This is a genomic window from Gemmatimonadales bacterium (genome assembly GCA_036500345.1).
Lineage (GTDB): Bacteria > Gemmatimonadota > Gemmatimonadetes > Gemmatimonadales > GWC2-71-9 > Palsa-1233.
The window spans coordinates 1-57671 of record DASYCE010000030.1 but is presented as its reverse complement, the minus strand read 5'-3'; the positions used below and the strand labels follow the sequence as shown (position 1 = coordinate 57671).

43 protein-coding genes (1 of these 43 running past the window's edge) are annotated in these 57671 nt (G+C 66.3%); 28 read left to right on the top strand and 15 right to left on the bottom strand.

What is annotated here, in order from left to right; all coding sequences use genetic code 11:
• On the top strand, positions 1 to 228 hold the 3' portion of the coding sequence (locus tag VGM20_13300; GenBank protein ID HEY4101844.1) for a hypothetical protein. 726 nt of this gene lie to the left of the window's left edge; 228 of the gene's 954 nt are visible here — the last part of the coding sequence; its start codon lies beyond the left edge, outside the window; the stop codon is at positions 226 to 228.
• On the opposite strand, the gene VGM20_13295 is transcribed toward VGM20_13300, so the two are convergent.
• Positions 225 to 1169, bottom strand: a complete 945-nt coding sequence (locus VGM20_13295) for an aspartyl protease family protein (protein ID HEY4101843.1) — start codon at positions 1167 to 1169, stop codon at positions 225 to 227. The two genes, VGM20_13300 and VGM20_13295, sit on opposite strands and share 4 nt — an antisense overlap.
• Positions 1170 to 1393: 224 nt before the next feature.
• On the opposite strand from VGM20_13295, the gene VGM20_13290 reads away from it, so the two are divergent.
• The 16 genes from VGM20_13290 (at position 1394) to VGM20_13215 (ending at position 22433) form a co-directional block, all read left to right on the top strand.
• Positions 1394 to 1786 (top strand): BlaI/MecI/CopY family transcriptional regulator, encoded by a 393-nt coding sequence (locus VGM20_13290; protein ID HEY4101842.1) that lies wholly within the window; start codon positions 1394 to 1396, stop codon positions 1784 to 1786.
• Between the two features lie 2 nt (positions 1787 to 1788).
• A complete protein-coding gene (locus tag VGM20_13285) occupies positions 1789 to 3726 on the top strand; it encodes a M56 family metallopeptidase (GenBank protein ID HEY4101841.1) in 1938 nt (645 codons plus the stop codon).
• A gap of 89 nt (positions 3727 to 3815) precedes the next feature.
• Positions 3816 to 5162 (top strand): HEAT repeat domain-containing protein, encoded by a 1347-nt coding sequence (locus VGM20_13280; GenBank protein HEY4101840.1) that lies wholly within the window; start codon positions 3816 to 3818, stop codon positions 5160 to 5162.
• 23 nt (positions 5163 to 5185) lie between these two features.
• The gene (locus VGM20_13275; GenBank protein ID HEY4101839.1) at positions 5186 to 7738 is read left to right on the top strand and encodes a DUF5916 domain-containing protein; all 2553 of its coding nucleotides are present in this window, start codon (positions 5186 to 5188) and stop codon (positions 7736 to 7738) included.
• 72 nt (positions 7739 to 7810) lie between these two features.
• A complete protein-coding gene (locus VGM20_13270; GenBank protein ID HEY4101838.1) occupies positions 7811 to 9496 on the top strand; it encodes a HAMP domain-containing sensor histidine kinase in 1686 nt (561 codons plus the stop codon).
• Positions 9496 to 10182, top strand: a complete 687-nt coding sequence (locus VGM20_13265; GenBank protein HEY4101837.1) for a response regulator transcription factor — start codon at positions 9496 to 9498, stop codon at positions 10180 to 10182. Before VGM20_13270 ends, VGM20_13265 begins: the two co-directional genes overlap by 1 nt.
• Before the next feature lie 113 nt (positions 10183 to 10295).
• Positions 10296 to 11195 (top strand): rhodanese-like domain-containing protein, encoded by a 900-nt coding sequence (locus VGM20_13260; GenBank protein ID HEY4101836.1) that lies wholly within the window; start codon positions 10296 to 10298, stop codon positions 11193 to 11195.
• Positions 11192 to 12052 (top strand): rhodanese-like domain-containing protein, encoded by an 861-nt coding sequence (locus VGM20_13255; protein HEY4101835.1) that lies wholly within the window; start codon positions 11192 to 11194, stop codon positions 12050 to 12052. Before VGM20_13260 ends, VGM20_13255 begins: the two co-directional genes overlap by 4 nt.
• A 47-nt stretch (positions 12053 to 12099) precedes the next feature.
• Positions 12100 to 14580 (top strand): ABC transporter permease, encoded by a 2481-nt coding sequence (locus VGM20_13250; protein ID HEY4101834.1) that lies wholly within the window; start codon positions 12100 to 12102, stop codon positions 14578 to 14580.
• A 153-nt stretch (positions 14581 to 14733) separates the two neighbouring features.
• Positions 14734 to 16851, top strand: coding sequence for a prolyl oligopeptidase family serine peptidase (locus VGM20_13245; protein HEY4101833.1), 2118 nt, complete (start codon positions 14734 to 14736; stop codon positions 16849 to 16851).
• A 75-nt stretch (positions 16852 to 16926) separates the two neighbouring features.
• Positions 16927 to 17268: a PadR family transcriptional regulator gene (locus VGM20_13240; protein ID HEY4101832.1), complete on the top strand. Its 342-nt coding sequence runs from the start codon at positions 16927 to 16929 to the stop codon at positions 17266 to 17268.
• A 9-nt stretch (positions 17269 to 17277) separates the two neighbouring features.
• On the top strand, positions 17278 to 19905 hold the full coding sequence (locus VGM20_13235) for an ABC transporter permease (GenBank protein HEY4101831.1): 2628 nt from the start codon (positions 17278 to 17280) through the stop codon (positions 19903 to 19905).
• A gap of 129 nt (positions 19906 to 20034) precedes the next feature.
• The gene (locus VGM20_13230; protein ID HEY4101830.1) at positions 20035 to 20394 is read left to right on the top strand and encodes a hypothetical protein; all 360 of its coding nucleotides are present in this window, start codon (positions 20035 to 20037) and stop codon (positions 20392 to 20394) included.
• Positions 20394 to 21059: a hypothetical protein gene (locus tag VGM20_13225; protein HEY4101829.1), complete on the top strand. Its 666-nt coding sequence runs from the start codon at positions 20394 to 20396 to the stop codon at positions 21057 to 21059. The genes VGM20_13230 and VGM20_13225 overlap by 1 nt, the downstream gene beginning before the upstream one ends.
• A gap of 5 nt (positions 21060 to 21064) precedes the next feature.
• Positions 21065 to 21802 (top strand): sensor histidine kinase, encoded by a 738-nt coding sequence (locus VGM20_13220; protein ID HEY4101828.1) that lies wholly within the window; start codon positions 21065 to 21067, stop codon positions 21800 to 21802.
• Between the two features lies 1 nt (position 21803).
• On the top strand, positions 21804 to 22433 hold the full coding sequence (locus tag VGM20_13215; protein ID HEY4101827.1) for a response regulator transcription factor: 630 nt from the start codon (positions 21804 to 21806) through the stop codon (positions 22431 to 22433).
• 15 nt (positions 22434 to 22448) lie between these two features.
• Here the strand turns inward: VGM20_13215 and VGM20_13210 are convergent, their stop codons facing one another.
• From VGM20_13210 to VGM20_13195, 4 genes are all read right to left on the bottom strand, one after another.
• Positions 22449 to 23840 (bottom strand): alkaline phosphatase family protein, encoded by a 1392-nt coding sequence (locus VGM20_13210; protein ID HEY4101826.1) that lies wholly within the window; start codon positions 23838 to 23840, stop codon positions 22449 to 22451.
• Positions 23837 to 24490 carry a hypothetical protein gene (locus VGM20_13205; protein ID HEY4101825.1) on the bottom strand — a complete coding sequence of 218 codons (654 nt, stop codon included), beginning with the start codon at positions 24488 to 24490 and terminating at the stop codon, positions 23837 to 23839. Before VGM20_13205 ends, VGM20_13210 begins: the two co-directional genes overlap by 4 nt.
• 334 nt (positions 24491 to 24824) lie before the next feature.
• Complete coding sequence (locus VGM20_13200) at positions 24825 to 25136, bottom strand: hypothetical protein (GenBank protein HEY4101824.1); 312 nt, start codon at positions 25134 to 25136, stop codon at positions 24825 to 24827.
• Positions 25133 to 27925, bottom strand: a complete 2793-nt coding sequence (locus VGM20_13195) for a BTAD domain-containing putative transcriptional regulator (protein ID HEY4101823.1) — start codon at positions 27923 to 27925, stop codon at positions 25133 to 25135. Before VGM20_13195 ends, VGM20_13200 begins: the two co-directional genes overlap by 4 nt.
• Positions 27926 to 28064: 139 nt before the next feature.
• Between VGM20_13195 and VGM20_13190 the strand changes: the two genes are divergently transcribed.
• From VGM20_13190 to VGM20_13160, 7 genes are all read left to right on the top strand, one after another.
• Entirely contained in the window at positions 28065 to 31313 is a 3249-nt protein-coding gene (locus VGM20_13190) for a serine/threonine-protein kinase (GenBank protein HEY4101822.1), read from the top strand.
• A complete protein-coding gene (locus VGM20_13185; GenBank protein ID HEY4101821.1) occupies positions 31310 to 34537 on the top strand; it encodes a protein kinase in 3228 nt (1075 codons plus the stop codon). The genes VGM20_13190 and VGM20_13185 overlap by 4 nt, the downstream gene beginning before the upstream one ends.
• Positions 34538 to 34683: 146 nt before the next feature.
• Positions 34684 to 35100: a nuclear transport factor 2 family protein gene (locus VGM20_13180; protein HEY4101820.1), complete on the top strand. Its 417-nt coding sequence runs from the start codon at positions 34684 to 34686 to the stop codon at positions 35098 to 35100.
• A gap of 19 nt (positions 35101 to 35119) precedes the next feature.
• A complete protein-coding gene (locus tag VGM20_13175; GenBank protein ID HEY4101819.1) occupies positions 35120 to 37576 on the top strand; it encodes a protein kinase in 2457 nt (818 codons plus the stop codon).
• A 115-nt stretch (positions 37577 to 37691) separates the two neighbouring features.
• On the top strand, positions 37692 to 38174 hold the full coding sequence (locus tag VGM20_13170) for a hypothetical protein (GenBank protein HEY4101818.1): 483 nt from the start codon (positions 37692 to 37694) through the stop codon (positions 38172 to 38174).
• Between the two features lie 160 nt (positions 38175 to 38334).
• Positions 38335 to 39597 (top strand): hypothetical protein, encoded by a 1263-nt coding sequence (locus tag VGM20_13165; protein HEY4101817.1) that lies wholly within the window; start codon positions 38335 to 38337, stop codon positions 39595 to 39597.
• A gap of 10 nt (positions 39598 to 39607) precedes the next feature.
• Positions 39608 to 41572, top strand: coding sequence for a C1 family peptidase (locus tag VGM20_13160; GenBank protein ID HEY4101816.1), 1965 nt, complete (start codon positions 39608 to 39610; stop codon positions 41570 to 41572).
• An 82-nt stretch (positions 41573 to 41654) separates the two neighbouring features.
• Here VGM20_13160 and VGM20_13155 read toward each other — a convergent pair whose 3' ends face one another.
• Complete coding sequence (locus VGM20_13155; protein HEY4101815.1) at positions 41655 to 42692, bottom strand: hypothetical protein; 1038 nt, start codon at positions 42690 to 42692, stop codon at positions 41655 to 41657.
• 17 nt (positions 42693 to 42709) lie between these two features.
• Complete coding sequence (locus VGM20_13150; protein HEY4101814.1) at positions 42710 to 43240, bottom strand: PDC sensor domain-containing protein; 531 nt, start codon at positions 43238 to 43240, stop codon at positions 42710 to 42712.
• Positions 43241 to 43543: 303 nt separating this feature from the next.
• Here VGM20_13150 and VGM20_13145 point away from each other — a divergent pair, with 303 nt between their 5' ends.
• Entirely contained in the window at positions 43544 to 44086 is a 543-nt protein-coding gene (locus VGM20_13145; protein HEY4101813.1) for a Uma2 family endonuclease, read from the top strand.
• A gap of 608 nt (positions 44087 to 44694) precedes the next feature.
• Positions 44695 to 47130, top strand: a complete 2436-nt coding sequence (locus tag VGM20_13140; protein HEY4101812.1) for an ABC transporter permease — start codon at positions 44695 to 44697, stop codon at positions 47128 to 47130.
• A gap of 16 nt (positions 47131 to 47146) precedes the next feature.
• On the opposite strand, the gene VGM20_13135 is transcribed toward VGM20_13140, so the two are convergent.
• From VGM20_13135 to VGM20_13125, 3 genes are all read right to left on the bottom strand, one after another.
• Complete coding sequence (locus VGM20_13135) at positions 47147 to 47578, bottom strand: hypothetical protein (protein ID HEY4101811.1); 432 nt, start codon at positions 47576 to 47578, stop codon at positions 47147 to 47149.
• 135 nt (positions 47579 to 47713) lie between these two features.
• Positions 47714 to 50305: an ABC transporter permease gene (locus tag VGM20_13130; GenBank protein ID HEY4101810.1), complete on the bottom strand. Its 2592-nt coding sequence runs from the start codon at positions 50303 to 50305 to the stop codon at positions 47714 to 47716.
• A 7-nt stretch (positions 50306 to 50312) separates the two neighbouring features.
• On the bottom strand, positions 50313 to 50663 hold the full coding sequence (locus VGM20_13125) for a PadR family transcriptional regulator (protein HEY4101809.1): 351 nt from the start codon (positions 50661 to 50663) through the stop codon (positions 50313 to 50315).
• Between the two features lie 181 nt (positions 50664 to 50844).
• On the opposite strand from VGM20_13125, the gene VGM20_13120 reads away from it, so the two are divergent.
• Positions 50845 to 51204, top strand: a complete 360-nt coding sequence (locus tag VGM20_13120) for a hypothetical protein (protein ID HEY4101808.1) — start codon at positions 50845 to 50847, stop codon at positions 51202 to 51204.
• Here VGM20_13120 and VGM20_13115 read toward each other — a convergent pair.
• Positions 51191 to 51961 (bottom strand): N-acetylmuramidase domain-containing protein, encoded by a 771-nt coding sequence (locus tag VGM20_13115; protein ID HEY4101807.1) that lies wholly within the window; start codon positions 51959 to 51961, stop codon positions 51191 to 51193. The genes VGM20_13120 and VGM20_13115 overlap by 14 nt on opposite strands.
• A gap of 92 nt (positions 51962 to 52053) precedes the next feature.
• The gene (locus VGM20_13110; protein HEY4101806.1) at positions 52054 to 52824 is read right to left on the bottom strand and encodes a hypothetical protein; all 771 of its coding nucleotides are present in this window, start codon (positions 52822 to 52824) and stop codon (positions 52054 to 52056) included.
• 306 nt (positions 52825 to 53130) lie between these two features.
• On the opposite strand from VGM20_13110, the gene VGM20_13105 reads away from it, so the two are divergent.
• Entirely contained in the window at positions 53131 to 53772 is a 642-nt protein-coding gene (locus VGM20_13105) for a hypothetical protein (protein ID HEY4101805.1), read from the top strand.
• Between the two features lie 157 nt (positions 53773 to 53929).
• Here VGM20_13105 and VGM20_13100 read toward each other — a convergent pair whose 3' ends face one another.
• The 3 genes from VGM20_13100 to VGM20_13090 form a co-directional block, all read right to left on the bottom strand.
• Positions 53930 to 54142, bottom strand: coding sequence for a hypothetical protein (locus VGM20_13100; GenBank protein ID HEY4101804.1), 213 nt, complete (start codon positions 54140 to 54142; stop codon positions 53930 to 53932).
• Positions 54143 to 54261: 119 nt separating this feature from the next.
• Entirely contained in the window at positions 54262 to 56712 is a 2451-nt protein-coding gene (locus VGM20_13095) for an ABC transporter permease (protein ID HEY4101803.1), read from the bottom strand.
• 188 nt (positions 56713 to 56900) lie between these two features.
• Positions 56901 to 57476 (bottom strand): Uma2 family endonuclease, encoded by a 576-nt coding sequence (locus tag VGM20_13090; protein HEY4101802.1) that lies wholly within the window; start codon positions 57474 to 57476, stop codon positions 56901 to 56903.
• Between the last annotated feature and the right edge of the window lie 195 nt (positions 57477 to 57671).

Genomic DNA, 57671 nt, shown 5'->3' with positions numbered 1-57671 from the left:
CTCGCGCCACTCAGCCGCGACAAGGGGAACGGCGCCTACGGACAGCAACAGTTGATCCGCGTCTACCTCCTCACCGGTGAAACTGCCAAGGCGCTCGATCGGCTGGCGGATCTCCTCAAGGTGCCGTGCACCCTATCGCCGCAATGGGTCCGGATCGATCCGACGTTCGCCAAGCTCAAGGGGAATCCCCGCTTCGAGGCGATCCTCAAAGCGAGTGACTGGCACTAACTGCCGCGCCGCGCAGGGAGCGTGATCACCGATCCTCCCTCGTGCGACAGCTGCAACCGCCCGTTGCGCTGATCGAGCGTCACCACGAAGCTGTCGAGCAGTTGCGACCCGATATTCGGATGATTGGGATACTCGGGCGGCAGCGGGACGATGGCGAGAAACGGCTTCGGCACGGTGTATCTCCCGATCGTGACGTCGCCTGCGAGCGACCCGCCCTTCACATCGACAGTACCGAACGCGCCGCGCGCCCGCCCGATCGTTTGCAGCGCGCCGTCGAATGGCAGCGAGTCGCCCAGAAATGGCGGAATGTTGATCGCTCCACTGTTCTGCGTGTCGAGTACTGCATCGAACGCCTTCCCCGCGATGCGCACCGGAATTCCCCAGAACGCCCCGACGCGAGTCAGCGCCAGGATCGACTGCCCGTCGGCGCGGGGCAACTCGCCCTTTGCAAAGCGTACATGCCCCGCCGGATAGTCGATGGTGAGCAGAAGATTCTGGTAGAGTGGCAGGCCCAGGACGCCATCGAAGCCGCCGATCCCTGGTGGCAGTTCGCCGACGGGGAAATCGGCGAACGTCACCGCACCGACGTTGAGTGAGTCGAGGTGAAACTCCGGAGATTCGTCGGGGCCGCCGATCCGTTTGAGATGAAGGGAATCGACCAGCGCTTTCGACAGGTCGATTTCGCGCGCGCCAGTTTCGATCGCAAAGCGATACGGCCCCTTCCCGTCGATCATCACCTCCACCATCGGCCGTCGGTCGCGGGCACTCGCGCCGAGGAGCGGGACTTCGACCGTTCCCGACAGCGTGATCGACCGCGGCGGTGCCGAGTCAGGCTGATACGCTACCGCGCGGGAAACGGGCTGTTGTGCTGCAAGACCGGTCACGCCGGGAAGCAGGCTGACGGCGAGCAACAACCGGGTTGGCAGCCGACAAATGGTCACGGATTCTCCTGCGGCTCGCGCCGCGCAACGCGGGACATCGACGCAAGGCTGATGCGCAGATCACGCGAATAGTCGCGAGTTCTGCCCGCGGCCGCGCCGACCTCGACCACGGGAATGCCCCCTCCCCTTGACTTCCGTCGCCCCCTGTTGAATTATCAGCACTGTTGATTTTTCAGCGGCGGTCCACCCCCTGCTGATTGCCGCATCCGGGACCCGAGGAGATGATGGCCAAACCCGCGACGACCGACGACCTCTCGCGACGCGAGCGCCAGGTGATGGAGATCCTCTATCGCCGCGGCGAAGCGACCGTCTCCGAGATCCTCGATGACCTCCCGGACCCGCCGACCTATTCCGCGGTCCGATCGATTCTCCGCATCCTCGGCACCAAGCGGCTGATCACCTTCAAGGCCGAAGGCGCCCGCTACATCTACCGTCCCGCGACCCCGGTCAACCGCGCCGGCGATGAGGTGCTCGAGCAGGTTGTCCGGACCTATTTCGCGGGGTCGGCCGAACAGGCGGTCACGGCGCTGCTCCGCATTGCCGACGCAGATCTCTCCGACGCCGATGTATCGAAGCTCCGTGCCACGATCCGCACCGCCCGGCAGAAGGGACGGTGAGCATGTCGATCGTCCTCCTCCTCATCAAGGCGACGGTGCTCCTCGCGATCGCGCTCTTCCTGGCGCGGTTGCTGTCGCGCGCGTCGGCCGGATCGCGCCATCTCGTCTGGCTGGTGGCGCTCGTTGCGCTGTTGTCGCTGCCGGCGCTCGCAGCGTGGGGGCCGCTGGAGCTTCGCGTGCTCCCCGCCACTCCGGCGGCACAGGTCGCGGCACCGCTGACTATACCAACGGGTAATACAGCGCCGAATGCAGGCCTGCCGGCGCCTGCCGCATCACGGCAGACCGTCGACGCGCCTTTCGCCTCGTCGACGCCGCTGACCGCTCGCGTGATCGACTTTGTCGACGCGCATCGCTTCAGCGTGATCGTGGCACTCTGGGGCGGCGTGGTGGCACTGCTCATCCTCTGGCTCGCGATTGGGAGCTGGTCGGTACGGCGGATCATCGCGCGCGCCGAACCGCTGGACGATCCCGACTGGCAGGGGCCGCTCTACGATATCGCCGACCGGCTCGACATTCCGAATGCACCGCGGATCCTTCGAAGCAACGACGTCCGGATGCCGTTCGCGGCCGGGATGTTCCATCCCGTGGTCGTGCTCCCCGCCGACAGCAGCGAGTGGAGCGTCGAACGCCGCACCGCGGTGCTGATCCACGAACTGGCGCACATCCGTCGTCGTGACCTGATCGGTCATACGGTCGGGCGGATCGCCTGCGCATTCTACTGGTTCCACCCGATGGTCTGGGGCGCCGCCCGCCGCCTCCGTGCGGAGAGCGAGCGTGCGTGCGATGATCTCGCGCTGGCGTTCGGCGAACGGCCGAGCGAGTACGCCGAGCACCTGCTGGAAATCGTCACCTGCGTACGCGATCATGCCACACCGTCGGTCGCGCTTGCCATGGCACATCGAAAGGAATTCGAGGGACGCATGCTCGCCATTCTTGATCCCGATCAGCGCCGAGTCGGGCCCGGGCGTACCGCCACCGCGTCGCTGGTCGGCGGCCTCGCCGTCCTCGCCGTGCTGGTGAGCGCGGCATCACCGGTCGCGCCCGTGGTGTCCCCTGCCGCAAATGCCTTCCATTCGCCGATCGATTCGGTCGCCACCATCGCCGATCACGCCCTGGCGCTCGACACGCCGAAACCATCGGCGAGTCGTCCTGCACTGAAGTTGAAGCCGGGGGCCGAGTCAAAGCACACCATCAATCCGGTGATGCAGGCCGCGGATTCACTGCCGCGCTCCGAGCGTGTCGCGTTGCTCGCTCGCCTGCTCCGTGAGGATTCGTCCGCGTCGGTGCGCCGCGTTGCCGCGTGGGGACTGCAGGACTTCGCGGATGACGCGGCGGCAGCGACCGCGTTGGGCAATGCCCTCAACAGCGATCACGATTCCGATGTGCGAACGATGGCGGCCTGGGCGTTGCAGGGTGGTCACGGCACGATGGGGAGCGCAGCACTGGTGCGCGCAGCACACAGCGATACCGATGACGATGTACGGGAGACGTCGATCTGGGCGCTCGCCGAGAGCGGTGATACCGCCGCGAGTTCGGCGTGCCGCACGGCGATCACCGCCGACAGGAGCGAGCGGGTTCGGACAACCTGTGCCTGGGCATTGGGATATCTCCGCGCGCCGCACACCGGAACGCTGCTCGTCGCGGCGCTCCGTGATGCCAGTGATGACATGCGTGAGACAGCCGCCTGGGCTCTCGGCGAGGTCGAAGACGCGGGCGCGCTACCGGCACTTCGCGCCGCAGCGCAGGGCGAGAAGTCGGCCGACGTGCTCAAGATGGAGATGCGGGCGTTGATTCGCGCCGGCGAAGATCCATCGCATATGGTTTCGTGGCTGCGGTCGAGCGATCCGGAGATCCGCCAGATCGCAGCATCCGCGATTGCCGGCGGCGCGTCGAGCGATCCGATGCCGCGCCCCAGACCTCGTCCGATCCCGTTTCCCTGAGCATTCACTGACCGATCACGGCGCGGAGCAACCGCTTCGCCCATATCATGTGCCCTGAAGTGTTGAAATTTCAACAGACGGAGCGCCCGATGCTGCGACATGTCCTGATCATCGCCACCACCTTCACAGCGGCGCCCCCCGCCGCGACCTCTCCGACCGCCGCGGCAGCCGGAGCCGAGACGGTCGATGTTCGCGGCATCCTCGACGCCGCCGCCGGTGCCTCGCGCGTTCTCTGCAGCCTCGCCGCGCGGTCGGTGCGCAACGGCGATTGGGGACGTTCCGGCGATGCGCCGGTCACGCCACTCGGCGTCACCCAGCGCTCCGAACCACGTCGCGGCGTCGACTCGCTCACCGCCGCGGATCGTGCACTGATCCTCGCCGGGATCGACAACCCCGATCCATGCGTCCGCGACATCTCGATCCGGTTCCTCGGATACGACGGCAGCGACGCATTGCGCGGCCCGCTGGCGCAGCGTCTGTCCGCCAGTGACTCCGGTGTCCGCCAGGCGGCAGCATTTGGTCTTGGCCTGATCGACCCTGAGCGGAACACCGGCGACCTGATTCGTGCGCTCAAGGACAATTCCGCCGGGGTGCGCGCCAACGCCGCGTGGGCCCTCGGACGCGCCGACACTGCCGTCGGCTACGCTGCGCTCCTCGGCATCGCGAACGACCCGGCCGAGATCGTCCGCCTCGCCGCCGTCGAAGCGCTCGGTCACTCCGATTCGAACAGCGCCGTGCCGATTCTCGCGCGGGTCCTCCGCACCGACACATCGCCGATGGTGCGTCGCTCGGCGGCCTGGGCTCTCGGCAATATTGGGGACAACGCTGGTCTGCCCGCGCTCATCACGGCGTTCGAAGATCATGACGCCGGCGTTCGCGAGATGAGCGTCTGGGCGGTCGGCAACATCGGTGGCGACGTGGCACCTCAGGCGCTCCTCACCGTGATGGAGCGTGACGCCGACGGGCGAACTCGCGAGATGGCGGTGTGGGCCGCGGCCGAAATCGGCGATCACAACGCCGCGCCGGCCATCGCGCGGACCCTTGCCAGCGATCACGACTCACACACCCGGGCCACCGCTGCGTGGGCGCTCGGCGAGCTCGGCGTGTCGCCGCCACCGAAGGCGCTGATCGATGCGCTGAGCGACAGCAGCGCGAGGGTGCGCACGCCGGCGGCGTGGGCGATCTCGCAGCTCGACGACAACGCCGCGGCGATCCCCGCACTCAAGGCGGCGCTCGCCCGGGAGCACGATTCCCAGGCGGAGAAAGCGGAGATTCGCGCCTTGGTTCATGGCGGGAGCGACCCGGAGCAACTCGCGACGCTCCTCGAATCGAAGGATCCGAGCGTCCGGGCGGCGGTGACGCGTGCGCTCGCCGGTGGTCATCATGTCGATCCGTGGCCGTGGCCGCAGCCGCGCCCGCGTCCGTTCCCGTACTGACAGACACGACAAGGCACTCCCCCATGCCGATTTCTCGTATCGCCGCGGCGACCGCGCTCGGTTTCCTGATCCCGATCGGGCCGTCGCGCGCGCAACAAGTAGCACCACCTCCGACCGTTGCATCGGTGACGGCGACCCTTGCCACCGAAGCGCCGGTGATCGACGGGCGAGATGACGACGCAGTCTGGAAGACGGCGCCGGTTATCAGCGGCTTTCGCGTGGTGCGACCGACGGAGAATGGCGATCCGCACTCTCGCACCGAAGCGCGGATCGCCTACGACGCGCATGCACTCTACGTCTTCGTTCGAGCCTATGACGCTCATCCCGACAGCATTGTCGCCCTGATGTCACGGCGAGACGTGTCGACACCGTCGGACGTCATCGCGTTGATGGTCGACTCGTACCACGACCGGCGGACAGGCTATGAATTCGACATCAACCCCGCCGGCGTGAAAGTCGACTACGCGATTTCGCAGGACGGCAACGAGGATCCAGCGTGGGATGGTGTCTGGGATGCCGTGGCGCGGATCGATTCGCTCGGCTGGACCGCAGAATATCGGATTCCGCTGGCGCAGCTGCGGTACGTTCCCAACGGGAATAACACCTTCGGGATCGCGATCTGGCGGACCGTCGAACGGACCGGCGAGCAGACCGCGTGGCCACTCTGGCGTGCGTCGCGCCCCGGGCTTGCCTCGCAGCTCGGCGAGCTGGTGGGCCTCGAGAATCTTGCGGAACCAGAGCGCGCCGAAATTGCACCGTACGTCGTCACGCGCAATGTGCAGACAATCGGCGATCGTGGCTATGGTCGCAATCAGCAGCTCACCGCCGGCGCCGACCTGCAGTTTGCGGTCGCCCCCAACGTCCGGATCACCGGCACGATCAATCCGGATTTCGGACAGGTTGAAGCCGATCCGGCGGTGCTGAATCTCAGCGCCTTCGAGACCTTCTTCCCGGAGAAGCGGCCGTTCTTCGTCGAGGGGAGTTCCCTCTTTCAGTTCAACGTCGACTGCAGTGCCGTCAATTGCAGCAACGAAGAACTCTTCTATTCCCGGCGGATCGGGCGCGACCCGCAACTCGCCGGCTCGTTCGGCGGCAACGACTCGCCGAAGGCTACCACGATTCTCGGCGCGGCGAAGGTCACCGGCCGGTCGCAGGGCGGGCTATCGGTCGGCGCAATCGACGCGGTAACCGCGCGCGAATCGGGGATCAACAACGCCACGATCGAACCGGCGACCAACTACGCCGTCCTCCGCGCCACCCAGGATCTCGATGGCGGGACGAGTTCGTTCGGCGCGATGTTCACCGGTGTCAATCGGTCGCTCGATCGCTGGACCGACACGGCGCTTTCGGCCGAGGCGTATGTGGGCGCGCTTGAGGCGCGTCACCAGTTCCTCAACCGTCGCTTCGAGCTGTCGGCGTCAGTCGACTTTTCTCAGGTGAGCGGAAGTACCACGGCGATCGCGGCGCTGCAGCGGGACGACGTCCACCTCTACCAGCGCCCTGACGGCCCTCTCGTCTTCGATTCAACCCGAACATCACTCGACGGCAACGCCGAGGAGGTGCACTTCGGCAAGATCGGCGGGCGACGGACGATGTTCGAAACCAGCTACCTGCGCCGCTCGCCTGGGTTCGAGATCAACGACATCGGTTACCTCCGCCAGGCCGACCAGCAGAGCTGGAACAACTGGTTCGCGTTCATCTTCAACTCGCCGAACCGGGTCACCCGGTCGGTGCGGTGGAACCTCAACTGGTGGCAGTACTGGACCGCCGCTGGGGTTCCGACCGAGCGCGCCGCCAACACAAACGTGCATCTGCAGCTCGCCAACTACTGGTGGGTTCACGCCGGTGGAACGGTGGGCCAGCTCGGACAGACCTGGTGCGATCGTTGCGCCCGTGGCGGCCCGGCCGTACGGCAGGATCCGTATGTCGCGCCATGGGCCACAATCTCGGGCGACGATCGCCACAAGATCATTCCGACCCTGTCCTACAATGGTTTCGAGAGTTCGAGCGGCCGCAACGGGAACGTCGACATCATGCCGAGCGTCACGTTGAATGCGTCACCACGCGTGTCGGCGAGCATCGGTGCCGATTGGTCGCATGCGCATACCGACAACCAGTGGTATGGCAACTTCGATGTGGCTGGCGCAGAGCATTACACCTTCGCCCACCTCGAGCAGCACACGCTCTCGCTCACCGCCGACCTGGGCTACACCTTCACGCCGACGCTCACCGTGCAATGGCACTTGCAGCCATTTGTGAGCCGGGGGGCATATACCAACCTCCGCGAGCTCGCGAATCCGGGGGCCGAGCAGTACGACGCCCGCTATCAACCGTACATGGATACCGCCGTCACGAATCATCTCGGTGGCTTTGACTCGAGGCAGTTCAACTCGAATTTCGTGGTGCGGTGGGAATACCGCCGTGGGTCGACGCTCTTCTTCGTCTGGACGCAGGGACGCAACGGATTCGATCCGGCGGCGGGACCAAACGGACTGACGGGGGATCTCCGCAATCTGTTCGCGGAGCGGGCAAACAACACCTTCCTGGTGAAGATGTCGTACTGGCTGAACCGGTAGGAGCCGGCGTCTTTCATCACTCCTTCACAACTCACCACTAGCCGGGTCGCGGGGCCCGGTTCACCTTGAAGGATGGCACCCAGGACACGCCCCGCCCTCCGGGCCGGCTGGCCCCTTCTCGCCCTCCTCGCCGGGGCGGTCTGCGTGGTGACCGCCGTCCTTGAGATGCAGGCGAGCGTCCGGTCGAATCAGCTCCTCGCGAGACAGTCGTTGCGCGGGTACGCGTCGTTCGCGACATGGAGTTACGAGGAACACTTCACCGAGGCGCTCCGCGTGGCGGCTCAGGAAACCCTCGGCGGAGTCAACATGATCCACCAGACGCGCCCCTTCCCCGCAGCCGCAGGTCTCGGCCACGCGCTCCGCTGGGATCCGCGCTGCAGCTGTCACATGCCGCTGCTCGGCCCGATGCCGGCGGCGTTCGTCGGCTTCACGCTGGGCAGCGATACCGTGAGTGTCGCGTACAATCGGGCCCCCGCGTCGGCGCGGGGGTGGCTGGTCGACGTGCCGGGCGATACTCTCGGTCCGCCGCGCGCTGCACCGGTCCTCACCGCGGGGCAACGGATCTGGATGAATGGCGCGCTGACGACCCTCGCACGCCAGCCGCTGGCGCGCTGGGGATACCGCGTCCTCGTCACGCGCAACGGTGACTCGACGCTCGCCTTCGCGCTGACCACGATGCCGACCACGTGGGGCGACACGGTGATCTATGCCGTGCAATACTCGGCGCAGGCACTCGATTCGATGCTCGCGGCAACGCTCGACGAGAATGACCTGTTGCCCCAAGCGCTCGCCGCGACCGGCGGCAATCGCGAGGTCCTCGCGGCCGAAGTGCGTGATGCGTCAGGCAACATCCTCCTGGCATCGGGTGTCCCCGCGAACTGGGACCTCGAGGCGTCGACGGTGCTCCCGGCGAGCTACGGTGGGCTCGCGATCCGGATGGAGATTCAGCCGGCGCTCGCCGCGCGAGCGATTGCCACCCTCCCTCGATCGCGGGTGCCGCTCCTCGTGGCACTCCTCACGCTCGCGGCCGCGCTGACCACGCTGGCGGTGATCCAGTGGCGGCGTGAATCGCGCTTCGCCGCGGCGCGCACCGCGTTCATCGCGGCGACATCACACGACCTCCGGACGCCGCTGGCGCAGATCCGGCTGGTCGTCGATACCCTCAGGCTCAATCGCGATCCCGATCCTGTCAGGCGGGCAGCCGACCTATCGCTGATGGATCGTGAGGTGACACGCCTGCAGCACCTGATCGACAATGTGCTTCGATTTGCGCGAGGCGAGGGAACCGGGCCGGCGTCGGTCGAAGCGGTTGACGTCGGCGCGGAGACCCGCGCGATCGTAGCGGAATTCCTCCCGCTGGCGCAACCGCGTGGCGTCGCCGTCGATGTGGAGGTGCGGGGTGAGCCGCGCGCAGTCCTCGCCACCGGCGCGCTTCGTCGCGTGCTGCTCAATCTCCTCGACAACGCGGTCAAGTACGGCCCGGACGGGCAAGTCATTCAGGTGACGGTCGCCGCAACCGACGAGGGTGCCACGCTGACCGTTGCCGATCACGGCCCCGGCGTCCCACCAGGCGAGGCCGATCGGATCTGGAATCCGTTCGAGCGGGGCAGCGCCGCGTCGGAACGCGCGGTCGGCGGCAGCGGCATCGGCCTCACCGTGGTGAGGGAGGCGGCCGAACGCACCGGTGGTTCGGCGACGGTCGCGAACGGACCGAGTGGTGGTGCGACGTTCACCGTCTCGTTCCGGAGCGCGCGCTGATGGCGCGAATCCTCGTGGTGGAGGATCAGCGCGATCTCGCCGAACTCGTGGCGCGCAATCTCGGCATCGAGGGATTCGAGACGCGGGTCGTCGGCAACGGCCGCGAGGTGATGCCACTGGTTCGATCGTGGCGTCCCGACCTCGTCATCCTCGACCTGATGCTCCCGGGACTCGATGGCTTCGAAGTCTTGCGGATGCTGCGCGGTTCCGATCGGACGCTCCCGGTCATCATCCTGTCAGCGCGGACGGAGGAGGTCGACAAGATCCGGGGTTTCCGGCTCGATGCCGATCAATACGTGACCAAGCCGTTCGGCGTCCTCGAACTGCTGGAGCGGGTGCACGCATTGCTGCGTCGAACGGCGGTGCGCGAGGTCAACGATGCGGCGGAGCGAATCACCTTCGGCGAGATCGATGTCGACGTCGGTGCGCACGCCATCACACGGCGCGGCGAACCGGTCGTTCTCTCACCCAAGGCGTTCGCGCTGCTGCTGGCTTTGATCCGGCGCGACGGAGGCGTGGCGAATCGCTCGACGCTGCTGCGCGAGGTGTGGGGGTACCAGGCGCTGGTGCTGTCGCGAACGGTCGACTCTCACGTCGCCGAACTGCGGCGCAAGCTCGAAGACGATCCCGCCAATCCGCGCCACATCCTCACGGTCTTCAAGACCGGATATCGCTTCCAGGTGTAGGCGGGTTCCACACAAGATCTGCACGACTCCCGGACGACGCCGCCACCCGCCCGGAACGCCGATCCGACATCGTTCCTGTCAATAGTAGGCCCTCACCCATCTGGAGGTCAGCGATGCGTTCTCGCCTGCTCGCCACTGCGATTGCCGCCGGCATCACGCTCAGTCCCTCGCTTGCCGCCGCGCAGTTTGCCACGAACCCGGCGTCCGCCGTGGTGACTGTCCCATGGTTGACGCAACACCTGCACGACCGCGACCTGGTTGTCCTGCACGTCGGCCCTCCCGACGGCTACACTCGCGGCGGTCACATCCCCGGCGCGCGGTACGTGGCGTACCATGACCTCTCCACGCCGATGACGGCCGGCCCCCTGATGCTCGAAATGCCGCCGCAGGCGACGCTCGACAGCGCCATCGCATCGTTCGGGATTTCCAATCAGTCGCGGATCGTCGTCGTCTTCGACTCGGAGTGGGTCTCGCCGGCGACCCGCGTCCTCTTCACGCTGGGCTACGCCGGACTCGCTGATCGGTCGTCGCTCCTCGATGGCGGGCTGGCGGCGTGGCGGAAGGCGGGGAATCCCGTGACGACCGACGTGCCGAATGTGACCCCGGGTGTCGTATCACACCCGGTCAGAAGTGACCTGATTGTCGATCACGACTACGTCGCCGCGCACGCACACACCGGCCATGCCACGCTGATCGATGCTCGCGCGACTTCGTTCTACACCGGACCGTCGGATGGCACGCGATCAGCCGGTCACGTGCCGGGGGCGGTGAACCTGCCATACGACGAGATGACCGACAGCAACGACTTTCTCCTCGCGAAATCCGCGATCGAGGCGAAGTTCGAACATGCGGGAGTAGCGGCCGGCGATACGGTCGTCGCGTACTGTCACGTCGGACAGCAGGCGACACTCCTCCTTTTCGGCGCCTGGATCACAGGGCACCCGGTCCGCCTCTACGACGGATCGTTCCAGGATTGGTCACTGCGCAAGCTTCCAACCGAAGGTGGCCGGTGATCGCGGCGCTGGCATTCGCTGCAACGGCGATCGCCGGCCCCGATTCGTCGCTCCTGGTGTCGACGGAGTGGCTGGCCCGGCACCTGTCGGATCGGTCGATCGTGGTCGTCCAGGTCGATATCTCCGACTCGGCGTACCGGAGCGGGCACCTCCCCGGTGCCCGCTTCCTGCCGTACCAGATGATCATCACCGAGGCGAGCGGATTGTCGACGGAACTGCCGGCAGTCGACTCACTCCGCGATCGTCTTGAACATGTCGGGATCTCGACCGGCTCCCACGTGGTGCTGACCGGATCGCCGCTTACCGTGGCGCGCGCCTTCTTCACCCTCGACTATCTCGGACTGCGCAACGTCTCGGTGCTCGATGGCGGCGTGACGAAGTGGCGCGCCGAGGGGCGGCCGATCGATCGGACGATTCCGGTGGTGCGGCGCGGAGCGCTCGCAGTCTCCGCGCATCCCGAAGTCGTCGCCTCGAGCGAATGGATCGCGGCGCACTTGGCGAGCGGGGCGCGCGGAGTCGCGCTCGTCGACACCCGTCACGAGGACGAATATCTCGGCACCAATCCGGCGTCGGCGGGCCATATCGCGGGAGCTCGCCGGCTCGAGTGGGAAGCCATGTTCAGCAGCACGACGGAGTTTTCGCTGAAGGAATACGGCGAGCTGGCGCGAATGTGGGACGCGCTCGCAGCTCCCGGCGATACGGTGGTGGCGTATTGCCGGGTGGGACATCGGAGCAGCGCGACGTATCTGGTGGCACGTCTGCTGGGATATCCGGCGAAGCTGTACGACGGGTCGTATCAGGACTGGAGCGCGCGCCGCTTGCCGCTGGTCACGACGCCGACGAGCGGGCGACCCTGACCGTTCGGGGATAACTTTCGCCGGTCACTCCGAGGAGTTGCCGCGACATGTTCTCCGTCGTTCGCCTTGCCGCTCGCCGCCTGCGCCGCACCCCGTCGTTCACCATCGCCGCCGCCCTGACTCTCGCGCTTGGTATCGGCGGTGCGGTCGCCGTCTTCACGGTGCTCGATGGGGTGCTACTGCAGCCACTCCCGTATCCGAGGGCGAGTGCGCTTGTCGACCTGTCGCACACCCTCGCGGTCGCCGGGCTCACCCGAGTCGATCAATCGGATGCGACCTACCTCCTCTATCGTCGTGACAATCACTCGTTCACCGATGTCGGGATCTATCGCACCGCCGCGGTGAACTTCCTGGCGTCGGCCGGCGCCGCGGGAGTGGCCGCAACACCGGAACGGGTCGCGGCGACGTTCGCGACAGCGAGCACCTTCCACGTCCTCCAGAGCGGCGCGTTGCGCGGGCGGGCCCTCTCCGACATGGACGACCGGATCGGCGCGGCGCCTGTGGTGGTGATCTCGCGCGGTCTCTGGGAGCGCGCCTTCGGCGGCGATCCGGGAATCATCGGCACCCAGGTCATGATCGATGGCGTCGCGCGAACCGTCGTCGGCGTGATGCCGAACAATTTCCGTTTCCCCGATGCCGGCGTCGCCCTCTGGCTTCCGCTTGCGCTCGACGCGGCAAACACCAACTCTGCGGCATTTGATTACCGCGGGATCGCGCGGCTTCGCTCCGGTACCACGATCGCGTCGGCAACGGCGGATCTCCGACGCCTGCTGCCGCAGGTTCCCATCGCCTTCCCGGGCCGTCTGACCGCCGACGGAATCACCTCGACACACATGGTACCGGCGGTGCAGCCGCTCCGCGACGTGATGACTGGAAGCGTGACGCGTGTCCTCTGGATCCTGTTCGGCGCGGTGATCGTTCTGCTCCTCGTTGCGTGCGCCAATGTCGCCAACCTCTTCCTCGCGCGCGCCGCCGGCCGGACCCGAGAATTCGCGATCCGCAACGCGCTCGGCGCCGGACGCCGCGCGCTCCTTGGGGAATTGCTGGCTGAAGCGCTGGTCCTCTCGGCGATCGGCGGTGCGATCGGCCTGGTTCTCGCCAGCGCCGGGGTGCAGCTGCTGCAGTCACTCGACGCCGCGGCCGCGATTCCGCGTCTCGCCGACGTGCAGATCAACTGGTACGCAGTGGTCTTCACGGTCGTGGTGGTCGCGATCGCGGCACTTGTGGTGAGCGTGATTCCGCTGGTCCGCGGCGACAGGGAATCGCTCTCGGCGACACTGATCGCCAACGCGCCGTCGGCCTCCGGCGGCCGGCAACGGCATCGCGCGCGGCGGGCGCTCGTCGTGTCACAGGTCGCGCTGGCGCTTCTTCTCCTCTCCGCCGCGGGGCTCTTCGCGCGGAGCTTCGAGCGGCTGCGCGCCGTTCAACCCGGCTTTGATGCGCAGCATGCGCTGACCTTCCGGCAGGCGCTCCCCACGGCGAGTTATCCGTCGGCAAGTGCCGCCGCTCGCGAGATCGTGGAGACGGTCAATACCCTCGCCGCGTTGCCGAGCGTCCAGGGAGCCGGTGCCGCGACGCGGTTGCCGCTCGATGCCACGTCGCCGCAGGATAGCGCCGTCTTCATCGAGGATCAGCCGCTGCAGCCGGGAACGCTCCCGGGGATTCACCACACGATCTTCGCCACGCCCGGGTATTTCGCCGCAATGAAGATCCCGATGATCGCCGGCCGTACCTTCGCGCCGCTGATTCCCGGCGCCGACAGCACCACCGTTCTCCGCGAAGTCGTCGTCAGCGAGGCGTTCGCCGCGCGGTACTGGAAGAGTGGTGGCGCGGTGGGAAAGCGGATCAGGATGTTCCCTGGCGACCCGTGGTCGACGATCGTCGGTGTGGTGGGCAGCGTGCACGACGATGGGCTTGATCAGCCTGCTGGCGCCGTGGTGTATATCCCGATGACGACGGTGACCTTCACCGGCGCTCCATGGACGCCACGCGACCTGGTCTTCGTGGTGCGCGGCAGCGGCGATCCGGCTGGGCTCGCCGTGCCGGTACGAGAGGCAGTCACACGCATGGCGCCGGCGTTGCCGCTCTATCGGATGCTCCCGCTGGAGACGCTCCTCGTCGCCACGGTCTCGCGCACCTCCTTCACCCTGCTGCTCCTTGGCGTTGCCGCCGTGGTGGCGATGGCGATCGGCGCGACCGGAATCTACGGAGTGATCGCGTATCTCGTCTCGCTGCGGACTCGCGAGATCGGGGTGCGCCTCGCCCTCGGCGCCAAGCCGTCCAGTGTTCGGCGCCTGGTAGTTCGCCACGCGGTAAGCGATGCGGCGATCGGCGTCGCGGTGGGAATCGTCGGCGCGGTACTCCTCGCGCGGGTGATGGCCGGCGTCCTTTTCGATGTCAGTCCCACCGACCCGCTGACCCTCGCCGCGGCGGCCGCGATTCTGCTCGTCACGGCGGTTGCGGCGGCGTGGCTTCCGGCCCGGCGCGCGGCGCGGCTCGATCCGGTCACGGCGTTGCGGTCGGAATGAGCAGCACCGCAACCGCTGGTTGACGACGTTGCGGTCGGAGTGAGGAGCATCGCGAGCACTGGTTGACGGCCTTGCGGCGATACAGAGAGCAGCACGGACACTGATCTCTGAATTCGGCGTAGATTATCGACACCGTCACTCAGGGGCTTTCTGGTGCGTTGTCGCTCGCTCACACTCGCTGTCGCCGTCGCGACGTTCTGCGCCACCCATCATGCCGCCGCACAGGCGACACCCGACACCTCGTCCGATCCGTTCCTCTGGCTCGAGGACCAGCACGGAGCCCGCTCGATGGCGTGGGTCAACGCCGAAAACGCCAAGACCACGGCGGTTCTCGAACGCGATCCGCATTTCGCCGGGTTCTATCGGGATGCGCTCAAGATCGCCGAGGCGACCGACCGGATTCCCTCCGCCAACTTCATCGGCGGCGCGCTCTACAACTTCTGGCAGGACAGCGCACATGTCCGCGGGCTCTGGCGGCGCACCACGCTCGAGAGTTACCGCACGCCGCATCCGCAATGGACCACCGTCCTGGATCTCGATTCCCTGGCGAGAGTGGAGCACGCCAACTGGGTCTGGGAGGGGGTCAACTGCGCGCTGCCGGTGCAGCGCCGCTGCATGATTTCGCTGTCGGACGGCGGTGAGGATGCGATCACCGCGCGCGAGTTCGACCTCGCGACGCGCGCCTTCGTTGCGAACGGATTCGTCCTGCCGCACGGCAAGCAGAATTTCGACTGGCTCGGCACCGACACGCTCCTCGTCTCGCGAGAGTGGGCGAAGGGCGACGTGACCTCGTCGGGATATCCCTTCATCGTGAAGGCAGTCGCTCGTGGGGAGCCGCTCGACAAGGCGGCCGAGATCTTCCGCGGAACGGCGAAGGATGGCGGCTACGGCGTGTCGCCGGGCGTTGCATGGGACGGGAGCGGCAATCGCGTCGAAGTGATCGGGCGCACGGTGAGCACCTTCGAGACCGAACTCTACATCGTGCGGAACGGCAAGCCATCGCGACTGGGGATTCCACTCAAGGCAGGGTTCGTCGCGCTGGTCGACAATCAGATGGTGATTCAATTGTCGCAGCCCTGGACCACCGGGAACGGGTCGATCGCCGCGGGATCACTGGTGTCGATTGATGCGGCAGCGGCCGCCAGCGATCCGGCGCGTCTCACGCCATCGGTGATCTTCCAGCCCGGGCCGCGCGAGTCGGTGAACGGCGTCACCGCGACGAAGCATCATTTGATCGCAGCGATCTACCAGAATGTTCGCGGACGCGTCTTTGCATTCACGCACGCAGCTGGGAAGTGGACCCGGCAGCGGCTCCCCTTCCCCGACAATCTCGCCACCGATATCGGCAGTGCCGACGTCCGGAGCGACAACGCGTTCGTCGGCGTCACCGGGTTCCTCACGCCGACAAGTGTCTGGGAAGTCAATGCAGCGCGCGGCACCGCATCGTCGCTCAAGACTTCGCCGGCGCGCTTCGACGCATCGCACGACACCGTCGATCAGTTCGAGGCGACCTCGAAGGACGGGACCAAGGTGCCGTACTTCGTGGTGCATCCGAAGGGGATGAAGCTCGACGGAACGAACCCGACGGTCCTCAACGCGTACGGCGGCTTCGAAATCTCGATGACACCATACTACTCGGCGGGGATCGGGAAGTTGTGGCTCGAACACGGCGGGGTCTTCGTGCTTGCGAATATCCGCGGCGGCGGCGAATTCGGCCCGGCGTGGCACGAAGCGGGGCTCACAACCCATCGTGAGGTGATCTACGACGATTTCGCGGCGGTGGGGCGCGATCTCATCGCCCGCCAGATCACCAGCACGCCGCACCTCGGCATCATGGGGGGATCGAATGGCGGATTGCTGATGGGAGTCGAGTTCACCGAGCACCCCGATCTCTGGGGCGCCGTCGACATCCAGATCCCGCTCCTCGACATGCTGCGATTCGAGCAGATCGACGCGGGGGAGTCGTGGGTCGGCGAATATGGCAGCGTGTCGAATCCGGTGCAGCGCGCCTTCCTGGCGTCGATCTCACCGTACCAGAATCTTCGCCGGGGCGTGAAGTATCCGACGCCGCTGATCTGGACCACGACCAAGGACGATCGCGTCGGGCCGCAGCACGCCCGCAAGTTCGCGGCGAAGATGGCCTCGTTCGGCGACCCGTACTTCTTCTACGAAGTGACCGAAGGCGGGCATGGATCTGGTGCGAACCTCAAGGAGGAGGCGCACACCAACGCGCTGGAGTACACCTATTTCGCCAGCCGATTGATGCGGTAGTACCACGCACGTCCACTGGCCGTGCCGCAGACAGGTAGCTTGACTTCCTATTGATAGGTAGTCATGCTATCTGTCATGCCTCCTCGCCCGACTTCCCGGAACGAACTCCTTGCCGGCACGATGGACCTCCTCATCCTCCAGACGCTGACGCTCGGGCGGATGCATGGGTACGCCATCGCCCGGCACATCGAACGCTGCTCGGAGGAGCTGCTCCGCGTCGAGCAGGGGTCGCTGTACCCGGCCCTCGAGCGCCTGCAACGAAAGGGATGGGTCAAGTCGGCGTGGGGAACCTCGCCGACCGGTCGCGACGCCCGGTACTACACCATCACCGCATCCGGGCGGAAACGCCTCGGTCAGAAGATCTCTGCGTTCGATGACCTCGCGCTGGCGATTTCGCGCGTCCTCGGGCGCGCCTGAACGTCCCCGATGTCCCTCCTCGACGCGCTCCGCCACCGCCTCCGTCCGCTCCTCCGGCGGCACGAGTTCGACCGTGAGATGGATCACGAGTTCCGTCATCATGTCGGCTTGCAGGAACAGGAACTCACCGGCACCGACGACGATCCTGGCGCGCGCGCACGCGCCCATTTCGGGAGCCCGGCCTATTACATGGAGGAGACTCGCAGGATGACCCCGCTCCGCTGGCTCGATCCGCTGGCGCAGGACCTGCGCTACGGCTGGCGCGATCTCCGCCGCTCGCCTGGCTTCACGCTCGTCGCCGTCCTGTCGCTCGCCATCGGGATCGGCGCCAACTCGGCGATTTTCGGACTGCTCTACTCACTGCTGCTGCAACCGCTTCCGGTGTCGCATCCGGAGCAATTGGTGGAGATCCAGCACGTCGGTCCCGACATCCCGAACGACCTCTTTTCGTACGACGAGTACCGATCGCTCCGGCAGAGCGCCGGATTCACCGGCATCGGCGCACGCGCCGGAACTGGCAGTGTTCCGGTCGTGGTGGGAGAGAACCGCGACTACCTCGACATCGATGCGGTCGACGGCACCTTCTTCTCGACGGTCGGCGTGTCACCGCTGCACGGACGCTTGATCACCCCCGACGACGAAAACCGTCGCGCCGCAGTGGTGGTGATCTCCGACAAGGTGTGGGCTGCGCTGTTCAATCGTGCCCCCGCCGCGATCGGCGGCACGATCACCATGCATGGCAATGCGTTCACCGTCATCGGCATCGTACCGGAGTCGTATCAGGGGCTGTCGAGTCCGGAAGTCTTCCAGGCGGCAGTGCCGATGAGCGCGCTCGCCCTGGTCGGTGGCGATCCGGTCGAGACGAGCGGCGCGAACTCGGAGTCGTTGCAGGTCATCGGCCGCATCGCCGGTCGCCGGCCCGCCCCCGGTCACGGACTCACACTGCTGAGCATCGCGCACGGCATTCCATCGTCGAAGTTCGACATCCCCGCCCTCTTCGGCCGCGTCCTCATCGAATTGATGGGCGGGGCCGCGATCGTGCTCCTCGCTGCCTGCGCCAATCTCGGTACCTTGCTTCTGGCACGCGGCATGGCGCGGGAACGGGATGTCGCCGTCCGCCTCTCGCTGGGAGCATCGCGCCGCCGCCTCGTCACGCAGATGCTGGTCGAGAGCGCGCTGCTCGCGATCATCGGCACACTCGCAGGCCTCGTGCTCGCCGACTGGGCGCTCAAACTGATTGCCCATCGTCTTCCGCAGGAGTTCTCGCCGATCGTTTCGCGCTTCGGACTGCACATCAACGGACAATTGCTCGGGTTTACCGCAGCGATCTCCGTTGCATCGGTATTGCTGTTCGGTGTGGTGCCGGCCTGGCGCGCAACGCGCACCGACCTCATCGCACCGCTCAAGGAGGGAAGTCAGCTTTCTCGCGCCCGTCGCGCCGGATGGCTCGATCGCAGCCTGGTCGTCGCACAGATCGTCATCGCGCTGGTCCTGCTCAACGGCGCCGGACTCTTCGTCGCGACGCTTCGCAACCTGCGCAACGTGAGCGGAGGATTCGCCACGACACGCAGCGTGAGCGCCAACCTCGACGCCCGCGGCACTCCGTACGAGAGCTCGGGACTGATCGCCCAGGCCGATCGACTCCTGGCGCGCGCAGCGCTGGTTCCCGGCGTGCGATCGGAGGCGATCTCGGCGCTGGTCCCCGTGTACGGCGGCCGCCGGATCGGCGGCGCGATCGACGTCGAAGGGTATGCCCCGACGCCCGGTGAAAGCATGGCGGGGTGGATCAACCCGGTGACTCCCGGATTCTTCAGCACCCTGGGCATTCCGCTTCGCGCCGGACGCGATTTCTCGGCGAACGATCAGGGCGCGGGCCAGCAGGTAGCAGTCGTCAACGAGGCATTTGTCCATCGTTACCTCCGCGCACGCAATCCGATCGGCGCGATCGTCCGATCGGTGGGCGGGACCGACACCATTCTCAGGGAGATCGTCGGCGTGGTCGGTGATGCGCGCTATCTCAACCTGCGCCAACCAGCAGAGGCGATGATCTATGTGCCGCTCGCCCAGTTCGGCCAGATCCCGCAGCTGGGGCAGATTCCGAAGCTCGACATCACGGTGCGGACGGCCTCCGACGACCGCGGCGTACCGGCGGAACTCCGCAGCGCCGTGCTGGCCGAGACTCCCGATCTTCGCGTCGATCAGCCCGAGACGATGGAAGCAACGATGAACGACGCGCTCGGCCGCGAGACGTCGACCGCGGTACTGGCGGCGCTCTTCGGGGCCGTGGCGCTGATACTCGCCGCAATCGGCCTGTACGGCGTCGTGTCATACCGCGTGGCACGGCGCGTCCGGGAGATCGGCGTACGGATGGCGCTCGGCGCAGCGGGAGGGGAGGTCGTCTGGATGGTACTGCGGGAGGCGGTGATGCTGGTGCTGGCCGGCGTCATCGTCGGCGCACCGCTCGCCGTTGGCGGCAGTCGAGCGATTGGCGCGGAACTCTACGGACTTGCCGGCGAGAGCGCGTTCTTCATCGTCGGCGCCAGCGTGCTTCTCCTCTGCGTAGCTGTCGCTGCGAGCGCCGTCCCGGCGCGCCGAGCGGCGGCGGTCGATCCACTAGTCGCGCTGAGGGGAGAGTAGCGCTCAAGCCGCATGCGGGCGGAACGGAGCAGGACACCGGTGCCCGCGATCCTAGGTGTTCACCTAGTTGCCTTGGGACTTGGCGTCTGATACCATCTGATCACTTGGTATCATACCCGGGAGCCCCCTGTGCAGAGCGACCCGCATTTCATTCCTCCGGCAGATGCAGCTGTGCTTACGGCCCGCTGGCGGCAGAATGCGCCGCCGGGAAGTTTCAACGGCGCGATGTTCCACCGCGTTGCCTTCGACAATCTGCTCGGCCAAGCTGGGTGCGAAGGGATCCGCATCTATATGGGGATGGAACCCGCGGCAATGAACGGGAATCCGAGCCTGTGGACACTTGTACTCGTCGGTACCGACGCCATGGGCAATGACATGGTCGCGTCTGCGCCCGGAGGAGCGACTCAGGCGGGCGGCGGCACCGAACAGTTTCCGTTTCCCTGCCCGCCCACCTGCGGGGCGCCGAGCATCTTGAACAGCCCCCCCTGATGACCACCCGGGAGTTCCTGTGGCTGGTTGCAGATGGAAGTTCGGCCGTCGAATTCATCGGCTTTCTGATCGGAAGCATCCGATGGAGGCGGCTGGGACCGGGGCAGCGAGCAGCGACGCTGTGGTTCGGCGCCGCAACGGTCAGCGACGCTGTCGTCCTCTTCCTCTCGTACCATGGACAGAACACGCAACCTTCGGGACGCGTCTGGTATGCCGCGAGTGTCGTCCTCGCGCTCGAAGCACTGGCACGCTTTCAGAGCGAACAGCGCCGCGTCGTGGCGTTCAGGGTGGCGAGCGTTGCGTACGTGCTGACATCGATCGTCCTGCTGGTCACCGGGGAGCCGCTCAACGCAATGACGACATACGCGGCTCCGCTCCACGCTCTCGTGATCCTGATCGCGGCGGTCGTGACGGTGTTCCGTCGTACGCTGCTCGGCCGCGGCGACCTCTTCTCCGATCCCGGCTTCCTGGTCGCTGCCGGATTGATCGGGTATGCCGTCGCGGCGGTGTTCGAAACGCTCGTCGCTCAACTGTGGACGGCGACGCTCCCCAACTACGTCGAGGCCTTCTTTGCCGCGTGCAACATCCTGACGGCACTGGCTGAGATCGTGATCATCCGTGCACTGATCGGGCGGCCTCCGTCAGCGGCCGCGGTCGAGCGGTGACCACGGTGCACGGATCCCAACTCATCGTCACCGCGATCGTGGTGACCTTTCTCCTGGTCGCGCTGATCCTGGTCTGGGCGCTGGTGGGATCGGCGGTGATTCAGCGCCGGCGTTACCTCCGGACCCGGACGCATCTCGGCGGCCGGCTCCTCACCGCGCAGGACGAAGAGCGCGCGGCAATTGCCCGCGAGCTGCATGATGATACGGTCCAGCGGTTGATCACCATTGCATCCCGACTGCGAACGACGGCGTTGCCCGAGGCGGGCAGCGTCGCGACGGAGCTCGACGGGGTCACCGACAATCTCCGCGCCTTCGCTCGCGGGATTCATCCGACGCTCATCGATCACGTCTCCCTCGAGTCGGCGCTAAGGGACCTGACGGCGACGTTCGCCGAGCGCGAAGGGATCGACGTCGAGTTCGAATGCAGCACCAGTGGAGACGACCTCCCGCCACCGTTCCGCCTGGCCTTCTACCGCGTGGCGCAGGAGGCGCTCGGGAATGTTGCGCGCCACGCCGCGGTCCGTGAGGCGCGCGTCGAGTTCTGCGACATCGCGACGATGACACGGCTGATCGTGCAGGACGCCGGTCCCGGGTTCGATCCGCGCACGGCGTCAAGTGGTTACGGCATCGGGATCACATCGATGCAGGAACGACTGTCTCTCCTCGGCGGCGCGCTGACGATCGACAGTTCGCCGGGCCACGGGACGCGGGTCATCGCTGACCTTCCCAGGAAGGTGCCGTAGCGTGGCGTCGGTCGCGACGGTGTTGATCGCCGACGACCAGCCGATTGTCGCCGAAGCGCTCTCGGCGTCGATCGGGCGATGGTTTCGTGTCGTCGGAACGGTCACCGCGCTCGATCATCTCAGCGCGAAGATCGCACTGACATCACCGGATGTGGTGCTCCTCGATCTCGCGTTTGGAAAGACCAGCGCGATGAAGATCCTGCCGCAGCTTGTCGACCGGCACCCGAAGTGCCGATTCGTCGTCCTGACCGGCCACATCGAGCCAGTCATCGCCGACGAAGCGCTTCGCGCGGGCGCCATCGGCTACGTCGTCAAGCATTCTGCGGCGACCGAGCTCCGCGTCGCGATCGAGGAAGCGCTCTGCGGGCGGGTCTACCTCACGCCGCTGCTTCAGATGCGCGGCGCCGGCGGCGCAACATCGCTCTCGGGGACGGTCACGTTGTCCGACCGTCAGCGCAGCATCCTTGCGCTCTTGCGTGCGGGCCACACGTATCCCGCCATCGCCAGGCGCCTCGCCATTTCGACCAAGACGGTCGAATACCACGTCGCAGCAATGACCCGGCGCGTCGGTGTTCGTGGCAAGACGCAGCTGATCAGGTGGTCGGAGCAGTTCTTCGCTGACGAGAAGTAGCCGCCCCGCCGCGCCTCACGGCGGCAACTTCGTCCGCCACTCCGCCAGCTCGGGGAATCGCGCCGCCGCTTCCGGCACTTTCTGAAGGAACTGGATGCTCGCGTCGCGAAAGGCGAGTTCGTTGGCAGTCGGCCCGCGAGCCGGCGGCGGCGGACTCGGTGCCACCGCTTGCTTGTACGGTCCTGCCGCCCCGGTCGTCGGCGCAGGCGACGCTGGCGCAAGCGGAATGTCCGCCCTCGGCACATCACTGAGCGCCTCGGAAAGACTCCGGATTCCCTGCACGCGGCGATTGTCGACTTCCGGCGAATACGGCGCACCTGGCGTGAATTTCTCGGCGAGCAGCTGCAGGATCGACGTGTGATCGAACGGCGACTGACAGACGCCGGCCCTTGCCGCGAACGGTGATACGATCAACCCTGGAACCCGCGGACCGGTGCTCTCGAATCCGGCGGTGAACCGGGCGCCGGGTGGCGGCGTGAATCGAATCGGCAGCGGCGGGACGTGGTCGAAGAATCCGCCGTGCTCATCATATGTCACGATGAGCAGCGTCTTCGCCCAGCGCTTCGGGTTCGCGGTGAGCGCCTCATAGACATCGTGCAGAAAGCGCTCGCCCTGCGTGACGGGCCGGGGAGCGTGCTCGTCGTTCGGCTCAATTCCGAGGAACGGTGCGTCCGAATAGCACGGCTCGATGAAGACAACCTGCGGATCACCAGCAGCCCGCGGTCCGGCAAAGTCACCCGCCAGCTTGCTCACGTCGTGGAAGTTCGGACCGATCACATCGAGGAATCGGCCGATCGCCAGGAAGAACGACACCACGCTGGTGTTGTAGACTCGCCAGCGAACGCGATGCAGATCGAGCCAATCGAGCACGAACGTCCCCGCGCCAATCGGCACAATCGTCGACTCCGTCTTGTCCACCATCGTCGTGCCGGTGAGCGACATGATCCGGTTCGGCTGGGTGCTGGTCGGGATCGGCGCGAACCAGCGGTCGCAGACCACGTACTCCCGAGCCAGGAAGTCGGAGATCGTCACCTGGTCGGCGGCCAGAAACCCCATCGTCTCCGGGGTCAACGTCCGGTTGACGGGAGTCGATTTGTAGTACGCCGACACGAACCCGCTCATGTCGTACTTGCCGGTGACCGACGAAAACGCGAGCTGCTCGCTGACCGCGGCCCGCTCGTGTGGCAGGTCGGCTGGGAGGTCGCCATCCCGCATCAGGAACGGGTAGTAGGATTCCGTGGCAAAGAGGTTTCTGTAGGCCTGCTGGTTGAGCGGGAGCCTGATCCCGTCGACGTCGGGCCGGTTGCCATTCGGCGGATAGCTGAGATGGCCGAGAAGGTGATCAAACGAACGGTTCTCGAGCATCACGATGACGATGGTGTCGATGTCGGTCAGCGCCGGGCTCATGCGCCACCTCCCCCGCACGACAACGTCACGTCGATCGACAGCGCCGAGGGCGGAGCGTGTTGCGGATTGCCCAGGACCTCGCCGGCTTGCAGCGCCGCCTTCAGCTCCCAGATTCCACCACGTGTGGTGCCGTTGAAGGTCTGGGCGGGCGCGGCCCCGGTATCGACGGTGAAGCTCCTCCCGGCGTGGGAGATGCGAAGCGCGCGGCCGGACGTGTTCACCACGCCGGCAATCGCCGCCTGCGGGTCCCATTGCCCAGTCTCGGTGCTGTCGCGAGCAATCACGCTGTCGGCGCCGAGGGGTCGGGTTGGCATGACGAGCTCTTCGGGAGAGTCAGGGTACAGCATCCGGACTTCCTGGCGCGCGAAGGTCGGACTCCTCATCCAGCGGGTGACGGTGAGGGTGTACACCGTGGTTTGCGTCGCGGTGAATGGCATCGAGTCGTGCGACGCCACCGCTCTGGGTGTGAACGCCGCAGTATCGGCGGTGAGCATCCCGTGTCCCGTGATCCGCCAACGGAACTCGCCGCGGGTCTCCGGGCAGATCCGAAGCGGACGCGCCTGGAAGTCGGCGATTGACGGTCTGCATCCGGCGAGCACCACGGCCACGCCAACGACGCATCGCAGGCCGGATTGACGGTGCCAGTCCACTCCGCCACGGTCACGCACAGTCCTGATTTGCTCACCGGTGATGAGCTTTTCCGCCCCGGGGGCAGGGGCGCAGGTGGCAGGCGTGGCCGTGACGGGTATGGACGTCCCGGCATCGATCGGGTCAACGATCAACCAAGCTTCCTCTGGGTCTGTCTCGGAGGCATTCCTGAGCGGATCAACGTATCGCCGATACGCTGATTCCACACCGCGGTAAACACCTAGGCACCCCTAGGTGATGGCGCGTGGTGTAAACGCTTGCCGTTCTCGGGGGTGCTCCCTCGTGGGATCGATCATCCAGGAGGAATCCGGCGCAGTTATTCGTGGCGAAGGCGCGTCATCGAGATGGTCGCTCCGCTCGAATCGCAGGAAGTTTCGATCGCGTGACGAGGAACACGGCGAGGGTCCACGAAGGCGCCAAGTCGCCGAACGGAAGCGCCTCGACGACGAACGCCGGCAGAAATGCGAGATGCCAGCCCAGCAGCCAGATCATGATCGCTCCGACGACGACGTCGAGGGCGTCATTGACCGGCGACGCGACACCTTCGGCGAAGAGCGGGAGAAAGACGAGTTGCGCCAGGTCCGCAACGGCGGCGATGATGCGCGCGGCGATGACCGAAGGCAGGAGCGTTCCAGATCGTTCGTTCACTGCCTGGGCGCTGCCGACCGTTGGCGCGCTTCGGTCACCAGCGGCTGCAACACCGCGTCGGCATCGTGCCAGAGCGTCGCAAACAGCCGGTATTCGGCGCTCGCGGCATTGGTATCGCCGCCGGCGTCAAGCGCCCGCGCGAGATACCAGTGCAGTTCGGGCCTGTTCCCATCGGAGATCGCCGTGATCCAGCGGAGCCTCGTAATCCCGTCGGCGCGGGTGGGACCGAACGCCGCCATCGCGATCGCCAGCTCGTTGCTCATCGCCTGCCCCTCCTGATGCGCTTCGCTGACAAATCCTGCCGCCTGGATCGACGAGTCCATCACCCGGATTCCGGTTGCAGTGTCACCGGCGACAATCCGGATCCATCCTGTCATCGCCCGGGTAAGCGGCGGAGAATAGATACCGCCGAACGGCCCCCAGGTTGACGAGTCTCCACGGAGAATCATCGCCGCCGCATCGAGCGCGCGGTGTGCGGCGACGGTATCGCGGCGGACCAGTGCGAGTTCCGCCAGCGCGATGCGTGAACGCCAGGACTGCTCGGAGTCACGCGTGAATCGCCGGGTCAGCGCGGCAGCAATATCGGCGGCGCGTGCATCAACGCCAGCCAAGGTCACCAGTCGACGGGTCAGGTTGAACGGCTCGTCGCCGTTCACCTCACCCGCCAGGCCGGCCAGCGTGCCGCGAAGTTCATCCAGGTCAAGCGTGAACCCCAGCGCGGTGAGCGTCGTGACACCGGTGTCACCGCACGCGGCATCGGCGGCGCAGCGACCGAGAAGCGCCGCACCACCGTAGTACGCCAATGGATGAGCACCACGGGCCGCCACGTCATGGCGGTGCGCCAGAAGCGAATCGCGCACCGTCGCCAGTGGCGACCAGAGCGCCAGCGACTCGGCGCGCTGACGTGTCGTCAGTGGATCGCCGCCGCGCGCGGACTGCAACACGACCAATGAGTCGTACCATGAACCACGGTGCAGCGCCTGTGCGATCTCGATCGAATGAACCAGCGGCCGGAGCGACACCGGATCGGTCGCCACGGCCCGGTGCCACTGCATCACGAGCGCGTCGGGCGACGGCGGTGCGATGATCCCGACGTGCCACCACACATCTGCCAGGGCGAGCTGTGCATCCGCGTCGTCAGGATATCGCGCTGCAAGGTCCGCGGCAGCCGCGACCGCGCGCACGTCATAGTGCGCGAACAGCACCCGGTACCGGAGCAGCATCGCTTCACGCGGCGGTAACCGGTCGATGAGGCGGACCGCGTGTTGCAGGTGTTCCGCGATCGTGGTGCCGGTGACTTTGCTTCGCCAGCCGTCGACTTCGCCGAGGCGGAAGTACGCCAGCGCGAACGTCGAATCGAGGTCCGCCGCGTCCTGATAGTGCGTCGCAGCGGAATCCCAGTGTGAAATCCGGAACTGCCGTTCTCCGGCGAGGAAGGCGCGGAGCGCAGGCATCGACGTGGTGCTGATGGCGGCAACTCGCGGTGCCGGCACTTGCCATCGCCGTCCCCAGAGGAGTCGCATGACCTGCACGCTTGCCCCGTCGACCAGCGCACTGAGGAGGTCGGCGCGGCGCGGCTCGGTCGCCGACACAGTGCCAAGGAGCTGACCGGTCGAGTCGGTCAGCGACAGCGTCACCGTCATCGTGGCCGAGTCGGCGATCAACCGGCCGGTAATCGCCACCGATGCATGGAGCGCGCGGGCGACCTGCGCGGGCGGTACCCCGACATCGCGCAACAGGGTGCTTCGCGCCGCGCTCGCGATGCGCACACCGTCGACTTGATCGAGGTTGAGCGCAAGCAGATCGTCGAATCCGGCGGCGAGTTCATCGTTGGTGCCTCCCGCCCCCCCGGCAACCGGGATGATCGCCGCAACGAGATCGGGATCACCGGCCCGGTGCACCGGTCGCGAACGAACCCACACGGCGCCGCCACCTGCGAGGATCAATAGCGCCGCCGCTGCGACCAGTCGCGGGCGAGTCAACCTCCGAACTCCGACGGCAGCAGGTGCTGGCTGTCCGGATGGCATCGGCGCGACGCGAGGCATCGCCTCGGGGCGGCCCGGACGGACCAGCGACATCCGCAGCGCCTGCGCCCGAGCCAGTATCCGGGGATCGGGCTCGATGCCGACCTCCGCGCGCATGTGGGCGGAATGGGTTTCCTCTGCGGCAAGCGCCCCGCTCACGTCGCCCACGGCCACCAGCGCGTCGAAGAGCCGCAACACCGCCTCGGGGCTGGTCGGCTCGGCGTGCGCGAGCGCGCGCCACCAGCCAACGGCACGGTGCACGTCGCCGGTCTTCTCGGTGCGTTCGGCGAGGACCGTGAGCGCATCGACGTAGCGGCGCGCCAGCCGGATCCGCTGCGACTCGACCCAGCGCTCGAACTCGACGGAATCGTCGAGGAAGAATCCCTCGAGAAACGCGCCGCGGTACACGCGGAGCGCATCCTCCAGCCGCTCTTCATCGATGGCCCGCTCGAACTCATGCAGGTCGATATCGATCACCCCGGCGTCGAGGCGGAGGTCGTCGCCGGCGGTGATGATCAATTCGGAGCCGAATGCCTGGCGGAGGACGGCGAGCGAGACGTTGAGAAGATTCCGGGCGGCGGCGGTGCCGCGATCGGGCCAGAGGAGTCCGATGACGCGGTCGCGCGAGATCGTGCCGGGGAACGCGACCGCCAGCTGGGCGAGCAGGGCGACGCGGTGGCGCTGGGCCGGAGCTCCCGCCATGGGAAGTCCCGCCCCGTCAAACAATGTCGGACCGCCAAGGAGCCGAACGGTGGGACGGGACATCTGGCGCGAATATACCGCCAAACCGTTGCCGCGGGGGGAGTTAAGGCCGCGTTAAGAGCAACGTCCGACGTCGAATTGATATTCCCCGCGCAACCTCGACGGCCAGCCATTTCAGCGCCCACTCCGCGAACGGGGCATCATGGAATCGGATCTCCGCACCCAACTCGAAGACGCGCTCCTCGCCACCCATGTCATCGAGCGAGAACTCAGCGGCGGCGGAATGTCCCGGGTCTTCGTCGCCGAAGAGATCCGGCTCGGTCGCCGGGTGGTGGTGAAGGTGCTGGCCCCCGACCTCGCGCAGGGGATCTCGATCGAACGCTTCCAGCGAGAGATCCGACTCGCGGCGTCGCTGCAGCATGCGCACATCGTCCCGGTCCTGGCGACCGGCGAAGTGGCGGGGCTCCCGTGGTTCACGATGCCGTTCATCGACGGAGAATCACTGCGCGCACGGACCGCTCGCGGAGCGCTGCCGATCGGCGAATGCATCTCGATCCTGCGCGACGTGGCGCGCGCCCTCGCCTATGCCCACAGCCGCGACGTGGTGCACCGCGACATCAAGCCCGACAACGTGATGTTTTCGGCCGGCTCCGCGGTGGTCACCGATTTCGGAATCGCCAAGGCGATCGGCGCCGCCCGTGGCGGTGCCGATCGTCCCGAGCACCCGGTCGGTGCGGGGGACCGCCCAACCGCCGCACTCACCTCCCTCGGCACCTCGATCGGCACCCCGGCCTACATGGCACCGGAGCAGGCGGCTGGTGATCCGAATGTCGATGCTCGCGCGGACATCTACGCCTTCGGCTGCACCGCGTATGAATTGCTCAGCGGCAACTCGCCGTTCAGCGGACGCTCACCGCAGGCGATGCTCGCGGCGCACATGGCCGAAGCGCCGCGCCCGATCCGGCAATTGCGGCCCGACACGCCGCCAATGCTCGCAGACCTCGTGATGCGCTCACTCGCGAAGGATCCGGGTGCGCGACCGGTGTCGGCGGCGGAAATCGCTCGCACCCTCGACACCATCACCAGCGGCAGCAACAGCGTGATGCCGGCGCTCCTCCTCGGGGGGGCCGCGATCTTTCGCCGGGCGATGGCCTGGTACGTCGTCGCATGCGTCGCGGTGATCGGTGCGGCGAAGGCGCTCACGATCACCATCGGACTCCCCGACTGGGTGGTGCCGGGCGCGGCGATCGTGATGCTGCTCGGATTGCCGGTCATCCTCTTCACCGGCTACGTCCAGCGCGTCAACCAGCGGTTGTTCACCGCGACACCCACATTGACGCCGGGCGGTACACCGCAGGTCGCCGCTCCCGAGGGGACCCTCGCGACGATTGCGCTCCACGCGACCCCGCACGTCAGCTGGCGGCGCACCGCGCGCGGAGGAATCGTCGCCGTCGTGGCGTTCGCATTGACCGTGGCCGGATTCATGACCATGCGCGCCACAGGGATCGGACCGTTCGGTTCACTCCTCGCCGCAGGATCGCTGCACGGCCGCCAGGAGGTGCTCGTCACTGATTTCGCCGTGACCAACGCCGACACCTCGCTCGGTCGGGTACTCGGCGACGCGACCCGGGCGACGCTGGCGTCTTCATCTGCGATCACGCTCACGTCGCCGGTCGCGATCGCGGCCGCGCTCCAACGGATGCAGCAGCCACCCAACGCGCCGGTGACCTTCGAGGTCGCGCGCGTGCTGGCGATCCGCAACCGGATCAACGTGCTGGTGACCGGCGAATTGACCGGCCTCGGCGCCTCGGGCTTCATCGTGACCCTCCGAATGGTCACCGCTGATTCGGCGAAGGAACTGGCGTCGTTCCGCGAAACGGCGCGCGACCCGCAGGGGCTGATCGTCGCCATCGACAAGTTGTCGCGTTCGTTGCGCGGGAAGGTCGGTGAATCGCTCAGGAGTGTCCGCGCGACGGAGTCGCTCAACGACGCAACGACGTCGTCGCTCGACGCACTGCGCAAGTACACGGCCGGCGAACGCCTGTATGAGCTCGAGCGGAAGTATCCCGAGGCGATCGCGGTGCTGCGCCAGGCGGTGGCGATCGATTCGACCTTCGCCATGGCGTGGCGTGAGATGGCCGTCGTCGCGAGCCGCATCGCGGCCCTCACTCCCCTCCGGGATTCAGCCATCACGCAGGCGTACCGCTTTCGCGAACGTCTGCACGGCTCCGAGCGCGACATGGTCGAGGGGAGCTATTGGAGCTACGCCGGCCACGATCGCGCCAAGGCCGCCGACGCGTTCGAGTCGATGTTGCGGCGTGGCGACACCGCTGGACCGGGAAACAATCTCGGGATGCTCCTGGGTACCCGACGCGACTTCGCTGGTGCGGTGGCATTGCTGTACGCTCAGGAACGCGCCTGCCCCGGCTGCTTCCGGCCGTTGTATATCAACCTGGTCGACGAGCTGATGCGGGCGCACCGTCTCGCGGAAGCGGACTCGGTCATCGCCGTCGGACTCACCCGGTTTCCGAAGGAACGCTCACTCGCCCGGCGCCATATCGAAATTCTCTACCTGCGCGGCGATACCCCCGCGTATCGAACGGCGGTCGACAGCGTGCTCGCACACGGCGATTCCGATCGGACGTGGGCTCGGACCCTGCACCAGAACCTGGCGCTCCGCGACGGCCACATCGCCGAGTGGCGCAAGTCGTACTACGGCGCGCGGACACCCGACGCGGTTGCGACGCCATCGATCCGGCTCAACTGGGCGACCAGTGCCGCGGACGCCAGTGTCCGTAGCGAGTTTGAGGGACGGGCGCATGACGTCGAGCAGCAACTCGACAGCGCCCTCGCGCAGTATGACATCCGGAGCCGGACGGAAGGGCGCCGTCCGTACGGCGACATCGTACACACCTATGCCGCGGCCGGACGACCCGACAAGGCGCGGACGTGGCTGGCGCGATATGACGCGGACCGCGAGGATACCGCGCAGCGACGAGAGCAGCTGCCGGCGCGCTCCTGGGACATGGGGGATATCCTGCGCGCCGAGCATCGCTATCCCGAAGCGATCGCCGCCTACCGGGCCGGGGATCGGCAACCAGACGGCCCGGCCGACGCATGCGACATCTGTCTGTCGGTCGAGCTCGCGACGCTGTTCGACTCCCTCGGTCAGACCGACTCCGCGATGGCGCACTATCGGCGCGTCGTAGAGGGGTATTCCTACGAGCGGCTCAGCTGGGATCCGTATGTCCTCGCGCCATTCACCGAACGACTCGCCGAGCTGTCGGCGCGGCAGGGGAATCGCCTCGACGCAGCGAAGTACTACAAGCAGTTCATCGCACTCTGGTCGAACGCCGATCCAGTACTCCAGCCACGCGTCGCCGAGGCGCGACGACAATTGGCGGCGCTGGGTGATGTTGCCGCGACATCGACGCTGCCGGGGCGGCCGTGAGCCGGGCCGCGGCGGAGGGAGCCGCTGAAGACCTGGAGCGGCGACTGCGCGAGACCGTAGCGGGGAGCTACTCGATCGAGCGGGAGATCGGCGGCGGCGGGATGTCGCGCGTCTTCGTCGCCGACGAGCGGCGCCTCGGCCGCAAGGTCGTGATCAAGGTCCTGTCGCCCGAACTGGCGCAGGGGATTTCGATCGAGCGATTCGAGCGCGAGATCAGGATGGCGGCGTCGCTGCAGCATCCGCACATCGTTGGCGTCCTCGCCACCGGCGACGTCGACGGATTGCCGTGGTTCTCGATGCCGTTCATCGAAGGCGAATCGCTGCGGGCGCGAGTCGCCCGAGGCCCGCTGCCGATCGGCGAATGCATCTCGATCCTCCGCGACGTCGCACGGGCACTGGCATATGCCCACGGCCGCAACGTGGTGCATCGCGACATCAAGCCCGACAATGTGATGTTCTCGGCGGGGTCCGCGGTCGTCACCGACTTCGGCATCGCCAAGGCGATCGGAGCCGCCCGTGGCAGTTCCGATCGTCCCGAGCACCCGGAGGGTGCGAGGGACCGCCCAACTGCCGCACTCACTTCCCTCGGCACCTCGATCGGCACCCCGGCCTACATGGCACCGGAGCAGGCGGCTGGCGATCCCGGCGTCGACGCCCGCGCCGACGTCTACGCCTTCGGCTGTACCGCGTATGAGCTCCTCACCGGCGATTCGCCGTTCGGCGGTCGCACGGCGCAGCGGATGATCGCGGCGCACATGACCGAGACGCCGCGGCTCGTCGCCGAATTGAGGCCAGACACGCCCGCGCCGCTCGCCGATCTGGTGATGCGATCGCTCGCCAAGGACGCGACCGACCGGCCGCAGTCTGGCGCCGACATCGTGCGCCTCCTCGATGCTGTCGCCAGCGGCAGCGCCGCGTCGGCACCCGGAATTCTGCGTGGCGGCGCCGGAGCGTTCCGTCGCGCGCTGTTCTTCTATGGGATGGCGGTGATTGCCGTCGCTGTCCTTGCGAAGGCAGCAATCGTCGGCGTCGGTTTGCCGGATTGGGTGTTTGGTGGCGCGCTGGTCATGATGGCACTGGGACTTCCGGTGATCCTCTTCACCGGCTACGCGCAGCAGGTGAATCGGCGGCTGATCAGCGCCACGCCGACGATGACGCCGGGCGGGACGACGCTGGTACCGCAGGCGCACGGCACCATGGCGACGATCGCGGTCAAGGCGACGCCCTATCTCAGCTGGAGCCGCACCGCGCGTGGCGGCATGGTCGCCGTCACGGCATTCGCGCTGCTGGTGGCGGGCTTCATGGCGATGCGCGCGGCGGGGATCGGTCCCGCGGCGACGCTGCTGTCGGGCGGCACGCTCGCGTCGAACGACCGGATCGTGCTGGGCGATTTCGTCAATCGCACCGGTGACAGCACGCTCTCCGTGTCGCTGGTCGAGGCGTTCCGGATCGACCTCGAGGAATCACGCAGCGTGCATCTCGTCGAACCGGTCGAGGTGGCGACGCAGCTGAGCCGGATGGGGCTGCCGTCGTCGATGCGGCTGACCGACTCGGTTACGCGCGATGTAGCGCAGCGCGCCGACGCCAAGGCCTACATCACCGGCGAGGTAACTCCGCTTGGCCGCGGATACGTGATTGCGGCGCGGCTCGTCGACGCGAACACTGGTACGACGCTGCTGGCGGCGCGGGCGGTTGCGCCACTGCCGGATGCGCTGATCAACACGCTCGACAGGATGTCCCACACGCTGCGCAGCGACATCGGCGAATCGTTGCGCCAGGTGCACCGCGGCGATCCGCTCGAGCAGGTGGTGACGCCGTCGATGGAAGCACTGCGCCTCTATAGCGCTGCGCTCAGGGCCAATTATGCCGGCGACGACGATCGCGCCATTCCGCTCCTGCGCGAAGCGGTGCGCGCGGATACCGGGTTCGCGATGGCGTGGCGCAAGCTCGGTGTCCTGGCGATCGATGACGGCAACCCCGCGGAAGGCGATTCCGCACTGGCGGCGGCAATGCGACATCTCGACCGCCTGACGCCGTACGAACGCTATCTCACCGAAGGAAGCGCCGACTATTACCTCACCGCGAATGGCGTCGAGAAATCGCTGGCCGACTATCGCCTGGCGCTCGAGGTCAAGCCAGATGATCCGCTGGTACTCGGCAACCTCGGCGAGACGCTCAACAACCTCGGCCGCTTCCCGGAGGCCGAGTCGATATTTCGCCGCAGCATCGCTGCGGGCGCACCGTGGGGGACTGCGTGGGGCGGCCTGATCTGGGCGTTGACGCATCAGGCGAAGTGGGCCGCCGCAGATTCGGTCCCCGCGCTGTTACTGGCCCGCTTCGGCGACTCAATGCGTGCGCTCGGATACCAGATCGACATCGCGAGATATCATCGCGACGTCCCGCGCGTCGACTCGCTGCTGACGCAGTATGCGACGCTCAAGCTGACGGGTGGACGCCTGCGTGGGCTCGAGACGTGGCGCCGCTACCAGGCCGACTATCACGGCCATTTCCGTGACGCGGAACGCGCCGCCGTGGTGCACTCGGGATTGATCGGCACGATCGGCGGCCGACAGAACGCGCTGCACGACCTCCTGATTCCGGCGATGCACGACGCACTGCTGCGCGATAATCCTGCCGTTGCCCGTGGTGAAATTCACGCCGCGCTCCAGCGGATTCCGATGGATTCGATTCGCCCCAATGACCGGCCGTACTTCTCGTTCGCGGAGGCGGCAGCGTATGCGGGCGACGCCGCTGCCGTGAAGCAGTTCCGCGCAGCGCAGACGGCGATCAGGGCGTCCACGGCACGAAGCCAGAGCTGGAATGCCCTGCAGGCGATCGCGGCGGGCCAATGGGGAGCGGCCGTCACGGCAGCCAGCTCGTTCTGCGACACCTCGTGCACAAGCGGGCTCTGGTACGGCTATCTCCTCGACCGCGCCGGGAAGACCGACTCGGCGCGCCGCGTCTATCAGCGCTTCATCGATCGACCCACGTTCGGGTTCACCTTCAATGAGCTGACGTTCTATCCGATCGCACTGCTGCGATTGGGCGAGCTGTACCGGGCGAGCAACGATCCGGTTCGGGCGCGCCTCTATCTCGACCGGTTCATCGACCTGTGGAAGTCGGCTGATCCCGAATTGCAGCCGATGGTGCGTCGCGCCAGGGAAGCGCTCGCGGCGCTGGGCGATGCCCCGGCGACGAGCGCGCTGCCACGTCAGCCGCACTGATCCCGTACGACAACTGGCATGCAGATCCATTCAACGAGGAAGCAACGATGAACCACACTGTGAGAAGGCGTGCCACAATCGTTTTCATTGCCGCGACAGCGCTTGGCTCCTGCCGCCAACCGGTCGCAGGCCCAACATCGGAGACGATGACCGCCGCCGACACCGCCGGGATCGGTCAGGCACGCGCCGACATGACCCGGTATCTGCTTGCGGGCGACGCCACCGCCGTGGTCGCCGGATACGCCGACAGCGCGGTCTTCGCGGGAACGGGCTCCGCGACACTGCGAGGCCACGCGGCACTGCTCGCGTTTCTGCAGACGGCGCTGGTGGCGGCGAAAGTCACCACCTTCGAGCTGCAGCCGATTCTCGTGGTCGGACGCGGCGGGATGGTGACCGAGGTGGGCACGCAATACGAGGTGGTGGCGCCGAACGGTCAACCTCCGCAGCAGGTGTGGGGGCGCTACCAGGTCACATGGCAGCGACAGGGCGGACAGTGGAAGGTGCTGACCGACGTGTCGGTGGATGATTCGACTCACCCCGGCGCCAGTGTGCCGGGCAAGTGATCCGCCATCGGGCACCGCGATGACGCTCGATTCGCTTCGCCAGACCCTTGCCGGCCGCTACCTCATCGAGCGCGAGCTCGGCCAAGGCGGCATGGCCACGGTCTACCTTGCGCGGGACATTCGCCACGAACGGGATGTCGCGATCAAGGTGCTCCGAGCCGACCTCTCCGCATCGCTCGGTGCGGAACGTTTCCTTCGCGAAATCAGGATCGCGGCACAGCTGCAGCATCCGCACATCCTCCCGTTGCTCGATTCCGGCTCGACCAGTGAGAATCGTGCCGACCAGAGCGCAGCCGCGGACGTGGGACCCGGCCAGCTCTTCTTCGTCATGCCGTACATCAACGGCGACTCGCTGCGGCAGCGTCTGGCGCGCGAAACCGAACTCCCGGTGCACGATGCGCTGCGGTTGATTGGCGACGTGGTTGACGCGCTCGCCGCAGCGCATGCGAACGGCGTGGTGCACCGCGACATCAAACCGGACAACGTGATGCTGTCCGGGCGGCACGCACTGGTCACGGATTTCGGCGTCGCGAAGGCGATCAACGCCGCTGCCAGCGGCGTGCATCGTCCCGGGATCGCAGCGCGGTCGAGCGACCTCACGACGCTCGGCGTCGCCGTCGGCACGCCGGCCTACATGTCGCCGGAACAGGCCGCCGCCGATCCGCACGTCGACCATCGCAGCGACATCTATTCCGTGGGGGTGATGCTCTACGAAATGCTCACCGGGCAACCACCGTTCGTCGCGACGACACCGCAACAGATGCTCGCGGCGCACATCACGGCAACGCCTGCTCCTGCGAGCCAACACCGCCCGTCAATCGCACCGGCCATCGATGCCATCGTGATGCGATGCCTGGAGAAACGCCCAGCCGACCGCTTCCAGAGTGCCAGTGAACTCCACGCTGCCCTCGAGGCATGCGTCACGCCGCCGACCGGCGTCGCGCCGGCCGACCGGCGCTCGGGGCTCCCGGTAAACGCTCGCCTGACCGCGACGCGGCAGCGGTGGTGGTGGGCAGCGGCGGTCATCATCCTCGCCGCCGGCGGCGCCGGGTGGCGATTCGCCCAGTCGTCACGAGTGCCACCGACGGCCGGCAGGCACACCATTGCGGTGCTGCCGATCGATGTGAAAGGCGACACCGTCAACACGCCGTTCGCCGACGGCATCAGCGACGGCGTCCGCAACGCGCTCGATCTGGTGCCGGGAGTCACCGTCGTCGGACGGGTATCCTCGCTGGCGTTCGGCGCCTCCGCCGATCCGCGCAACGTCCGCAAGCGGATCGCGGGCGTCGACGCCGTGCTGCAGGGTGCGCTGACCAGCGCCGGCTTGCGGTTTCACCTCGTGGCAGAACTCGATGACGCCGTCGACGGACATCAGATCTGGGGTACGACAGCAGACCTGGAACTCCGCGATCTCTACGCCGAGCAGGATTCGATCCGCAATGCGATCGTCTCGGCGCTGCGACTCCGGCTCACCGCCGCGCCAGCGACCCGCGCCGCAGGGCGTACCGCGAACCCCAGGGCGTATGCCCAGTACCTGATCGGACAGCATGAGGCATATCAGCTCGACGAGCGTGATCTCCGGCGCGCGCTGGCCCACTTCGACACCGCCATTGCGCTCGATCCGACCTTCGCCGCGGCGTATGCCGGCAGTTCGGTTGCGTGGGGATATCTCGCGGACGAATACCTCCCGCCCGACAGTTCCTATGACAGATACTTCCAGATGGCGCGACGCGCCGTGGCACTCGACAGCAACTCGGCAGTGGCACATGCCATTCTCGGCATCGCCACAGGCTTTACCAACGGTGATCTCACCGCGGCGTACCGCGAGCTCGATCGGGCGGTGGCGCTGGACTCGAATTCGGCCGAGGTGCGCGAGCTCTACGCCAATCTCCTCTTCTTCGATCGGCCGGATGCCGCGGTGGCGCAGGCCGACCGGGCGATTGCACTCGATCCCCTCTCGGGATTCGCATCGTTCATTCGCGCTGGTGGGCTCTATGAGGGCCGCCGCTACCGCGAAGCGATCACCGAAGCGCAGCGGGCCCAGGAACTCTCCCCCGACCTGGTGTACTGGGACGTGGTCGATGCGGCGAGCTACCGTGAACTCGGCGACTACGCGCATGCAGTGGCCCGCTATCGCGAAGCTCAACGGATCGCCACCAAGCCGCTCTTCGGACTCGGAGTGACCTACGCGCGGATGGGATTGCGCGACAGTGCACTGCGTGTGGCGCACGACCTCGAGGCGGTATCCCGCACGCGGTACGTCACGCCGGCGCTGATCGGGATGATCTACGCCAATCTCCCGGACGCGGCGAGCCGGGATACCGCATTGGCTTGGCTCGGCGCAAATGAGCACGTCACCGGAGGACTCAATCTCCTGTTCACCCTGGCACCGGAGCTCGATCCACTGCGCGGCGATCCGCGGTTCAAGGTGCTGCTGACACGGTCGCGATTGTCACCCCCAGCGGAGCAACGATAGGATGCCCACCGTCTGTCATCCCGAGCGAAGCACCCGCAGGGTGCGTAGTCGAGGGGCCGCATTGCTCCTCCTCGCCGCCTGCAGTCATCCAATCAGGTACGCTGACCCGTCTCCGGTGAGCAATCGACCACTCAATCGCGTCATCCTCGGCGCAATGGCCGGCCGGGACGTCGATGAAATTCGCCGGGCGCTCCGGTCCACACTTCCAAAGCATGGCGTTGCGCTGACGCCGCGTGACTCCGCATTGTCGCCCGCGGACAGCGCCGCCACTGTCCTGATCGAAATGCAGGAAGTAGCGTCATCCACCAGCGACTACGCCAATGCTCCCTGCACCGGTGGGGCGACGCGCACGTGCGCGCCGACCAGATCGAGGACGACGGTCACGCTCAGCGCCGACGTGTCGCTCACCGTCCTCGGCGGTGACCGGCGAGGCCTTCATCAATCGGTCACCGAATCGTCGAGCGGGTGGTCGACTTCCGAGTCATCGGGAGGGGGGATGACCTACACGTCAACCTCTTCCACCGCACCGCTGATGCTGAATGTCGCCGCCGCGCTCGCTGACGACGTGCGCAGGATGATCCAGCAACTGGCGCGGTGAGTAGCTGCCGCTGCGGGCCGTGCGCCGCAAGGTATGGTGATCGCGCCAGGAACCCCCAGGAATCCCCTAGTGGCGCAATTCTGCACTCGGAGGTACATCAGTCGCGGAACCCCGATCCGGGTGAACCGACGTCCCCTTCAGTCCATGACAGAGTGAGTTTATGCGAAGACTGCTGATGGCGGTGAGTCTCGCCGCGACACCCTTGCACTCCGCCGCTGCGCAGGCGCGACCGGTGTCGCGCGCCGCAATGTCGCCGGCGATGCGCGCCGCGCTCGATCGCGGCGCGGTAGTGAAGGTGGCCGGCGCGGGCACCCGTGTTCCCCTTGCCGCGGTACCGGTCCCGCCTCCTGCCGACACCGGCAAGACGACCGCGCCGACGGTGACGTTGAACCGCGGCGAAGTGCTGGTGGCTCGCACCGGAACGAAGCCGACGTTCCTGACCATGATGTCGAGTGCCGCGGCCCATGGCGGCCGCAGACCAGCCTCGGACGGACTCGATTCGGTGTTTGCGCTGCCGCTGCACGTGCTGGCGGCCGATGCCCGGGGAAGGGCATCCGAGTTCGTACCTGTCTATCTCCCTGAAGGCCAGCTGCAATTCGTGGCAGACTCCAATGACTTCGAAGGAGTCTTCCTGGTCGGCATCCAGCGGCTCGACACGACCGATGCCACGGGGCTGGAGGATTCGGTCGCGGTGGCATTCGGCGGGGACCCCGACCTGATCTCGCCACGATCACTGACCTTCCATGATGTCGGCGAGATGCTCCCGGTGCGCGTCGTGGCGAAGAATCCCCACGATTCGCTGATGGTCGAGATCATGCCGGGGTCCAATCCGCCCGGAACATCGGTGTGGATACGCGTCGCGCCGGCACTGGCGTTCGAGACGCCGCCAACATCGATCGAGGGATACGGGATCGAGACGGCGACGCTGGTGATCGGCACCCGGGGAACGAATGCGAAGGACTCGATCGAGCTGATGATCGGCTCCGACCGTGGCAACCTCAGCGCGCGAACGCTGACCGTCGGCCCGAGTGGCGGCATCGTCACGCTGCAATCGGCAGGCGCCCTCGGCCCCGTCACCGTTCGAGCGCGCTCCAATCAATACGGAACCGCGGAGGCGACGATCCGTTTCGTGCCGCCGGTTCGTTTCGCGCTCGCCGCACTCCTCGGCGCGATTCTCGGCTCAGTGTACGCACAGACCAGGGCGAAACGGACCTCCTCGGATGGTGCGACCACTGCCACCGCGTCGCGGGCGAAGATGATTGCAGCGGGAGCGCTGGGTGCGGTGCTGGCGACGGCGATCTACGTCGCGCTGGGAATCGCCCTTGTCCCGGGCGTCGGGAAAGTTCCGCTCGTGAACGAGGCGGCGGTCTTTGCCTTTGCGGCATTCGGCGGAATGGCTGGGCTGAAGGTGCCAACCACATGATGGAGGGTTCATGACAACACGCCGCATCCGCCTGGGCAGTCGCATTCTCGATGCGCGCCCCGACACGGTCGACTTCCGCGACCGGATGTATCAACCGACGCTGGTCGAAGTGCCGACGAAGATCACGCTGCAATCGTACCGCCAGGCCCGGGTACCGATTCTCGATCAGGGCACGCAAGGCGCCTGCACCGGCTTTGGACTCGCGACGGTGGCGAACTATCTCCTGCGCAGTCGGCGCACCGTGCCGGACGACACGCCGGTATCGCCACGGATGCTGTACTACATGGCGCGGCGGTATGACGAGTATCCGGGGACGGCAGATAACGGCTCATCGGCGCGCGGGGCGATGAAGGGGTGGTTGAAGCACGGCGTCTGTTCAGACGCGCTCTGGCCACACGCAGGCAAGACTGGTTCGTACAGCCACGCCCGCGCCGCCGACGCGCAGGGCCGCCCCCTCGGCGCGTACCTGCGGGTCAATCACGGCGACCTGGTGGCAATGCATTCGGCGATCGCCGAGGTCGGCGTGCTCTATGCGACCGGGAATACGCACGCCGGATGGGACACCGTCAAGGCCGATGGGTTGATTCCCTACACTCCCGACAGCGATGACGAAGGCGGACATGCGTTCGCAATTGTGGCGTACGATGAATTCGGATTCTGGATCCAGAACTCATGGTCCGCCGACTGGGGATTTCACGGATTCGCCCGGATCAGCTACGACGACTGGCTCGCCAACGCCACCGACACGTGGGTCGCCCGGCTCGCGGCACCGGTGCGCCTCGTCACGGCGCAGGGGAAAGCGGCGTCGCGATCCGACCTCGCCGGTTCCCACCAGGTCGCCAGCAATGCAGACCTGCGACCACACGTCATCGCCCTGGGCGATAATGGTGAACTGCGGAACAGTGGTCCGTTCGGCACGACACCCGATGACGTGAAGGAGATCTTCACCAACGACTTCGCGCGGATCACGGCGAAGTGGTCGAAGCGGCGGATTCTCCTCTACGCCCATGGCGGCCTGGTGTCGGAAGACGCGGCACTGCAGCGAATCGCCGATTGGCGCGCGAGCCTCCTGGCGTCGGAGGTCTATCCGCTGGCGTTCATCTGGAAGACCGACCTCTGGTCGACGATCACCAATGTGATCGAGGACGCACTCGGGACCCGCAAGACCGAGGGGATTCTCCAGAGTGCGACCGATTTCATGCTCGACCGGACCGATGATTTCCTGGAACCGGTGGCGCGACATCTCGGCGGAAAGCTCCTCTGGGATGAAATGAAGAAGAACGCGATCGCGGCGTCCGACGCCGATCCAAGCCCCGATCCGGCACACACCCGGGGTGGTGCACTCGTGGCGCAGTATGTGAGCGACCTGGCGCGCAACGGGGTCGAAGTGCATATGGCGGCGCACTCGGCGGGGTCGATTCTGCTCGCGCCGCTGGTGGGACGGCTGGCGGATGATGTCACGATCAAGACATGCACCCTCTGGGCACCGGCGATCACGATGGCGCTGTACGGGACGACGTATGATCCGGCGATTGTGAGCGGGAAGGTCGCGAACTTCGCGATCTACACCTTGAGCGACAAGGCCGAGCAGGACGACAACTGCGGGCACATCTACAACAAGTCGCTGCTCTACCTGGTGTCGAATGCCTTCGAGGCGACGGCGCGGATCCCGATCATCCATCCGGACGGTGAGCCGCTGCTCGGGATGACGAAGTTTGTGGCGCCCTCTTCGCTATTGAAGTCGAGGAGAGGCAAGTACCGGTTTGACTGGGTGGTAGCGCCCAATGATGCGGCGATCGGGACAGTGGGGGCATCCCGGGCGGAGCACCATGGCGACTTCGATGATGACGAAGCGACGGTGAAAGCGACGTTGCGGCGGATCATCGGAACATCGACCGCGACGGTGGAGACGCGGTTTGTCCGGTCGGCGGCGGGTCGGCGGGATCTGCGGAAGGAGTTGGCAGCAGCGCCGTAACAGGGTCGGCGGCGGAGGGAGTACTGCAAAAGGGGCCACGAGAATCCGCGGCCCCCTTTGGCGTTGCCGATCCCGGTACTGCCTACTTCCTGTCGAGCACCAGCAACTTGAATGTCCCTGCTACCATCGGCGCGCGGCCGCGACGTCCGGCGGCGGTCGCCGTGTCGATCGCGCCAAAGGTCGCGGCGCCAAGGAAGACGCGGTGCGTCGCCGGATCAAGGGTCATCGTCTTGGCGCCGCCGCCGGTGGTGACGGTCTCGACGACGGTGTACTTGTCGGGCGAATCCTCATGCACGACGGTCATCGTCCCGTCGTTGTTCGATGCAAAGATCAGTTGCGTGGCGGGATCGAAGACGGATGCATCGACGCCTGAGCCGATCGGGACGGTGGTGACGAGCTTCCCGGCAGCGTAATCCGAGATCGCCAGATACTTGTTGCGGCAGACCGAGAAGAGCCGGTGATGCGCCACGTCGATCGACATTCCAGTCGACGATGCGCACGGCGCCACCGGCCAGCGGCGTGTCACCTTCATCGTCCTCGCGTCGAATTCCACCACTTCTGCGTTGTCGGTGAGGTTGGCGTAGACCATCCCGTTCCCGGCTGACGCGCCGAACTCGGGTTTACCGCCGAGAGCCACCGTGCCGATGTTCTTGCCGGTGGCGGGGTCGATCACTGATGACGAATGGGCGTCGCCGTTCATGGTGAAGACCCGCTTCGACGCCGGGTCGAAGAGGATCCCGTCGGCGTCTTCGGCGGCGTGGACGCGGCCGAGCACCTGGAGCGTCTTGAGGTCGAAGATCACCACCGACGAATCAGCGCCCGAGGTGGCAAAGCCGTGGCCGCTGGCGTAGTCGAACGCCACGCCGTGCGCGCCGTTGATGCCGGTCACCTCACCGAGGAGCTTGCCGGTCTTTGCGTCGACCACCATCTGGCGCGTCTGTCGCGCGATGAAGACGCGGCCGCCGCGCCCGTCGAAGGCGAGATAATCCCAGCTTCCGGTGCCGCCGAGCGGATAGGTGGCGACGATGCGGTAACCCGGCGCCTGTGCACCGATCGGAGCGGTCAGCGTGGGCGCGGCGAGGACGACCGCCACGGCAATGAATCGAGACATAGTCGACATCATCTTCTCCGGCGAGACTAGTTGGCGGCGAGCAGTTTCGCCTTCGACGGGATCTGCGGCGCGAGTTCGGCGGCGATCTTCGTCGCCATCGCCGTCACGGACGCTTCGGTCTGGCCGGGTGCTGCCTTGAAGCCGATACCGAGTACGCCGACGGTCTTGCCAGTGGCGTCGTGGAGCGGGACCGAGACGTCCATGCCGTCCTTTTCCTTCTCGACGTACGGCTTGCCGGTCTGCATCGGCTTGACGTCATCGGCTTCGCACTTCTCGCCGATGTCGCTCTTGTCGGTCGACGCGATCCCGATGCATCCCTTGGCGGTGGTGGCCGAGATGCCGATCTCGTCGGCTTCGGGGTGCTTCGCCTGGGTCGATTCGACGAGGCGCTGGGCGAACGATTTCGCGGCGGGAGCCTTGGCGGCGGGCTTGGACATCGCGGGCTTGGCCGCCGGCTTGGAGGCTGATTGGGCCATCGCGGTGGTGGCTAGAGCGAGCGAGAGAGCCGCTGCTGCGGTGATCGCAGCGAACGAGGCTTTGAGGCGTAGGGTCGGCATGGAATCCTCCGGTGAGCTGTGGGCGGTCGGTGGCGACCTGCCGGTCGATGGACTGGAGGAGAAGGTACGGCAGGGAGACTTACGGGAGGATGAATCCGAAAGACCGATCCGGGGCAGTCGGGCCGGAAGCGTCCGGCGATTTTGCGTAAATGAGTACCGCGCGTGTTGAGTGATCGGTTATGAGGAACGCGCAGACAAGCCCCGCTCAGCGTTGAATTGATCACGCGGTACCCGGATACAGCGCGATCGTTCACGCGCAATGTCCCCTTGTCCTCTCTGTTGCGCCGAGACGATACTATGGCGATGCCGCTCCCGCACTATTTCACGGCCGACGACGTGCGCGCGCTGCCCGACGACGGCAATCGCTACGAGACGGTCCACGGCGAACTGCTGGTGACGCCCGCTCCGGGTGGGCGGCATCAGTGGGCCCTCGAGCAGCTGCGCCGGATACTTGATCCGTATCTGCTGGAGCACGGAGTCAAGGAGATCCTTGCTGCTCCAGCCGACATCTCGTTCGGCCCTGACACATTGCTTCAGCCCGATCTCTTCGTCGCCGATCTCGACCGATTCCGCGAGACCTGGCGCTGGTCGGATATCACACACCTCCGCCTGGCAGTGGAGATATTGAGTCCATCGAGCGTCCGCGCCGATCGATTCACCAAGCGGCGGCTCTATCAGGAGCAAAGAGTCCCCGCCTACTGGGTCGTCGACATCGAAAAGCGTGCGATTGAAGTGTGGACCCCGGACGCAACGTTCCCGGTGATCGAACGCGAGCGGCTGCTGTGGAAGCATCCGTTGATCGAGGCGAGCTGCACGATCGAACTGCCAGAAGTGTTCAGCGAGTGACGCGACCTCTGTTGCGGCACCGAATTTGACGAGCTTCGACGGCGTAATTACAGCTATTACATGGCCACTCCGCTCACGGTTGCACGAATCGGCAATTCCCGCGGCGTACGATTGCCCGCCGCCACGCTCAGGCGGTATCACATTGGTACGGAGGTCGTCATGGAGGAACGTGCAGATGGAATCCTGCTCCGCCCCGCACGCCACACACCGGTGAAGCTGTCGTGGGAGGACACTGCGCGCGAGATGGCTGCAGCAACGGAAGATTGGAGTGAGTGGAGTGCCGCGGACGCCGACGGGCTTGCAGCCGCACCCTGGTCTGATCTCAAACGCGTTGCCGAACCCAAGGCACAGTATCGGCGAGGGACCAGATCCGGACGGTGAGCAAGGCTCGCATTGGTCGTAAGATCGGAGCGCTGACGGCCGTCGAGGCTGCGGCGCTCCGGCGCCTGTTGATGGAGATGTACGGGGAATAGCCGCAGTCGAAAGACGTTCCACCCCTGCGACGGCGCCAACGCAACAACACTCGTCCCCAACAGCCGAAACACCCGACCAATCGCGACCGTACGTCTCCGCGACGCAGGACTCTTCTTCTCCATCCGGACCAACATGTGAACACCATCGTCGCGGACATCCGATACGGCGTGCGCAGGCTGCGCAAGTCATTCTGGGAGACTGCCATCGCCATCATGGCGCTCGGTCTCGGCGTCGGTCTCACCACGACGATGTTCAGCATCGTCTATGGCGTCCTGGTGCGCGGACTCCCCTACCCGAACGGCGCCAGGATCGCGATCGTCTATCGCAACAACGCCGACCGCGGCATCAGACGACAGGCGTTGCCGATCCAGGATTTCTACGACCATCGCGCGCAACAACAATCCTTCACGGCACTCGGGGGATACTCCGAGGGTACCGTGAATCTGAGCGACGCCGAGCGTGCCGATCGGATCGACGCGACGTGGGTCACCGCCGACGTGTTTTCGATTCTTGGTGTGCAGCCGATGCTCGGCCGCGGCTTTTCCGAAACGGAGACGCGGCCGAGCGGAGCGCGTGTCGCGGTGCTGAGCTATCGATCGTGGCGCGATCGATACGCCAGCCGCAGGGACATCATCGGTGCTCCGATCCGGGTCGACGGCCTGGTCTACACCGTCGTCGGCGTGATGCCCGACGGCTTCGGATTCCCCGCCTCAGAAGGACTCTGGCTCCCGCTGCAGGACGATCCGGCTGCAAGCGTTCGCGGGCAGGGCGAGTATGTGACCACGATTGGAGCGCTGCGCCCGGGGATTGGTCGCGAAGCGGCATCGGCCGATGTTGCAACGATCGCCCGGCGACTCGCCGCCGCATATCCGGAGAGCGACAAGGGATTTGAGGCGACTGCGGGAACGTTCACCGACTGGTCGATCGGGCCGGGACCGCGACGCCTCCTCCTCACGATGCTGGGCGCGGTCTTCTGCGTGCTGCTCATTGCCTGCGCAAATGTGATGAACCTCCTGTCGCATCGAGCCGCATTCCGGCGCAGGGAGACCGCGCTCAAGAGCGCCCTGGGCGCTTCCCGGGGCGTGGTACTCCGTGGATTGCTTATCGAAGCGGCGTTGCTGTCGCTCGGCGGCGTGGCACTCGGCATCGGCATCGCGAGCGTCGGCGTCGCGGTATTCGATCGTGCCACCGTGAATACCGGCTTCCCATCGTTCGTTCACGTCGAGCTTTTCGTGCCGGTGCTGCTCTTCGCGGCGGCGATGGGCGTGATCTCGGCGCTCACTGCGGGCGTTCTCCCGGCGCTTCGCGCCTCGCGCGTCGACATTGCCGAGGTGCTGAAAGACGATTCGCGCGGCGCGTCGAGCTGGCGCGTGGGACGCCTGAGCCGGGGGCTCGTGATCCTCGAGACGGCGATGTCGTGCATGTTGCTGGTCCTCGCCGGCTTGATGATCGAAAGCGTGACGAAGATCCGCTCGATGGATCCGGGATTTGCGACCCGTGACGTCTTCACCGCCGCGATGTCGTTTCCCGCTGGTGCCGATACCGCTCGCGAATCATCGACGCTGCAGCGGCTGCGGCAGGAACTCAGCGGCCTCCCGAACGTACGCGGCCTATCGATCAGCTCAGGGCTCCCGGGCGCATCGCTCGGGCTTGCGGGTGTACCGATCGGGATCGACCGCATTACCTATGCGCATCCTTCCGACCGCCCGATCGTCAACACGGCGTCGGTTGATCTCTCCTTCTTTGCGACGCTCGGAATACCAGTCGCCGAGGGACGCCTGTTCACTGACGCCGATCGTGCGGGGGCGCCGCCCGTCGCCGTCGTCACCCGGCGCTTCGTCAAGAAGTTCCTCGGCGGTCGTGACCCGATCGGTTTGCGGATCGACGTTGGTTCGCCGGATGCCGACGCCGGTGCGCCGGCGAAGCTCACGACGGTCACCATCGTCGGCGTCATTCCGGACATCTGGGGCGGTGATCCGGAAAATCCCCATCCTTCGATTCTCTTTCGACCGTTCGCGCAGGCGCCGAGTCGCGATGTGGCCCTCACCGTTCGAACGACCGGCGATCCGCTGGCGATCACACGATCCGCGCGCGAGATCCTTCGCTCTGCGAACCCCGACATTCCGCTGTACATGCCGGAGTCATTGGCAACGGCGATCGCAGAGCCGCTCTGGTTCGTGCGCGTCTTCGGAACGATGTTCGTGATTTTCGGATTCATCGCGCTCTTTCTGGCGATCGTCGGATTGTACGGCGTGATGTCGATGGCGGTCGGACGGCGCACCCGCGAAATGGCGATTCGCATCGCCCTCGGCGCACAGCGCGGCAGCATCATGCGCTTGATTCTCGGACAGGGCGCCGCGCAATTGGGAGTTGGAATAACAATCGGGCTGGTGCTCGCCGCGCTGATCGCGCCGCTGCTGAGTGCCGTCCTCGTCGGCGTCGAGCCGCGCGATCCTGCGGTCTACGCCGGGGTGATCGCGGCACTCTTCGGGAGCGGTACACTCGCCTGCATGCGGCCGGTACGCCGCGCCACCAGAGTGGATCCGATGAGGGTGCTGGGCGACGGGTGAACGATGTTGCGCCGGTCTAGAGCTGCCGCCGGCGCAAATCCCACATCCCCTGCACCGCCAGAATCAACGTGAACAGCCCCGTCACGCCGAGGGCGTGAAGGGTCCAGACGAAGAGGTACGGATCGCCGGCCCTGGTGAGCGTGCCGCTGAACGGGCCGTTCGGGCCGATCACGTGCATCGCCGGCATCATGATCGCCAGGAACGACCCGATCAGCATGATCACGTGCCCGGAACGCTTCTCGTCGAGAACCAGCGCTCCATAGAGCCAGATCACCAGGATCGGCACCGCCAGGATCGTCATCCCCCCGGCCTCAGGCGAGCCGGCCTGGGCGCGCGCGGTGTCGGAGGCAAAGTGCAGCGTCATGAGGACGATCGAGAGCACCGACCCACCCTTCAATAGCGCATGCCGTGTCATCGCCGCTCCCTCCGCAACGTTGAATTCGCTCATTGTTGTCGCCCCAGCTTCGCGATGTTGGATTCGTTCATTGTACACGCATCAGCATCGCGCGAACGAGCGAGAGCGCCCGCCGCGCGGGAATCCAGGTGGCGACGAGGCCCGCTGTCAAGGAGAGATAACGTGCCGCTAGCTCTGACGGAGGGCCACCATCGGACTCACCCGCGCCGCGCGGTATGCCGGAATCGATCCGGCGAGAAGGCCCACCGCGACGGTCAGTACGATGACACTCGCCAGTGCGATCGGGTCGGTCGGTGCGGTGCGATAGAGGAAGCTGCCGATCAGATGACTGGTGCCCATTGCCAGCCCGATGCCGACCACGACGCCGATGGCGACGAGGCGGAGCGTCTCGCCGAGGATTGATCGCACGACATCGGCGGCCGCGGCACCCAGCGACATCCGGATGCCGATCTCACGGGTGCGCCGCGCCACCGAATGCGAGACCGTCCCGTACAACCCGACCAGCGCGAGGAGGAGCGCGAGAGCGCCGAACGAGGTCAGCAGCCTCGCGGTCGATTTCTCTGCTGTCACCGATTGCCCGAAGATGTCGGTGACCGTCTGCATGCTCACGATCGGAAGATCCGGCTCGACGCTGCGTACCGCCGCGCGCATCGCGGCGAAGCTCCGCGCCGCGTCGCCTGTGGTGCGAACCATCAGCTGGATCTGGCCAAGGGCCGATGAATCGGCCTGCTGGTATGGGGCGTAGACGGTCGCGTCGCCGTGGTCCTGCCACGCGCTGTGGCGGATGTCCCGGACCACGCCAACCACCTGCGCGCCGGCGAAATCGCCGCTCGGCACGACACGCCCGATTGGATCATCGTTGCCGAAGATGGCGCGCGCAGCCGACGCGCTGAGGATCGCGACCTTCTGTGATGCAGGACTGTCGAGCGCCGCCGAGAAGTCGCGCCCACGAATGAACGGCACGCCGAGCGTCGCGAAGAATCCGGGGCCGACGAGGTTGGTCGTCGATCCGATCCAGTATCGCATCACGCTGGCCGACCGCACGCCCGGCACCGCAGCGAGTCGATCGAGCATCTGCTGGTAGTCGCGCATCTCTCGGGCGTGCGACCCGCCAAGCAACACTGGATAGACGTACGCCGCCACGACGTGATCAGCGTCAAAGCCAGGCTCGGCGCGGTGAAGCTGGCGGAGGCTTTGCACCAGCAGCCCGGCAGCGACGAGCAGCGTCAGTGACAGCGCGATCTGCGCGACGACGAGGACGCCGCCGATGTGCAGCTGACGGCCGCCTCCCTGCCCAGCGTCGGTGCCGCGAAGAATCGGACTCAGGTTGACGCGAGTGCTGGCAACTGCCGGCACCAGGCCGAAGAGGATACCCGTGCCGACGGCAAGGAGTCCAGTGAAGATGAGACACGCCGGATTCGTGAGCGGAGTGAAGTTCAGGCTGTCGAGCGGCAGCATCGTCCTGAGTACGCCCGCAGCCGACGCCGAGCAGAGGAGGCCGACGAAACCGCCGGTCCCCGCGAGGAGGATGCTCTCGGTGAGGAGCTGGCGCACCAGCCGTCTCCGACCGGCGCCGATCGAGAGCCGGATCGCCATCTCCTTCTGGCGATCGGCCGCACGAGCGACCAGGAGACTCGCGACGTTGATGCACGCGATGAGGAGAATCAACGCGACGATGCCGCCGACAACGAGTGCCTGCGCCAATCCGCTCGACGACAAAGCGCCGTCGGTGCCGTGAAGACCGGGACGCAGCCGGACCTGCCGGCTGGCGATGTCATGCATTGCCGCAGGCGACAATGCCGGGCCGCTCGAATCGGCAAGGAACGCGCGGTGGATCACTCCGGTTTCTGCCGAGGCCGCGGCCAGGGTCACCGAAGGGCTGAGTCTGGCTGCGATGCCGAAGCTCTGGTGATCCCGCAGCGCAAGTTGCGGGTGGAACGCGATCGGAATGGTGACGTCGCCGAGCGTGCCGGAGACGCGGCGCCCGTGGAATGTCGGCGGCATCACTCCCACGACAGTGAACGGCACCGGACCGATCGTGATCACCCGACCGACTGCGGCGGCAGTGCCGAACGCCCGGGCGCGGTATTCCGCACTGATGACCAGTGCCGGCGGCGCGCCGGGTTGATCGTCGGCGGGGGTCAGGATGCGCCCTTCAAGCGCATGTCCGCCGAAGAGTTCGAAGTACCCGCTCGAGACGAAATCGCCGGTGATCATCGCCGGCACGCCATCGACGACAGCGCTGAACCTGGAGCCGTCGTATGCGACGACCGTCGCGAAGGAGCGGCTGGCGTCGCGCAATCTCTCGAACTCGGCCCAGGAGAAATCGAGCCCCCCCCCCGCCGAATCAGTCTGGGAGAGGAAGACGACCTGATCGGGGTGACGCACCGGGAGCGTGCTGAAGAGCGCCGAATCGAGGAGCGAGAAGACCGCAGTGTTGACGCCGATGCCGAGCGCCATCGTCACGACGATCAGTGCCGAGAGGCCGGGGCGTTTGCGCAATGCCCTGAAGGCGATGCGCACATCCTGCCAGCAGCTCTCGAACCAGGGCGCGAGCCAGACGCCGCGGGCATCTTCGCGCGCCAGGGTGATGTTCCCGAGGGCCCGGTGCGCCGCGGCAGCGGCGTCGTTCGGCGACAGTCCCTGGCGTTCGAGTGCCTCGCGTTTGAGCGCGTGGTGCGCCTCGAGCTCATCCGCAAGATCGGCGTTCATCCGGGCGGAGCCGAGCCAGTACTTGAGACGGCGAAAGAGCGAACTCATGCGGAGGTCACGCGGTGGTCAGCACGAGCTGGATGGCGCGCACGATTCGGTCGAATTCCGCGCGTTCGGCGTGGAGCTGCTTCCGTCCCGCGGCGGTCACCGTGTAGTAGCGGGCCCGCCGGTTGTTCTCCGACGTTCCCCACTCGGCCTTGACCCAACCGTTGAGGAGGAGCCGCTGCAGCGCCGGATAGAGCGAACTCTCGCCGACGTGCAGGACGTCATCCGACAGGAGGCGGACCCGCTCCGCGATGCCATAGCCGTGATTGGATCCGGCGATGAGGGTCCGCAGGATAAGGAGGTCGAGGGTGCCGGGGAGAAGATCTGGGGCGGCGTGAACGGGATCCATGGTCATTCCCATCGAGAGACGATGGGAAGATGGACCAGCGCGACTGGGGCGTCAAGCCCCATCGATTGTCGATGGGAGTGCCGATCGCGGGCGGGTTGGGAGCAGCCCGCTACGTCCGCCTGAAATGACGGTAGAATAGAAGCGCTGGTTTCGCCGCAGCTGCCCCAGATACCCATACCGGATGGAGCTTTCGATGCGTTCCAGATTTGTCGCCTTGCCGCTGCTTGCCACGCTCACGTTCCTGATCAGCAATTGCGGTGATGGGGAGGACAAGGTTGCCGGCGGATGTACCGGCTCGGTCGCCACCGCGACACAGGTGGGCAATGCGGTCAACATCACCGGCTCGTTTGGCGCGGGCCAGCCGATCATGGAACTCAGCATGAACGGTACCGATCACAACTTCGTCTCGCAGAGCTACAGCGCCAGCACGGCATCGTTCGACATCACCGGCTTTGCCAAGGGTCAGTACACCGTCACCTGGATCCTCTCGTGTTTCAACGAGGACGGCGAGGTGACGATTTCGTCGCCGGTCAAGACATTCACGATTTCGTGACCGCGGTCTGGCGGAGCAGCGTCCCGGCACCGACGAACAATCCGCGGAGCGGGCGCGGGACTCGGGAGTATTCGCTGAGGGCGGTAAGGGTCCGTGGTCCTATGATCCCGTCGATGGGGCCGGGGTCGAAGCCGGCGTAGAGGAGGGCGGCCTGCGCGGCGCGAATGGTGAGATCAGGGAGGACGCGCGTGGCGCGTCGATACGCCGATTCGAGGCGATCAGCGAACTCGTCGTGCCGTGCTGCGCGTCGCTTGAACCGGCGCGCGAACGCTGTCCAGTCGTGGTCGCGGAGGAAGTCGTCGGCACAGGCGACCGCGATGCGGCGAGTGAGTGCGCGAACCTGGGCATCTTCGGCGGAGATCATCTCCGCGACCATGGTGAACGGGCTCTTGAATCCGATCGATGTGGCGTGGAATCCGGCGATGCCGCCGATCCCCCACGATGCGCTGGCGATGGCGGCCTCCTCGTCGAGATCGAGCGCCGCATCGAACGCGCGGTAGTCCCCTGCACTGCCGTGGTTGGTGACATCAGTTCCTTCGCAAAGATCGTGTGAGGACGCGGACCACTGGCCGTCGGTGAGCGTGTGAAAGAGCGTTGCATCGAAGTGCAGTTGCGGCCGGCGGTCGGCGGTGAATCCGAATCCGCCGCTTTCGGCGGTCAGCACCGCCCAGAGTTCGGCGGGCCCGATGCGCAACGAGCCGAGTGCGGTGTAGAAGCCGTCGCGGGTGAGTGGACGGCCTGATCCCTGGAATCGCATGGACGTCTCCCTGGGGGTGGTGGAGCGTTCGGTGAAAGTGACCGCGGCGACGCGAGGATGGATCGTTTCACCCTCGCGTCGTCGAGCGGGCACTACGCTGCCTTTCCGGTCGGATTCACCGGTATCGCGGCAGGTTCAGGTGATGGAGCAGGAATCGGCTCCGGCGATGGAACGACCGGGGTCGGAGCTGGTGACGGTGCCGGCGACACGGAAGCGGTATGGCTCCGGACGAACGGACCCTCGATGGTGCGGGCGTTGACCCAGCCGGCGAGTGCGGAGGGTGAATCAGCGCTGTCGTTCGCCTGGTAAAAGGTGTCGAGCACGGTGATCGCGCGATGGCACTGCGCGATCGTCCTGCCGTAGGTCTTCCGTGCGCCGACGTGCTGTCCCTTCCCGGTGTCGATCGCGGTGCCGCTCGCCTCGAACTGATCGAGCGCTGTGCCAAGGTCGGTGATGAACGACTGACCGAGGCCCAGCGGGACGAGGATGTCGGCGTGGGCGGTCCCCTGCGCCAGGAGGTTGCGGGCGTCGAGGAGGAAGCGCTTGGTCGGCGCCACGACGCTTGGGAGCTTGAAGACGCCGACGAGTTGCGGGTTGCTCTCGGCTGCCTGCTGGCCGATCGCCGCAAGGCGGACGAGGAGCTCGTCGCGGATCTTCCGGCGCGCCGCTCTCCGCTGGACGACGGCGGAGTCCTGGCCGGTCTTTCCACCGGTTTCCTGCAGTCCGAGCGATGTGGCCTGGGTGACGGCAGAGTCAAGTCGCTGCAGGGCGATCTTGAAGCCGTCGTTGTCGATGGGGTTGGCATTGGCGTAGTCCAATGCGCGACGGGCCATCGACAGCTGCCTGCGAGTTACTGCGTTCATAAAGCACTCCATGGTGTGGTGACCGGCGCGTCTGGGTACCGGGACCGATGGTGGATCAGGATGTTTGGGAAGAGCGTGCCACCCAGACTGGCCGTGGCGCTCGGATCACGTTGGAACGCATCCGGTGTGCCAAATCGTTATCACTATGACTGGCAAAGAGTTACGGATATTGGAGATGGGCCCGCGGACAGTGGTTGTATTAAATCCGGACAAAGTGTCAAGTTGCGGAATGGTACGTACAGCGGTTTGGGGAGGGATTGGAGTTTGGGTTGGGCGCGGGTGATGGCTTGTCAGCGATTACGGCGAGTGGTTTTGGAAGTGGGCATTGGACTGTATTGGGATCGAGCTGAGCGACGTAATGACACGATTGCGATCGAAGAGAGCGCGAATCGATCTGAGGTGAGCTTTGAGCGGCGTGAAGAGAGGGCGAAGAGGGATGCGATGAGGGCGAACGGAGATGAAGACGGCTTTGCGAGGGATGAGGTGAGGGCGAATGGAGATGAAGAAGGGTCGCAGCGGGATGCAATGAGCGTGAAGCGCCATGCATCGCAGGCGAATGCGGACGAAGTCGAGGCGCATCGCCGTGAAGTCAATGCGAATCGGGATTCGATGAGCGTGAGGCCGGATGCAGTCGGGGCGAATGGATGTGAAGAGAGCGTGAAGCGGGATGCAGTCGGGGCGAAGGCCCGTGCAATGAGCGTGACGAGGAATGAAGTCAACGCGAATCGGGATTCGATGAGCGTGAAGAGGCATGCAATCGATGCGCATGAGGACGAGGCGAGCGCGAATCGCGATTCAATCGGCTTGCGGCCCGATGAAGAAGGGTTGAACGGGGATGAGAAGGGCTTTCACGGGCGTGAAGAGGACGCGAAGCGAAATGAGAGGAGCGTTGAGCGACTTGCAAAGGACGTTGATCGACATGCAATCGTCGTTGCGGCGCGCAGATGACAGCGCATCGGGATGAGGCGGTCGCGATGCGAGATGAGAAGGTGTCGCCGAGGGATGAGAAGGGCGTGAAAGGGCATGAGAAGGTCGCGCAGCGGGAATAGACGACAGCGAAGCGGAATTCAACTGAGGCGGTTGGATTGAAAGTGCCCGCGAGGTCCTATCGGCGAAACCAGAGGGCTGAGGCGGCGAGGATGACGGTAATCCAGATACCGACGAGCCAGCGGGACTGTTCGCCGAGGCGGCGTTCGAGCCGGGTCTCGAGGGCGCCGAGGTCGTTGCGCAGCTCGGCCCGGACTTCTGCGAGGCGCTGCTCAAGCTTCGCGTCGAAGCGGGCGAAGTTGAGGTCATTCAGCTCGGGCAAACTGGTCATACAAGCCCTTCGAAAGTCTCGCTGTCACTGGCATTGGCCGCTCCGTCGCTTGAGGCAGCCAATACAATAGAACGTACCCTCGGCGCCGGATGGCACAAAATGGCTCGCGCCGCGCCCGATTACTCCGCCCGCAGCGCGGCGATGGGGTCGGCACGAGCGGCGCGACGCGCCGGAAGCCAGCAGGCCAAGGTGGCTGCGCCGCCCAGGATGATCGCCACTGATCCGAAGGTCGCCGGATCGAGTGGCTGTGCGCCGAAGAGCAACCCGACGAGCAGGCGAGTGGCGAGCACCGGACCCACAAGGCCGAGGACGAGGCCGGTGGCGATGAGTCGTGCGCCGGTCCAGACCACCAGGCTGATGACATTCCATGACGTCGCGCCGAGGGCCATTCGAATGCCGAACTCGCGGCGGCGCTGCGCCACGGAGTACGCCATCACGCCGTAGAGCCCGACGACCGCGAGCAGCAGCGCAGCCGCCGCGAAGAGCGTGCACACCAGGGCATAGAAGCGCGGGCGGGCGACCGATGCCGAGACGGCGTTGTCCAGCGTCTGCAACCCATACACCGCCACGTCCGGATCGACGGCCGCCACCTGCGCGCGGGCTTCGCGTTCCACCGTCGCGGGATCGGCGTTCGTCCGGATCACAAAGGCGGGGCCGGCCGGCAGCACGTCATAGGGAAAGTACGTTGCCGGTTCCGCGGGTGCGCTGAGCGAGCTGTGCTGCACCGTCCGCACAACGCCGATGATCTCGCCTCGCGCCCGGACGGTCTCGCCAGGCGCGGCGGACACCGTGTGCGAGATGCCGAATGTGATGTGCTTGCCGATGGGATCGGTCCCGGGAAAGTAGCGGTCGACCAACGCCTGATTGACGACCACAACCGGTGGGGCGCTGACGCGATTGTCCGGGTCGGTGAACACGCGGCCGCGGACTGACGTCATTCCCATCGTCGAGAAGTAGCCCGGTGATACCGGAAGCAGCCGCGACTCCGGCCGTTGTCCTTCTGGCGGCTTTGGTTGGCCATCGATGAGGAACGAGGTGGACGCCGAGAAGCCGGGGTCGGTGTCGAACGGTCGATTGGCCGCCGCGGCCGCCCCGACGGTGCCAGGGAGTGCGGCGAGCCGTGCAATGATCGCGTCGACAAACGCGTTGGTCGCCGGATCGTACTGATACTTCGGGCCGTCCAGCGCGGCGTCGAACACCACGACATGGTCCGCGCGGAAGCCCGGATCGACAGCCATCAGCCGGTTGAAGCTGCGGATCAGCAGTCCGGCAGCGACGAGCAGCACCGTGCAGAGCGCGAACTCGGAGATGACCATGGCGGAGCGCGTCGCGCGCGCGCCGCGAATGACGCCCCCGGCGCCGGCGCGCATCATGCTCGCGACTTCAGCCCGCGACGCACGGAGCGCCGGCAGCACTCCGAACGCGAGTCCGACCAGGACGGCGATGATGCTCGAGAAGATGAACACGCGGCCGTCGATCGCAATCTCGCTCAATCGTGGCAGATCGGCCGGCCCGAAGCGCACGACCAGCGCGAGGGCCCAGCTCGCCACCAGCAAGCCGAGCGCGGCGCCGCCTATGGCCAGCACCAATGCTTCGGTGATGAACTGCAGTGCCAACCGCCGGCGCCCGGCTCCCAGGGCGGTGCGCACGGCGATCTCCGATTCGCGGCGGGCTGCGCGGACCAGCAGCAGATTGCTGATGTTGGCGCACGCGATGAGCAGTACGAGCGCAACCGCGCCCATCAGGATCCAGAGCGGCCGTTCCACGTCACCGATGATCTCGTCTCGCAACGGTGTCGCGGTCGCGCCAATCCGCGCGTCGTACCGTGGCCACTCCGCCGCGATCCGGTGGGCGATGATCCCGAGATCGCGCTGTGCCGCCGCGACCGGGACGCCGTCGGCAAGGCGCGCGATCGCATGGATCTCATGGAGCCCGCGCGCGTTGTCACCGACCTCCCAGTCGTCCCAAGCCGCGGGATACCAGGCGTCCGGGGTGCCAGGAAAGGTGAATCCCGGCGGGGCGATCCCGACAACCTGATACGGATGCCCGTCGAGGTCGATGGACTTGCCGATGACGTGAATGTCGCCGCCGAAATCCCGATGCCATGCCGGGTCGGACAGCACGACGACCCGCGGCGCGCCTTTCAGGTCTGCTCCGTTCTGAAAGAAGCGGCCCTGCTGCGCACGCACGCCGAGAATACTGAAGAAGGAGCCACCGACGCGTGCGGCGCTGATCCGTTCCGCCGGCGCATTGGCGCGTGACAGCGTCAGGCTGTTGCTCTCGCGCACGGCCGCGATGGCGGTGAAGCTGTGGCTCTGCGACTGGACGTCCAGCAGGTCTTGCGGCGACATATCCATCGGATGGCCTTGCGGGTCCAGCCCCTCCAGGTAGACGAGCCGATCGGGCCGCGAAAAGCCCAATGGATTGAGCAAGACACCGTTGACGATTCCGAAGACGGCGGTCACGCTGCCGATGGCGATGGCAAGGGTCGCCAACACGGTCAGTGCAAAGAGGGGACTGCGCAGCAATTGGCGCAGGGCAAAACGAACGTCCTGGGCGAAGGTATCCATGGCGCAGTCCCGGTTGATGGCAGTTGCTGGTATGGCAAGCGCCACGCCGGAATTGCCATGGCGCCATAGCGATATGCAGCAACGACTTGCGCGTGATGGTGGTGGGAATCGGCTGGGCACCGGTGTCCGGTCGTGGGACTAATCGGCCCGGATTCGGACGCAGGCCTGAGTCGGCCTGCTGTGTTCCGCTACCTCTCTCCCTGGGGCGATTCTGGCGCGTCAAAGGTAAAGAGCTTGCCGAGATCGATGGTGAGCGAATCGGCGAGCGCCGGATGCCGCCACTCGATCGTGTCGCGATGGACCACCGCAGAGGTTGCCAGCGGCGTCCACGATTCGATCTGCCGAGCGATTGGGTCGACTATCCAGTAGGTTGGGACACCGTAGCGCTGATAGAGCGAGAGTTTGCGGGTACGATCGGTGCGCGCGGTCGACGGCGAGATGATCTCGACCACGAGATGCATCGTGGTGACGTCGCGCCAGTCGCCGGTACGGAGGAACGCGGCGGTGTCGGCGACGAGGACGTCGGGTTCGACGAGCGAATCTTCCGCGAAGGTGATGTCGGCGGGGCCGGCGAGGAGCTCGTCCATGCGCCGACCTGGCTTCAGATACTGCGCCAGCGCATCGATCAGCCGGATGACGATCGGCTGGTGACGACCACCCGGGCACGGACTCACGAAAAGGTCGCCGTCGATGACCTCGTACCGCTTGCCGTCTTCGGGCATGGTGGCGAGATCGGCAGCGGTGAAGTGTCGGGGGTGCGGCATGGCCATAGTATCGTCTCGGCGCGGAAGGGGCGCCCAGCACCGGTACCGTATTACGCGGAGCACGAATAAGAACGTCCCCACCCTGCATCGATTGGATCAGCTGCGCGACCGTGAACACGGGAATTTCAGGGGATGTACCACCCTTGCCCTCCCGAGCGCGCCGAGCTGATACTATGTCCATGCCGCTGCTGGAAT

Coding starts and splice junctions, on each gene's coding strand:
- VGM20_13290 (HEY4101842.1), top strand. CDS start 1,394: ATGGCCAAACCCGCGACGACCGACGACCTCTCGCGACGCGAGCGCCAG.
- VGM20_13285 (HEY4101841.1), top strand. CDS start 1,789: ATGTCGATCGTCCTCCTCCTCATCAAGGCGACGGTGCTCCTCGCGATC.
- VGM20_13280 (HEY4101840.1), top strand. CDS start 3,816: ATGCTGCGACATGTCCTGATCATCGCCACCACCTTCACAGCGGCGCCC.
- VGM20_13275 (HEY4101839.1), top strand. CDS start 5,186: ATGCCGATTTCTCGTATCGCCGCGGCGACCGCGCTCGGTTTCCTGATC.
- VGM20_13270 (HEY4101838.1), top strand. CDS start 7,811: ATGGCACCCAGGACACGCCCCGCCCTCCGGGCCGGCTGGCCCCTTCTC.
- VGM20_13265 (HEY4101837.1), top strand. CDS start 9,496: ATGGCGCGAATCCTCGTGGTGGAGGATCAGCGCGATCTCGCCGAACTC.
- VGM20_13260 (HEY4101836.1), top strand. CDS start 10,296: ATGCGTTCTCGCCTGCTCGCCACTGCGATTGCCGCCGGCATCACGCTC.
- VGM20_13250 (HEY4101834.1), top strand. CDS start 12,100: ATGTTCTCCGTCGTTCGCCTTGCCGCTCGCCGCCTGCGCCGCACCCCG.
- VGM20_13240 (HEY4101832.1), top strand. CDS start 16,927: ATGCCTCCTCGCCCGACTTCCCGGAACGAACTCCTTGCCGGCACGATG.
- VGM20_13235 (HEY4101831.1), top strand. CDS start 17,278: ATGTCCCTCCTCGACGCGCTCCGCCACCGCCTCCGTCCGCTCCTCCGG.
- VGM20_13225 (HEY4101829.1), top strand. CDS start 20,394: ATGACCACCCGGGAGTTCCTGTGGCTGGTTGCAGATGGAAGTTCGGCC.
- VGM20_13210 (HEY4101826.1), bottom strand. CDS start 23,840: ATGAGCCCGGCGCTGACCGACATCGACACCATCGTCATCGTGATGCTC.
- VGM20_13195 (HEY4101823.1), bottom strand. CDS start 27,925: ATGTCCCGTCCCACCGTTCGGCTCCTTGGCGGTCCGACATTGTTTGAC.
- VGM20_13190 (HEY4101822.1), top strand. CDS start 28,065: ATGGAATCGGATCTCCGCACCCAACTCGAAGACGCGCTCCTCGCCACC.
- VGM20_13180 (HEY4101820.1), top strand. CDS start 34,684: ATGACCGCCGCCGACACCGCCGGGATCGGTCAGGCACGCGCCGACATG.
- VGM20_13175 (HEY4101819.1), top strand. CDS start 35,120: ATGACGCTCGATTCGCTTCGCCAGACCCTTGCCGGCCGCTACCTCATC.
- VGM20_13165 (HEY4101817.1), top strand. CDS start 38,335: ATGCGAAGACTGCTGATGGCGGTGAGTCTCGCCGCGACACCCTTGCAC.
- VGM20_13160 (HEY4101816.1), top strand. CDS start 39,608: ATGACAACACGCCGCATCCGCCTGGGCAGTCGCATTCTCGATGCGCGC.
- VGM20_13155 (HEY4101815.1), bottom strand. CDS start 42,692: ATGTCGACTATGTCTCGATTCATTGCCGTGGCGGTCGTCCTCGCCGCG.
- VGM20_13150 (HEY4101814.1), bottom strand. CDS start 43,240: ATGCCGACCCTACGCCTCAAAGCCTCGTTCGCTGCGATCACCGCAGCA.
- VGM20_13145 (HEY4101813.1), top strand. CDS start 43,544: ATGCCGCTCCCGCACTATTTCACGGCCGACGACGTGCGCGCGCTGCCC.
- VGM20_13135 (HEY4101811.1), bottom strand. CDS start 47,578: ATGAGCGAATTCAACGTTGCGGAGGGAGCGGCGATGACACGGCATGCG.
- VGM20_13130 (HEY4101810.1), bottom strand. CDS start 50,305: ATGAGTTCGCTCTTTCGCCGTCTCAAGTACTGGCTCGGCTCCGCCCGG.
- VGM20_13125 (HEY4101809.1), bottom strand. CDS start 50,663: ATGGGAATGACCATGGATCCCGTTCACGCCGCCCCAGATCTTCTCCCC.
- VGM20_13120 (HEY4101808.1), top strand. CDS start 50,845: ATGCGTTCCAGATTTGTCGCCTTGCCGCTGCTTGCCACGCTCACGTTC.
- VGM20_13115 (HEY4101807.1), bottom strand. CDS start 51,961: ATGCGATTCCAGGGATCAGGCCGTCCACTCACCCGCGACGGCTTCTAC.
- VGM20_13110 (HEY4101806.1), bottom strand. CDS start 52,824: ATGAACGCAGTAACTCGCAGGCAGCTGTCGATGGCCCGTCGCGCATTG.
- VGM20_13100 (HEY4101804.1), bottom strand. CDS start 54,142: ATGACCAGTTTGCCCGAGCTGAATGACCTCAACTTCGCCCGCTTCGAC.
- VGM20_13095 (HEY4101803.1), bottom strand. CDS start 56,712: ATGGATACCTTCGCCCAGGACGTTCGTTTTGCCCTGCGCCAATTGCTG.
- VGM20_13090 (HEY4101802.1), bottom strand. CDS start 57,476: ATGCCGCACCCCCGACACTTCACCGCTGCCGATCTCGCCACCATGCCC.